Origin of the sequence: Klebsiella ornithinolytica NBRC 105727 = ATCC 31898 (assembly GCF_001598295.1) — a bacterium.
Classification (GTDB): domain Bacteria; phylum Pseudomonadota; class Gammaproteobacteria; order Enterobacterales; family Enterobacteriaceae; genus Klebsiella; species Klebsiella ornithinolytica.
In genome coordinates this window covers 1-57,671 of the sequence record NZ_BCYR01000013.1, presented here as the reverse complement: position 1 = coordinate 57,671, position 57,671 = coordinate 1, and the positions used below count along the sequence as shown (strand labels likewise).

The 57,671-nt window shown below is 56.6% G+C and carries 54 protein-coding genes (1 of these 54 running past the window's edge); 25 read left to right on the top strand and 29 right to left on the bottom strand.

From position 1 onward, the window contains the following. The 7 genes from acpH to fba all read left to right on the top strand — a co-directional run. Positions 1-29, top strand: partial view of an ACP phosphodiesterase gene (gene acpH, locus ROR01S_RS21295; RefSeq protein ID WP_004858570.1) — the end only. Its footprint begins 553 nt before the window's first position; only the last 29 of its 582 coding nucleotides appear in the window; its start codon lies off the left edge, out of view; its stop codon occupies positions 27-29. A gap of 169 nt (positions 30-198) precedes the next feature. Then, a complete protein-coding gene (locus tag ROR01S_RS21290) occupies positions 199-801 on the top strand; it encodes a peroxiredoxin (RefSeq protein ID WP_004858569.1) in 603 nt (200 codons plus the stop codon). 428 nt (positions 802-1,229) lie between these two features. After that, a complete protein-coding gene (locus ROR01S_RS21285; RefSeq protein ID WP_064359856.1) occupies positions 1,230-1,685 on the top strand; it encodes a PTS sugar transporter subunit IIA in 456 nt (151 codons plus the stop codon). Further along, complete coding sequence (locus ROR01S_RS21280) at positions 1,679-1,966, top strand: PTS sugar transporter subunit IIB (RefSeq protein WP_004858566.1); 288 nt, start codon at positions 1,679-1,681, stop codon at positions 1,964-1,966. Before ROR01S_RS21285 ends, ROR01S_RS21280 begins: the two co-directional genes overlap by 7 nt. 168 nt (positions 1,967-2,134) lie before the next feature. Further along, a complete protein-coding gene (gene ulaA / locus ROR01S_RS21275; RefSeq protein ID WP_004858563.1) occupies positions 2,135-3,526 on the top strand; it encodes a PTS ascorbate transporter subunit IIC in 1,392 nt (463 codons plus the stop codon). 62 nt (positions 3,527-3,588) lie between these two features. Continuing rightward, positions 3,589-4,551, top strand: a complete 963-nt coding sequence (locus tag ROR01S_RS21270) for a carbohydrate kinase family protein (RefSeq protein WP_004858562.1) — start codon at positions 3,589-3,591, stop codon at positions 4,549-4,551. Between the two features lie 17 nt (positions 4,552-4,568). Further along, positions 4,569-5,429, top strand: coding sequence for a class II fructose-1,6-bisphosphate aldolase (fba, locus tag ROR01S_RS21265; protein WP_004858561.1), 861 nt, complete (start codon positions 4,569-4,571; stop codon positions 5,427-5,429). A gap of 89 nt (positions 5,430-5,518) precedes the next feature. Here fba and ROR01S_RS21260 read toward each other — a convergent pair whose 3' ends face one another. The 3 genes from ROR01S_RS21260 to ROR01S_RS21250 form a co-directional block, all read right to left on the bottom strand. Continuing rightward, positions 5,519-7,387, bottom strand: a complete 1,869-nt coding sequence (locus ROR01S_RS21260; RefSeq protein WP_015585046.1) for an amidohydrolase — start codon at positions 7,385-7,387, stop codon at positions 5,519-5,521. Positions 7,388-7,411: 24 nt separating this feature from the next. Further along, positions 7,412-7,957 (bottom strand): antibiotic biosynthesis monooxygenase, encoded by a 546-nt coding sequence (locus ROR01S_RS21255; protein ID WP_004858556.1) that lies wholly within the window; start codon positions 7,955-7,957, stop codon positions 7,412-7,414. 182 nt (positions 7,958-8,139) lie between these two features. Beyond that, complete coding sequence (locus ROR01S_RS21250) at positions 8,140-8,781, bottom strand: hydrolase (protein WP_004858552.1); 642 nt, start codon at positions 8,779-8,781, stop codon at positions 8,140-8,142. Between the two features lie 337 nt (positions 8,782-9,118). Between ROR01S_RS21250 and ROR01S_RS21245 the strand changes: the two genes are divergently transcribed. Beyond that, a complete protein-coding gene (locus ROR01S_RS21245) occupies positions 9,119-10,021 on the top strand; it encodes a LysR substrate-binding domain-containing protein (RefSeq protein ID WP_015585047.1) in 903 nt (300 codons plus the stop codon). Here ROR01S_RS21245 and malZ read toward each other — a convergent pair. The 5 genes from malZ to phoB all read right to left on the bottom strand — a co-directional run bounded on the left by malZ (position 10,012) and on the right by phoB (position 17,208). Further along, positions 10,012-11,835, bottom strand: a complete 1,824-nt coding sequence (gene malZ / locus ROR01S_RS21240) for a maltodextrin glucosidase (protein ID WP_064359855.1) — start codon at positions 11,833-11,835, stop codon at positions 10,012-10,014. The two genes, ROR01S_RS21245 and malZ, sit on opposite strands and share 10 nt — an antisense overlap. A gap of 136 nt (positions 11,836-11,971) precedes the next feature. Beyond that, complete coding sequence (proY, locus tag ROR01S_RS21235; RefSeq protein ID WP_004858545.1) at positions 11,972-13,345, bottom strand: proline-specific permease ProY; 1,374 nt, start codon at positions 13,343-13,345, stop codon at positions 11,972-11,974. A 122-nt stretch (positions 13,346-13,467) separates the two neighbouring features. Continuing rightward, entirely contained in the window at positions 13,468-14,787 is a 1,320-nt protein-coding gene (gene brnQ, locus ROR01S_RS21230; RefSeq protein WP_004858542.1) for a branched-chain amino acid transporter carrier protein BrnQ, read from the bottom strand. 414 nt (positions 14,788-15,201) lie between these two features. Next, a complete protein-coding gene (gene phoR, locus ROR01S_RS21225; protein WP_004858536.1) occupies positions 15,202-16,497 on the bottom strand; it encodes a phosphate regulon sensor histidine kinase PhoR in 1,296 nt (431 codons plus the stop codon). A 21-nt stretch (positions 16,498-16,518) separates the two neighbouring features. After that, on the bottom strand, positions 16,519-17,208 hold the full coding sequence (phoB, locus tag ROR01S_RS21220; protein ID WP_004204861.1) for a phosphate response regulator transcription factor PhoB: 690 nt from the start codon (positions 17,206-17,208) through the stop codon (positions 16,519-16,521). 209 nt (positions 17,209-17,417) lie between these two features. On the opposite strand from phoB, the gene sbcD reads away from it, so the two are divergent. From sbcD to ROR01S_RS21205, 3 genes are all read left to right on the top strand, one after another. Further along, complete coding sequence (gene sbcD, locus ROR01S_RS21215) at positions 17,418-18,620, top strand: exonuclease subunit SbcD (RefSeq protein ID WP_032716742.1); 1,203 nt, start codon at positions 17,418-17,420, stop codon at positions 18,618-18,620. Continuing rightward, complete coding sequence (sbcC, locus tag ROR01S_RS21210; RefSeq protein ID WP_064359854.1) at positions 18,617-21,775, top strand: exonuclease subunit SbcC; 3,159 nt, start codon at positions 18,617-18,619, stop codon at positions 21,773-21,775. The genes sbcD and sbcC overlap by 4 nt, the downstream gene beginning before the upstream one ends. A 325-nt stretch (positions 21,776-22,100) precedes the next feature. Then, a complete protein-coding gene (locus ROR01S_RS21205) occupies positions 22,101-22,463 on the top strand; it encodes a hypothetical protein (protein WP_004858526.1) in 363 nt (120 codons plus the stop codon). A gap of 48 nt (positions 22,464-22,511) precedes the next feature. On the opposite strand, the gene mak is transcribed toward ROR01S_RS21205, so the two are convergent. Beyond that, the gene (gene mak, locus ROR01S_RS21200) at positions 22,512-23,417 is read right to left on the bottom strand and encodes a fructokinase (RefSeq protein WP_015585050.1); all 906 of its coding nucleotides are present in this window, start codon (positions 23,415-23,417) and stop codon (positions 22,512-22,514) included. 91 nt (positions 23,418-23,508) lie between these two features. Between mak and rdgC the strand changes: the two genes are divergently transcribed. Further along, entirely contained in the window at positions 23,509-24,420 is a 912-nt protein-coding gene (gene rdgC / locus ROR01S_RS21195) for a recombination-associated protein RdgC (RefSeq protein WP_004858522.1), read from the top strand. Positions 24,421-24,485: 65 nt separating this feature from the next. Here the strand turns inward: rdgC and ppnP are convergent, their stop codons facing one another. The 4 genes from ppnP to aroL form a co-directional block, all read right to left on the bottom strand. Further along, the gene (gene ppnP / locus ROR01S_RS21190) at positions 24,486-24,770 is read right to left on the bottom strand and encodes a pyrimidine/purine nucleoside phosphorylase (protein ID WP_002890284.1); all 285 of its coding nucleotides are present in this window, start codon (positions 24,768-24,770) and stop codon (positions 24,486-24,488) included. An 87-nt stretch (positions 24,771-24,857) separates the two neighbouring features. Continuing rightward, positions 24,858-25,535: an AroM family protein gene (locus tag ROR01S_RS21185; RefSeq protein ID WP_004858517.1), complete on the bottom strand. Its 678-nt coding sequence runs from the start codon at positions 25,533-25,535 to the stop codon at positions 24,858-24,860. A gap of 251 nt (positions 25,536-25,786) precedes the next feature. Next, positions 25,787-25,978 carry a YaiA family protein gene (locus ROR01S_RS21180; RefSeq protein WP_004858514.1) on the bottom strand — a complete coding sequence of 64 codons (192 nt, stop codon included), beginning with the start codon at positions 25,976-25,978 and terminating at the stop codon, positions 25,787-25,789. A gap of 101 nt (positions 25,979-26,079) precedes the next feature. Continuing rightward, positions 26,080-26,637: a shikimate kinase AroL gene (gene aroL / locus ROR01S_RS21175; protein WP_004858511.1), complete on the bottom strand. Its 558-nt coding sequence runs from the start codon at positions 26,635-26,637 to the stop codon at positions 26,080-26,082. Positions 26,638-26,971: 334 nt separating this feature from the next. Between aroL and ROR01S_RS21170 the strand changes: the two genes are divergently transcribed. Continuing rightward, positions 26,972-27,673 carry a DUF2076 domain-containing protein gene (locus ROR01S_RS21170; RefSeq protein WP_004858508.1) on the top strand — a complete coding sequence of 234 codons (702 nt, stop codon included), beginning with the start codon at positions 26,972-26,974 and terminating at the stop codon, positions 27,671-27,673. On the opposite strand, the gene ROR01S_RS21165 is transcribed toward ROR01S_RS21170, so the two are convergent. Next, positions 27,670-28,128, bottom strand: a complete 459-nt coding sequence (locus ROR01S_RS21165) for a YaiI/YqxD family protein (RefSeq protein ID WP_004858502.1) — start codon at positions 28,126-28,128, stop codon at positions 27,670-27,672. The genes ROR01S_RS21170 and ROR01S_RS21165 overlap by 4 nt on opposite strands. A 116-nt stretch (positions 28,129-28,244) precedes the next feature. On the opposite strand from ROR01S_RS21165, the gene proC reads away from it, so the two are divergent. Further along, a complete protein-coding gene (gene proC / locus ROR01S_RS21160; RefSeq protein ID WP_004858499.1) occupies positions 28,245-29,054 on the top strand; it encodes a pyrroline-5-carboxylate reductase in 810 nt (269 codons plus the stop codon). Positions 29,055-29,129: 75 nt separating this feature from the next. Here proC and psiF read toward each other — a convergent pair whose 3' ends face one another. From psiF to ROR01S_RS21125, 7 genes are all read right to left on the bottom strand, one after another. Next, the gene (gene psiF / locus ROR01S_RS21155) at positions 29,130-29,450 is read right to left on the bottom strand and encodes a phosphate starvation-inducible protein PsiF (protein ID WP_004858496.1); all 321 of its coding nucleotides are present in this window, start codon (positions 29,448-29,450) and stop codon (positions 29,130-29,132) included. Positions 29,451-29,541: 91 nt separating this feature from the next. Further along, positions 29,542-30,972, bottom strand: a complete 1,431-nt coding sequence (gene phoA, locus ROR01S_RS21150) for an alkaline phosphatase (protein WP_032717165.1) — start codon at positions 30,970-30,972, stop codon at positions 29,542-29,544. Positions 30,973-31,059: 87 nt separating this feature from the next. After that, a complete protein-coding gene (gene iraP / locus ROR01S_RS21145) occupies positions 31,060-31,320 on the bottom strand; it encodes an anti-adapter protein IraP (RefSeq protein WP_004858488.1) in 261 nt (86 codons plus the stop codon). Positions 31,321-31,549: 229 nt separating this feature from the next. After that, positions 31,550-32,542, bottom strand: coding sequence for a DNA-binding transcriptional regulator IdnR (gene idnR, locus ROR01S_RS21140; protein ID WP_004858486.1), 993 nt, complete (start codon positions 32,540-32,542; stop codon positions 31,550-31,552). A gap of 65 nt (positions 32,543-32,607) precedes the next feature. After that, on the bottom strand, positions 32,608-33,897 hold the full coding sequence (locus tag ROR01S_RS21135; protein WP_015585052.1) for an MFS transporter: 1,290 nt from the start codon (positions 33,895-33,897) through the stop codon (positions 32,608-32,610). Between the two features lie 104 nt (positions 33,898-34,001). Then, the gene (idnO, locus tag ROR01S_RS21130) at positions 34,002-34,766 is read right to left on the bottom strand and encodes a gluconate 5-dehydrogenase (protein WP_004858480.1); all 765 of its coding nucleotides are present in this window, start codon (positions 34,764-34,766) and stop codon (positions 34,002-34,004) included. 179 nt (positions 34,767-34,945) lie between these two features. Next, positions 34,946-36,145, bottom strand: a complete 1,200-nt coding sequence (locus tag ROR01S_RS21125; RefSeq protein ID WP_064359853.1) for a multidrug efflux MFS transporter — start codon at positions 36,143-36,145, stop codon at positions 34,946-34,948. A 303-nt stretch (positions 36,146-36,448) separates the two neighbouring features. Between ROR01S_RS21125 and ddlA the strand changes: the two genes are divergently transcribed. Further along, positions 36,449-37,546: a D-alanine--D-alanine ligase gene (ddlA, locus tag ROR01S_RS21120; protein WP_064359852.1), complete on the top strand. Its 1,098-nt coding sequence runs from the start codon at positions 36,449-36,451 to the stop codon at positions 37,544-37,546. A 101-nt stretch (positions 37,547-37,647) separates the two neighbouring features. Here ddlA and ROR01S_RS21115 read toward each other — a convergent pair whose 3' ends face one another. Then, on the bottom strand, positions 37,648-37,857 hold the full coding sequence (locus ROR01S_RS21115) for a DUF2754 family protein (protein ID WP_004858472.1): 210 nt from the start codon (positions 37,855-37,857) through the stop codon (positions 37,648-37,650). A gap of 254 nt (positions 37,858-38,111) precedes the next feature. On the opposite strand from ROR01S_RS21115, the gene ROR01S_RS21110 reads away from it, so the two are divergent. Further along, positions 38,112-38,414: a DUF2755 family protein gene (locus ROR01S_RS21110; protein ID WP_004858469.1), complete on the top strand. Its 303-nt coding sequence runs from the start codon at positions 38,112-38,114 to the stop codon at positions 38,412-38,414. Here ROR01S_RS21110 and ROR01S_RS21105 read toward each other — a convergent pair. From ROR01S_RS21105 to ROR01S_RS21095, 3 genes are all read right to left on the bottom strand, one after another. After that, positions 38,411-39,538, bottom strand: a complete 1,128-nt coding sequence (locus tag ROR01S_RS21105; RefSeq protein ID WP_088912022.1) for a DUF1615 domain-containing protein — start codon at positions 39,536-39,538, stop codon at positions 38,411-38,413. The two genes, ROR01S_RS21110 and ROR01S_RS21105, sit on opposite strands and share 4 nt — an antisense overlap. Positions 39,539-39,578: 40 nt before the next feature. After that, positions 39,579-40,799 (bottom strand): peptide antibiotic transporter SbmA, encoded by a 1,221-nt coding sequence (gene sbmA / locus ROR01S_RS21100; protein ID WP_004858462.1) that lies wholly within the window; start codon positions 40,797-40,799, stop codon positions 39,579-39,581. Positions 40,800-40,918: 119 nt separating this feature from the next. Then, positions 40,919-41,431 (bottom strand): isochorismatase family protein, encoded by a 513-nt coding sequence (locus tag ROR01S_RS21095; protein ID WP_463667031.1) that lies wholly within the window; start codon positions 41,429-41,431, stop codon positions 40,919-40,921. A 221-nt stretch (positions 41,432-41,652) separates the two neighbouring features. Between ROR01S_RS21095 and ampH the strand changes: the two genes are divergently transcribed. The 3 genes from ampH to olsF all read left to right on the top strand — a co-directional run bounded on the left by ampH (position 41,653) and on the right by olsF (position 45,802). Continuing rightward, positions 41,653-42,810 carry a D-alanyl-D-alanine-carboxypeptidase/endopeptidase AmpH gene (ampH, locus tag ROR01S_RS21090; RefSeq protein ID WP_004858455.1) on the top strand — a complete coding sequence of 386 codons (1,158 nt, stop codon included), beginning with the start codon at positions 41,653-41,655 and terminating at the stop codon, positions 42,808-42,810. A gap of 115 nt (positions 42,811-42,925) precedes the next feature. Then, a complete protein-coding gene (gene hemB, locus ROR01S_RS21085; RefSeq protein WP_004858446.1) occupies positions 42,926-43,900 on the top strand; it encodes a porphobilinogen synthase in 975 nt (324 codons plus the stop codon). Positions 43,901-44,083: 183 nt separating this feature from the next. Then, entirely contained in the window at positions 44,084-45,802 is a 1,719-nt protein-coding gene (gene olsF, locus ROR01S_RS21080) for a bifunctional ornithine lipid synthase OlsF (RefSeq protein ID WP_015585058.1), read from the top strand. 103 nt (positions 45,803-45,905) lie between these two features. Here olsF and tauD read toward each other — a convergent pair whose 3' ends face one another. From tauD to tauA, 4 genes are read right to left on the bottom strand one after another with little or no spacing between them, the layout of a single operon-like run. Continuing rightward, positions 45,906-46,757, bottom strand: a complete 852-nt coding sequence (gene tauD, locus ROR01S_RS21075; RefSeq protein WP_004858441.1) for a taurine dioxygenase — start codon at positions 46,755-46,757, stop codon at positions 45,906-45,908. Further along, positions 46,754-47,581 (bottom strand): taurine ABC transporter permease TauC, encoded by an 828-nt coding sequence (tauC, locus tag ROR01S_RS21070; RefSeq protein ID WP_004858438.1) that lies wholly within the window; start codon positions 47,579-47,581, stop codon positions 46,754-46,756. The genes tauD and tauC overlap by 4 nt, the downstream gene beginning before the upstream one ends. After that, positions 47,578-48,345, bottom strand: a complete 768-nt coding sequence (gene tauB / locus ROR01S_RS21065) for a taurine ABC transporter ATP-binding subunit (protein WP_004858436.1) — start codon at positions 48,343-48,345, stop codon at positions 47,578-47,580. Before tauB ends, tauC begins: the two co-directional genes overlap by 4 nt. Before the next feature lie 11 nt (positions 48,346-48,356). Next, complete coding sequence (gene tauA, locus ROR01S_RS21060) at positions 48,357-49,319, bottom strand: taurine ABC transporter substrate-binding protein (RefSeq protein ID WP_004858433.1); 963 nt, start codon at positions 49,317-49,319, stop codon at positions 48,357-48,359. 476 nt (positions 49,320-49,795) lie between these two features. Between tauA and ROR01S_RS21055 the strand changes: the two genes are divergently transcribed. The 6 genes from ROR01S_RS21055 (at position 49,796) to fbpC (ending at position 57,595) form a co-directional block, all read left to right on the top strand. Further along, positions 49,796-50,425 carry a response regulator transcription factor gene (locus ROR01S_RS21055; protein ID WP_015585060.1) on the top strand — a complete coding sequence of 210 codons (630 nt, stop codon included), beginning with the start codon at positions 49,796-49,798 and terminating at the stop codon, positions 50,423-50,425. Then, positions 50,425-51,966, top strand: a complete 1,542-nt coding sequence (locus ROR01S_RS21050; protein WP_015585061.1) for an MASE1 domain-containing sensor histidine kinase — start codon at positions 50,425-50,427, stop codon at positions 51,964-51,966. The genes ROR01S_RS21055 and ROR01S_RS21050 overlap by 1 nt, the downstream gene beginning before the upstream one ends. Positions 51,967-52,026: 60 nt before the next feature. Continuing rightward, positions 52,027-53,352, top strand: a complete 1,326-nt coding sequence (gene uhpC / locus ROR01S_RS21045) for an MFS transporter family glucose-6-phosphate receptor UhpC (RefSeq protein WP_227499836.1) — start codon at positions 52,027-52,029, stop codon at positions 53,350-53,352. After that, entirely contained in the window at positions 53,352-54,383 is a 1,032-nt protein-coding gene (locus tag ROR01S_RS21040) for an ABC transporter substrate-binding protein (protein ID WP_004858421.1), read from the top strand. Before uhpC ends, ROR01S_RS21040 begins: the two co-directional genes overlap by 1 nt. A gap of 75 nt (positions 54,384-54,458) precedes the next feature. After that, positions 54,459-56,537, top strand: coding sequence for an ABC transporter permease (locus ROR01S_RS21035; RefSeq protein ID WP_004858419.1), 2,079 nt, complete (start codon positions 54,459-54,461; stop codon positions 56,535-56,537). Positions 56,538-56,548: 11 nt separating this feature from the next. Then, positions 56,549-57,595: a ferric ABC transporter ATP-binding protein gene (gene fbpC, locus ROR01S_RS21030; RefSeq protein WP_064359850.1), complete on the top strand. Its 1,047-nt coding sequence runs from the start codon at positions 56,549-56,551 to the stop codon at positions 57,593-57,595. Positions 57,596-57,671 lie beyond the last annotated feature (76 nt).

The window sequence follows — 57,671 nt, the reverse complement described above, 5'->3', positions numbered from 1 at the left end:
TGGCGCAGGCCACCAGGCGCGAACTATAAAGATTGCGCTTTCTCACAGAAAGGCTATTCTGAACACCGTTTTCCGATATAAATTGATAGGCAAAACCTATCTCATTGATTGTCAACGTCACGTTGAGTTCGCATGAACCTGTCCCTATACTTGCCCGCGTTGCGTTCCAATTAACCTTATTATTAACAGGAGAATCATATGGTTCTGGTCACTCGTCAGGCTCCGGATTTTACCGCAGCAGCTGTTTTAGGTAACGGCGAAATCGTTGAGAAATTCAACTTCAAACAACACACCAACGGTAAAGCAACCGTCCTGTTCTTCTGGCCGATGGACTTCACCTTCGTTTGCCCGTCTGAGCTGATCGCTTTTGACAAACGTTATGAAGAATTCCAGAAGCGCGGCGTAGAAGTCGTTGGCGTCTCCTTCGACTCTGAATTCGTTCACAACGCATGGCGTAACACCCCGGTAGACCAGGGCGGTATCGGTCCGGTTAAATACGCGATGGTTGCTGATATCAAACGTGAAATCCAGAAAGCTTACGGTATCGAACACCCGGACGAAGGCGTGGCGCTGCGCGGCTCGTTCCTGATCGACGCTAACGGCGTAGTTCGCCACCAGGTAGTTAACGACCTGCCGCTGGGTCGTAACATCGACGAAATGCTGCGTATGGTTGACGCGCTGCAGTTCCACGAAGAACACGGTGAAGTTTGCCCGGCACAGTGGGAAAAAGGAAAAGAAGGTATGGCCGCTTCTCCGGAAGGCGTAGCTAAATACCTGACCGAGAACGTGTCCAGCCTGTAATCGGCCCATGTTCAGAAAAAGGCTCGCGCATGCGGGCCTTTTTTATCTCCTGCCGCAGCACATTTTGCGCTCTATCGCGCAGTCGCCGCTCCCTCATGCTTTTCAGATGGCTTTTTTTGTTAGCAAACTCAAACTTTGATAAAAAACTGTCATGATATTTGTGATACGCAAAACACTTCTAAAAAATAAATCGCTCTTATTTTTAATCTTTCCCACCTGATATTATTTCAATAATTGACTACAAAATTATAACCAATTGATAATTAACATAATAATAAATGTTATTTTCCCTAAAAAAATAACGCAAAAATCATTTCGCTGTGATCAACTTCAAGGTTTAAAAATTCAAATGTGATCTGAACCATGATTTCCTGTGTTCTATTTCGTCATGATTTAACTCAGAAAATAAATGCGTTAAGGATTGGATTATGGAAATCATTTTTGATCGCCGGTTAATCGCACTTGATCAGAACATTACCAGCGCCAGTCAGGCTATCGAATTATCCGGGACGCTACTGGCCCGCCAGCAAATTTGTCGCCCCGAATACATCACCGCGATGCTCGACGTCTATAAGGATTTTGGTCCCGCCATTGTTATTGATAGCGGCCTGGCGATGCCCCACGCGCGCCCCGAAAAGGGGGCCATCCGCACCGGCTTTTCTTTAATCACCATCCGCCAGCCGCTTCACTTTGGTCACGAAGAGTTTGACCCGGTGAGCGTCATTATCGGTATCGCCGGCGCCGACGCCGATAACCATATAAAAATGATCCAGATAATCGCCACACTGATTGAATCAGATATTGTGTCGTTCCTTCGCGAAGAGCATGACATCAATGCCGTATTCAATTTCATCCACAATAAAATGGAGTCGTCATTATGTTAGTTATCAGAACAGTTTGTGGTAACGGGATTGGCAGTTCATTAATGGCCGCAAGCAATGTCAAAAAAATATGTGATGAATTAGGGATCAAAGCTGACGTCGCCTCTGTTGATTTTGCTAATGCCGTCGGAGAGAAAGCCGATCTCTATATCACCATCAAAGAATTAGCCAATCAGTTCCCTGCGCATTGTCAGGTCGCCATTATTCGCAGCTATGTACATAAAGCAAAAATTGCTGAAGATATTACCGACGCTCTGACAAAAATTGCTGCAACTCATTCTTAATCATTATTAAGAGCCTACCCCAGCAGGCGTACATTGTTGCAGCCAGTTTGGACACGGACAGCGCGGAAAAACCGGAGCGTACACGCAGTACGTGAGGATTTTGAGCACTGCCCAGGGCCAAAATGGCAAATAAAATAGCCTAATGGGATAGGCTCTAAGGATACGATCATGCAGGCTATACTTACATTCTTATCAGAAATATTCAGCCAACCCGCATTTCTGATGGGGATTATCGCATTTGTCGGTTTAGTGGCACTGCGTTCCCCCGGAAATAAACTTCTCACCGGTACCTTAAAGCCCATCCTCGGTTATTTAATGCTCAGCGCCGGTGCAGGGGTTATCGTTGCCAACCTCAATCCGCTCGGCGGAATTATCGAAGCCGGATTTAATATTCGTGGCGTTATTCCTAACAACGAGGCTATTGTTTCCGTCGCCCAGAAGGTACTGGGTGTTGAAACCATGAGTATATTGCTGTTAGGTTTTATTTTTAACCTGCTTATTGCTCGCTGCACTAAGTATAAATATATCTTCCTTACCGGTCACCACTCATTCTTCCTCGCCTGTCTGTTCTCTGCGGTACTGCAGGCGGCAGAATTCCGCGGCTGGATGCTGGTACTGATTGGCGGGTTCTTACTCGGCTCCTGGTCGGCGATCTCCCCGGCAATCGGTCAGCGCTATACCAAGCAGGTCACCGAAGATGGCGGCATTGCGATGGGGCATTTTGGCTCTCTGGGGTATTACATCTCGGCGTGGATCGCCAGCAAAACCGGCAACCCGGCGAACTCTTTCGCCGATACCGAAATCTCTGAAAAATGGGGCTTTCTGCGCGATACCACGGTCACTACCGGGATCGTGATGTTCGTTATCTACTTTGTCTGTAGCGCCGTGGCCGGCACCGAATACCTGCGGACAATCACGGATCAGAACATGCTGATCTTCTCTATCCTGACCGGGCTGCAGTTTGCCGTCGGCGTCGCCATCGTCTACAACGGCGTGCGTCTGATCCTTGGCGATCTGGTACCGGCATTCCAGGGGATTAGCCAGAAGCTGATTCCCGATTCGATTCCGGCCGTAGACTGCGCGGTGTTCTTTACGTTTAGTCCAACGGCGGTGGTCGTCGGTTTTATCAGCTCCTTTATCGGTGGTCTGGTGGGAATGCTGCTGCTGGGCGCCTTCGGCATGGCGCTAATCATTCCCGGCATGGTGCCGCATTTCTTCTGCGGCGGGACCTCCGGCGTCTTCGCCGACAAGCTGGGCGGCAAGCGCGGCTGCGTCATTGCCTCGTTCATTGGCGGCATCTTCCTCGCCTTCCTGCCGGCGATGTTGCTCCCGGCTTTAGGCAGCCTGGGCTTTGAGAACAGCACCTTTGCCGATTTCGATTTCGCGGTATGGGGCATCATTATCGGTAATGCGTTTACCCAGTTTGGCCAGATAACCATCTATTTGATTTGCCTCGCCCTGCTCATCGCTCTGCTGGTGCCTTTCTGCTTCCGCTCAGTGCGCGTGGTAGGAGATACGCTCAGCTACGAAGCGCTCACGGCGAATAAGAAAAATGAATAGGGTTTCATTTTTCCCTGCGGGAAGCATTCTTCCCGCAGCTGACGACATTATCAGGAGTAGTTATGGCTATATTGTCCATAGGATTTTCATGTTTTGATCAGTTCTTCTTTCTGAATGAGTGGCCGCAGGAAAACACCAAAAACTTCTGCCACGACTTTATTGAAAGCGGCGGCGGTCCGGCGGCAAATGCCGCATGGCTGCTGGGATTATGGGGCGAGGATGTCTATTACATCGGTCATCTCAATGCGGATATTTACGGTCAGCGTATCGTCGATGAATTTGCTCAGGCCGGAGTCGATACCAGCCACATCGTCTTTTCCGATGAGATGATCACCCCGCTGGCATCGGTGCTGGTTAACCGTTTAACGGGCTCGCGAACCATTATTACCCGTAAAATGCAAACGCCACCTTCGTTGACCTACGATCAAAAACTGAAACTTGACGATCTCGCACAGCGCCTTATTGCTTCAGAAGAACCGGTGACCCTGTTAATTGATGGTCATGAAGCGGAAATCAGCGAGTATTTAATTAAAAAACTCCCCGCGGCCCGTGTGGTCATGGATGGCGGCTCATTACGTGCCAGTAATATCAAACTGGCGGCCTGGACTGATTATTTCGTCGTCAGCGAACATTTCGCCAGAGACTATATGAGCTACCGCGCGCTGAGCACTGAGAAAGAGCTAAAAACAGCCCTTCTCGAACTGAATAAAATCTGCCGGGGTGAGGCTTTTATTACTCTTGGAGAAAAAGGCTGTGCCTTTTTAAAGAGCGGGATGCTGCACATTGTTCCCGCCTGGCAATGTCAGGCCGTCGATACGACCGGCGCCGGCGATGTTTTTCATGGTGCTTTCACTTACGGCGTTCATTATTCATGGCATATCGATAATATTATTCTTTTTGCCAGCCTGACCGCCGCAATCTCTATTGAGAAAAAAGGTGTTCGTGAATCCATGCCGGATCTTGCCGTTGTTCATAATGCATTAAACAGCTACGAAAGAAACTTAACGCAGTATTTTGATGAATAATTGATTCCGAGGTGATTATGTTAGTTTCTATGAAGGACATGCTTCAGCATGCCCTACGGGACGGTTATGCCGTAGGGCAGTTCAATATTAATAATCTGGAATGGGTTGGCGCCGTATTAAGTACCGGGCAACAGCTCCGCTCACCCATTATTTTGGGGGTCTCCGGCGGTACGGTAAAACATATGCTGGGCCTGAAATGCATTCATGACATCGTGGTCAATGCGATGGACTATCTACAGATTGATATTCCTGTCGCATTGCATCTCGATCACGGGACCACGCGCGAGGCCTGCGAAGCGGCCATTGAAGCCGGCTTTAGCTCGATTATGTTTGATGGCTCCCATTTGCCGTTTGCGGAAAACCTGGCGATCACCCGCCATCTGGTCGACCTGGCGCACAGCAGAGGCATCTCCGTTGAAGCCGAGCTGGGAACCATTGCCGGCAGTGAAGATGGCATCGTGAATTCTGAGGTTATCTATGCCGATCCGCAGGAGTGCTTTACCCTGGTCAGCGAAACGCAGGTAGACTGCCTCGCGGCAGCGCTCGGTTCTACGCACGGGCTTTATAAAGGGAAGGCTAAACTCGGCTTTGCCGAAATGAAAGCCATATCAGAGCTTGTTAAAGTACCGCTGGTACTTCACGGCGGGACCGGTATTGCTGACGACGATATGCGCAAAGCAATTGCCTGCGGTACGGCAAAAATTAACGTCAACACCGAGAATATGTACGCCTGGTGCGAAGCCGTGAAAGCGCTGTTCGCCGCCGATAACGGTCACGATATTAACGATCCGCGCAAAGTTATCCGCCAAGGCTTGCTGCCCGTGCGCGAGATGGTCGCCCGTCGGATCCAGCTATTTGGCTCTCAGAACCGGGGCTAAGCCCGGCATATCGTTGATGCGTCATCAGATGGTCGCGCTCCGCGCTCCCCCGGCGGCCTCGCCGGGGGAGCGCGTTAACCTGTCAGAGGCTAAAACGCAAAGCAGGAACAGCCCATCACGCCCCAGAACGCCTGCTCGTCCGATACCGGCACCGACGACTGACGGGCAATATCATGCTGATGACCGTGCACGCCGCAGCTGCCGCAGCACTGGTGCATCTGGACTATCGCCCCGATTTTCGCCGCCGCAGGCGGAGCGGAACGATAGTGGCCCGGCACCTTGACCACCGGAGACCACTCCGGCAGAACAGGAATCGGCGGCGGCGCCAGCGGCGAAAAATGCCCTGCGGCATAAACCACTTTGCCATCGACCACCGTCAGCACCGACTCAATGCCTTTGATCTCCTCTTCCGGCACGCTGAAATAGTCTTTGGACAGCACCACCAGATCGGCCAGCTGATCTTTCTCAATACGCCCTTTTTTACCTTGTTCACTGGAGAACCAGGCGCTGCCCGCGGTCCACAGCTCCAGCGCCACCTCGCGCGGCAGACGGTTGCTGTCGTCATACATCGCCATGCCGCCCACGGTACGCCCGGAGACCAACCAGTAGAGCGCGGTCCACGGGTTGTAGCTCGCGACACGCGTCGCATCGGTCCCCAGTCCCACCGGCACATCCAGCGCCAGCATTTTCGCCACCGGCGGCGTATGCTTAACCGCCTCTTTGCCATAGCGATCGACAAAATATTCGCCCTGGAAAGCCATTCGGTGCTGTACCGCGATACCGCCGCCGAGCGCCTTCACGCGTTCAATATTCCGCTCGGTAATGGTCTCCGCATGGTCAAAGAACCAGTGCAGGCCGTTAAACGGAATATCGCGGTTCACCTTCTCAAAAACATCCAGCATCCGGCTGATGGATTCATCATAGGTGGCATGCAGGCGGAACGGCCAGCGGTGTTCCACCAGATGGCGTACCACCCGCTCCAGCTCGTCTTCCATCCCTTCCGGCAGGTCCGGACGCGGCTGCAGGAAATCTTCAAAATCCGCCGCCGAGAAGACCAGCATTTCGCCGGCGCCGTTGGCACGGAAAAAGTCGGTCCCCTGTCCCGGTTTCAGCATATCGGTCCAGCGTTCGAAATCATCCAGCTCCTGTTTTGGCCGCTGGGTAAACAGGTTATAGGCAATACGCACGGTCATCTGCTCTTGCGCATGCAGCTGTTCAATAATTTCATAATCTTCCGGGTAGTTCTGGAAACCGCCCCCGGCATCAATCGCGCTGGTGAGGCCAAGCCGGTTCAGCTCACGCATAAACTGGCGCGTCGAATTGACCTGCAGCTCCAGCGGCAGCTTCGGCCCTTTCGCCAGGGTCGCATAGAGAATCATCGCGTTAGGTTTGGCGATCAGCATCCCGGTGGGGTTACCGCGGCTATCGCGCACGATTTCACCGCCGGCCGGATCCGGCGTCTCTTTGGTGTAACCCACGGCTTTCAGCGCCGCACGGTTCAGCAGCGCGCGATCGTAGAGATGGAGAACAAATACCGGCGTATCCGGCGCCGCCGCGTTCAACTCCTCGAGGGTGGGCATGCGCCGTTCGGCGAACTGAAATTCACTCCAGCCGCCGACAACGCGCACCCATTGCGGAGACGGCGTGCGATCGGCCTGATCTTTCAGCATGCGCAGCGCGTCCGCCAGCGACGGAACCCCCTCCCAGCGCAGCTCGAGATTATAATTCAGCCCGCCGCGGATCAGGTGCAGGTGGGAATCGTTCAGGCCGGGGATCACCGTATGGCCTTGTAGATCAACGATCTGCGTCCCTTGCGCAGCAAAACTCATGATCCGATCGCGGCTGCCGGTGGCGAGGATCTTGCCGTTGGCGATCGCGATCGCCTCGGTCAGCGGGTTTGTGCGGTCGAGGGTATGAATTCGGCCGTTGGTCAGGATCAGTGTGGCAGTTTGCGACATAACGCTCTCCTTCAGGAGGCTGACTCAGTTTTTCTTTAACCAGCCAGCAAACAGACGGGTCACGATGGGCATCCAGAACCAGACCACCAGCGCGACCACACAGGCATCATTTATCAAATGCAGCAGCAGGCTTCCCCGCAACGAGGGAAGGAACATCCCGGTCAGCCAGGGCACCAGGTTAGTACTGGGAAAGATCACCAGCAGCGTCATCAGAAACTGCTTCCAGCGTAGCGGCTGGCGTACATTCGCTGCCGGTGGAGTGAACCAGAATGCGGGTTCGGTCCGCACTTCCGTGCGATCGCCTTCATTGAGCAGCGGCGCAATTTCCGCAACCAGTTCGCGACGCGTTTCTGACTGCGTCCAGGCATAGAGGTGTTCAATGGTGTCAAAACGAATAATGACGCTCCACAAATTCTGCCCGGCGGTCGGGCGAATCACGTTAGCGCCCAGATGGCCGGGAAACTCTGCCGCGACAGGCATAATTTTGCCTAACCACTGCTCATAGCGTTCCCCGTGCTCGGGATCGAGCGTATGGCTTATTACCAGGGTCACCGATTTCTGTTGCGTCATGACCGGGCTCCTTGCTGCGGAGAATGGCGGAAATTGCCGTTATTCTCCATCAATGACAATACACAAAATCATTCATGCTGCCTCGAGGTGGCAAGCTTGTACGTCCCCGGGAACTGACATAAGTCAGTGACCGGGCGGGCCAACGAAGCCAACAAAGAGGCTGCCTGAAGGATGAAGTGTATTCAGGCTTTACGTTCCGGCGCACCGTGCACCATGGTGTAGGCGTAATCCACGCCCATCCCGTAAGCGCCGCTGTGTTCGCGAACCAGATCCATGACCGCGTCATACGTCTCTTTGCGTGACCAGTCGCGCTGGTATTCCAGCAGGACCTGCTGCCAGGTGACCGGAACTGCACCGGCCTGCACCATGCGGTCAATTGACCGTTCATGGGCGTCAACGGAGGTGCCGCCGGAGGTGTCGGTAACCACGTAGACTTCAAACCCCTCTTCCAAAGCCATCAGCGCCGGGAAGGTCAGGCACACTTCGGTCCACAGCGCAGAAATAATCAATTTTTTGCGTCCGGTGGCTTTGACCGCCTCAACAAAAGCGGCATCTTCCCAGGAGTTCATCGATGTACGTTCAATCGGTTTAACCTGCGGATGGACCGCCAGTAATTCTGGCCAGATATAGCCGCTAAAACTTTTGGTCTCAACGGAAGTATAAATAACCGGAACATTAAAAATTTTGCCGGCTTTAGCCAGGGCAACGGTGTTGTTTTTCAGCGTCTGGCGGTCAATATTGGCAACGCCAAACGACATCTGCGGCTGATGGTCAATAAAAATCAGGGTCGAGTTGGTTGGATCGATCAGTTCCCGAATAGACATGACATACCTTCTTAATCAATGAGTTAAAGAGATATAAAACAAGTTGCTGTGGGTCTGAATCGTGACGGATAAAGCCTGCTGAGTATAGTCAGTTATTTCTAACGAGTTATTAAAGAAATTCTCCGTGCTATTGCTAAATACATAAGCTACGGGCGATAAATTTCAGAGGTATGAAGGCGGAAAGAGAGCAAGACCATCGGGTCAAAATATAAAAAGTTGGCTGTCTGGTTAGCAATACTAATCAAAAATTTACGCGAAAGGGTTCTAAATTATTCACTGGCATTGACCATCCGGCTTCGGTAAAACTGAGTCACCCTTGTTAACCGGTAAGTAATGGATGCGCTTAAACCTTGATGTTCTGCTGATTCTGGACGCGTTAGATACCCACGGATCTTTCGCCACCGCCGCAGAGTCGTTGTATAAGACCCCTGCCGCCCTGAGCTATATGATCCAGAAGCTGGAAAGCGATCTGGATATCACCCTGCTGGATCGCAGCGGTCATCGGGCGAAGTTTACCGATACCGGCAGAATGGTGCTCGAGAAGGGGCGTTTGCTGATTAACGCCGCAAAAGATCTGGAAAAACAGGCCGTACAGCTGGAAGCCGGCTGGGAGCGGGATCTGGCTATCGCGCTCGATGCCTCTTTCCCTTTTGAACGTCTGCTGCCGCTGATCGACGCTTTTTACGCGCAAAATCCGCAAACCCGGCTCAACTTTACCCACCATACGCTGGCCGGATCCTGGGAAGAGCTGACCCGCAACGGCGCAGATATTATGCTCGGCGCCATCAACGAACCGCCCACCTCCGCCGAATGGTCGTGGAAAATGGTCGGTGCGCTAGATAATGTCTTCGTTGTCGCTCCCGCTCACCCGCTCGCCGAGGCGACGCAGCCGCTCAATAACAAGCAGCTGAGCCTGCATCGCGCGGTGGTGATTAGCGACAGCGCCCGCTATTGCCATCCGCTCAACAGCAATCTCCTCGCCGAACAGCCGCAAATTCGCGTCGACGATTTTGCCAGTAAGGTGGCGCTGCTGCGCGCCGGGCTGGGCTGCGGTTTTTTACCTCGCCATATCGCGCAGCCGTGGCTGGAGAACGGAGAGCTGATAGAAAAGCCGGTCCTCTCCTGCCGCGAGAAAGATCTCACCTATATCGCCTGGCGCAGCGACAACGACGGCCTCGCCCAGCGCTGGTGGCGGGAGGCGATTCTCCGCGACCCGTTCCTGAACCAGCTCTACTCCTGACGGCTGAACCAGACGCTGGCGGAAATAGCAGGCAGGCTCAGCACACCATCATGCAACGTGCCGGCGCCCTCTTTCACCTGCCATTCGCCAACGTCCAGCAGCGGCGAATCCTCGACAACGACTTCGCAGGCTTCGCCGCGGTTGATGGCCACCAGCACACGCAGCTGCTTATACACGCGAGCAAATACCACCACGTTCTCTTCGGCATAAATCACCTGGCAGCCGCCGTATCGCAGTGCCTTATTGGCTTTGCGCAGCTTCGCCATCCGCTTATACAGTCCCAGCAGCACGGTATCCTGCAGGGCGGGATCCCACGGGAAGGGTTTACGACAGAAGGGATCGTTGCTGCCATCGACGCCCACTTCATCGCCGTAGTAGATGCAGGGGACGCCCGGCCAGCAAAACAGCCATACGACCGCCAGCGGCAGGCGTGCGACATCTTTGCCCAGCAGCGACTTAAAGCGCGCGGTATCGTGACTGTCCAGCTGGTTAAACATCCGCAGCTGCTGTTGATGCGACAGCCCGGCGCGATAGTTATCCATCCAGGCGACGCAGGTCTGCGCGTCAATCTTCTGCGGATCGTAAGAGATATCGGTATTGGCGAGGAATCCCCACAGCGGGAAGGTAAAACCGCGGTAGTTCATGGCGGCATCTTCAGCGTCCGCCTGGAGCCACTGGCGGGCGTCGCCAAAGTGCTCGCCGAAGACAAAGGATTCGGGCTGCGTCTGCTTCGCCGCCGCGGTAATACCGGCAATATGGCGCAGGTTGTTGCGCGCCCCGCCGCCTTCACCCAGCATATGCACCACGTCCAGCCGCCAGCCGTCCATGCTCCACGGCGCTTTCAGCCAGTGGCGGACAATGCTGTCTTCTCCGGCGTAGATTTCATTCACCAGGCTTGCGGACTGATAATCCAGCTTAGGCAGGCTGGCGTAGCCCAGCCAGCTATGTGCTTCCCCTTCAGGAGAGATGGTAAACCAGTCGCGCCACGGCGAATCGGCATGGTGACACGCCCCGCTGCTGCCGCGCTGGTGGCGGTCAAACCAGGCGTGCGAATCGCCGGTATGGTTAAACACACCGTCAAGAATCAGACGCATCCCTTCTCGCTGCGTGTTGTGGCGCAGACGCAGCAGCGCACCGTCGCCACCGAATTGCGGATCGACGCGGCGATAATCTTCGGTATCGTATTTATGCACGCTGGGGGCGACGAATACCGGGTTCAGATAGAGCGCGGTTACGCCAAGCTGCTTGAGATACGGCAGTTTCTCGCTGATCCCATCGAGGTCGCCGCCAAAAAACGTCGACCCGCCCGCTTCGCCGGTTAACGGCTCATCCCACGATTTCCGGACAATATCGCGCCCGGCGGCGTGATGATGATAGACCCGATCCTGTTCCGCTTCTCGTGTCTCGCTGCGCGCAAAACGGTCAGGGAAAATTTGATAAAAGACCTGATCGGCCACCCACTGCGGGCCGCTATCCGGCAGATCGACGGCGAACTGTTCCAGTCGCGCCGGCGGAAAACGGTTAAAGCCCTGCGGCGTGAACCAGCGCTGACGATCCGCCCACAGCAGCTTAAAACTGTAGCGCCGACGCGGCTGGCCGCTGGCAAGATTGATTTCGCCCCGCCACGCCACGACGCCCGGATGCGGCTCCTGGCGCAGTCGGTGCATCGGCAGCGAGAGCTCTTCATTATCTTCTTCCGCACGCAACGTCACCCGCTGCGGCAGATCGTCGCCGCTGAGCCATAAAGTGATAAAGAGTCGTTCCTGCTGCTCCTTGATAAACGGAGCCACAGGCAGGTGCCATGCCTTCAACATCGTCATTCCTCTCTCTTTAGAATGGGCACACCTTGCCACAGCCCACCGGCGTATGACTCATCATCACAGGAATTATTGGGGGAGGATAATGGGGGTGGAGAACGCGCCTGCCAAATCCGGCAGGCGCGGGGAAGCGTTACTGTGCCTGCGCCAGCTGGCGGTCGCGGCGAGTTTTCAACTTCCAGCCAGCCAATAGCAGCACAATCCAGGCGAAACCGACGTACAGCGAGATACGGGTATCCGGATGGTAGCCAATCAGCGCAATAATAAAGACGAGGAATACCAGACCCACGGCCGTCGTGGCGACGCCACCCGGCACCTTAAACTTCAGCGCTTTCGCCTCTTCCGGCGACAGGCGACGGCGGAAGGCAATCTGCGACAGCAGGATCATGATCCACACCCAGACGGTGGCGAAAGTGGCCAGTGACGCAATCACCAGGAAGACGTTTTCCGGCATGATGTAGTTAAGATAGACCGCAAACAGCAGCGCAACGGTCATCACCATCACCGTCACCCACGGGATCCCGCGACGCGAGGTTTTGGCGAAAATCTTCGGCGCGCTGCCCTGCTCGGCCATGCCGTGCAGCATACGTCCGACGCCGAAGACGTCGCTGTTAATCGCCGACAGCGAGGCGGTCAGCACCACAAAGTTAAGGATACTGGCGGCAAACGCAATGCCCATATGCTGGAAGGTCAGCACGAACGGGCTGCCGTCAGTGCCCACCTGATTCCACGGATAAATGGACATAATCACGAACAGCGTGCCCACATAGAACACCAGAATGCGCATTGGGACCGAGTTAATCGCGCGCGGAATCGATTTCTCCGGGTCTTTCGCTTCACCGGCGGTGATACCGATGATCTCTATCCCGCCGTAGGCGAACATCACCATCTGCAGCGACATCACCATTCCCAGCCAGCCGTTGCTGAAGAAGCCGCCGTGACTCCACAGATTATGGATGCCGGTGGGCTGTCCGCCGTTGCCGATACCCCAGATAATGATGCCGAAACCGGCAATAATCATGATGATGATGGTGGCAACTTTAAAGAACGAGAACCAAAACTCCAGCTCGCCGAAGACCTTAACGCTCATCAGATTGACGGCGCAGATAATCAGCACCACGCTGAGCACCCAGATCCAGTGCGGTACCGTCGGAAACCAGACGCCCATATAAATTCCGAAAGCCGTCACGTCGGCAATCGCGACAATCAGAATTTCAAAGCAGTAGGTCCAGCCGGTGATATAGCCCGCCAGCGGGCCGAGATAATCCTGCGCATAGCGGGAAAATGAGCTGGCGGCAGGGTTATGTACCGACATTTCGCCCAGCGCACGCATAATAATATACGCGGCCGCGCCGCCGATAATATAGGCCAGCAGGACGCTCGGGCCCGCCATTTTAATGGCGTCAGCTGAACCATAGAACAGGCCGGTACCAATTGCGGATCCCAGCGCCATAAAGCGGATATGCCGGGTACTTAGCCCGCGCTTAAGTTTGTTACTACTTTCCATCGTATTCCATGCCGTTTTTCTCTTCAGGCCTTCGCCGGAGCAGGCGCAAAAGAGGATTACCTGAAAAACAAAAAACCACGGGACCCAAAGTCCCGTGGCTTAACACTGATTAAAACCGTCGGTTAATGCGCGCTGGAGGTCACCTGACGTCCTGCCGCACGGTCCCAGATCACCGCCAGAACCACCATCACGGCGGTAGGCATCAGCCAGGCAAGACCCTGTTCAGCCAGCGGCAGACGCGAGGTCCAGGCCGGTAACATGTCCGCGAATGCCGACGATTTAATGCCGTCAATGATACCAAACATCAGGCTGATAAACATGGCCGGCGCAATGACGCGGGACGAATTATGCCACCAGTTGCGGGTAAAGCTTAAGACCACCAGGGCGATACATGGCGGATAGATAGCCGTCAGTACCGGAATCGAAATCTGAATCAGATGGCTCAGCCCCAGGTTGGAGACCGCCATCGAGAAAATACCGAGGATAAACACCAGCGAGCGATAGGATAACGGCAGATACTGCGCGAAGAATTCAGCGCAGGCGCAGGTCAGGCCCACCGCAGTGACCAGACAAGCGATGAAAATCAGCGCCGCCAGCATAAAGCTCCCCGCGCCACCGAAGGTGTGCTGGACATAGGCATGCAGAATCGCCGCGCCGTTAGCGGATTGATCCACCAGTGTCGCGCTATCAGACCCGAGGCGGAACAGCGCCAGATACAGCAGCGTCAGCCCCACGCCGGCCATCAGTCCGGCCCAGACGGTGTAGCGAGTCAGCAGGCGCGCTTCACTTACGCCGCGGGAGCGTGCGGCGTTAACAATGACGATACCGAATACCATGGCACCCAGCGTATCCATGGTCAGATAGCCGTTGACGAAGCCGTTAGAGAACGGCGCGGTGCGGTAAGCTTCCAGCGCATTGCTGATCGGGCCAGCCGGCCAGATAACTGCCGCAACGGACAAAATGATCAGCGCAATAATTTTCAACGGGGCGAGGAAATTGCCTACCGTATCCAGCAGTTTACCCGGATAGAGCGAAACCAGGATCACCAGCGCGAAATAGATCACGCTGTAAATCATCAGCGGCATCGCGCCGTCGCCGGTCAGCGGGGCAATCCCGACTTCAAAAGAGACCGTTGCGGTACGCGGCGTCGCAAACAGCGGGCCAACGGCCAGGTAGCAGACCACGGCCAGCAGGATGCCGGCCACTTTGCCGATCGGCGTACTCAGGCTTTCCACGCCGCCGCCGACTTTCGCCAGCGCCACGACCGTCAGCACCGGTAAACCCACGGCGGTAATCAGAAAGCCAATAGCGGCGGTCCAGACGTGTTCACCAGCCTGTAAACCCACCATCGGAGGGAAGATAATGTTGCCTGCGCCAACGAACAACGCGAAGGTCATAAAGCCCAACGCGATAATGTCGCGAGATTTTAACTGATGGGTCATAAATTCATTACTGCCTGTGGATGTGGTGTTGTTAACAAACGGAAAATACCGTGTCTTCCCCTGAGGGAGGATACAGCGGTGGTTGCCGGAAAAATCAGCGGGATATGCTCCCGAACACGCGTGGGAAAGAATTGTTTTTTGAATTACCACGCAAAAACAGTCTGTCTGCGACTGCATGGGGGGCAATTTAAACGCTTATAACGTTTTAATGCAAGGCGGGATCGCAAAAGCAGATGATTATGCTAAGTCTATTTTTATGAGCGGGATTATTGACCATATCTAAGGAAAACCTCCGGCTAATCATGCGAACAAAAAAGCAGCAGGCGTTCATTAATTACGCGGCTAAAAAGTGACTGCAAACGAAAATGACCAGCCGAAGCTGGTCATTGGCAAGTCATGTTGACAAGGGTGCGTTCAGGCGCTTTTTTTGGCAATTAAACGTTCCGGGAGTAAGAAACTAAAACGCGTCCCTTGGCCTACCGTACTCTCAATTTCCAGACGACTGTCGTGATGATTCACCGCATGTTTGACGATCGCCAGCCCAAGACCGCTGCCGCCGGTTTGCCGCGAACGCGCCTTATCCACGCGATAGAATCGCTCGGTCAGACGCGGAATGTGCTCGGGCGCAATCCCCGGACCGTTATCCTCGACGCTGAACAACGCGCCATGCGGCGCCCGTTGCCAGCTGACGGTAATCTCTGTCCCCGCTGGCGTATGGTTGATTGCGTTATACACCAGATTGGAGATCGCGCTGCGCAGCTGCTCTTCGTTGCCCAGTACCACCAGCGTCTCATCGACGTGGAAGTGGAGCGTCTGCTTCTGCTGGCTGAGCGTCTGGGCTTCCCGCTCCACCACCCGCAGCATCATCGGCACGTCGATTTTGTCATTCATGGCCAGCGTCGGCGCCGCTTCAATCCGCGACAGCGTCAGCAGCTGCTTGACTAACCCCTCCATGCGCTGGGTTTGCTCGCGCATCGTATGCAGCGCTTTTTCGCGCGTCATCCCTTCCAGCACCTGCTCCTGCATCATCTCCAGATAGCCCTGCAGTACCGTTAACGGCGTGCGAAGCTCATGGCTGACGTTGGCAAAAAAGTTGCGCCGCGCGCCTTCCAGCTGGTGCATCTGCGTGACATCGCGCGCCACCATCAGCCACTGTTTGTCGCTGTAGGGCATGACGCGGATCTCCAGATGACGAGCAGTATTGAGGACCAGATTGAGCGGCTTTGAGAAATCCCTGTTTTTGAGGTAATGAGCAAATTCAGGGTAGCGCAGGAGGTTGAGAATATTTTGTCCGCTGTCGTCCGGCCAACGCAAATTGAGGATCTGCTGGGCCAGGCCATTACACCAGAAGATGGCCCCCTCCTCCGTCGTCAGCACCACCGCATCGGGCAAAGACTCAGCCCCGCTACGAAAGCGTTTGATCAGACTACCCAGTTCGCGTCGGCGCTTTTTATTGCGCATCTGCATCTGGTGAAGGCCGTAGAGCAGCGGTTCCCAGCTGCCTCTTCCCGGCGGTGGCGTCATGCTACGGTCGACCCATAGCCACCATGAAAGACGTAATAAATTCCAGAAATGCCAGATGAGAAGTCCGGTTACTGCCGCCAGTAAAAACCACGGCAGATAACCCACCACCGCCCCAAGAATCAGGGCCGGGATACAACATAAGAAAAGCTCAAGCGCCAGCCTTTTCCATGACAGCCGTTCCAGCACGGTTCACACTCCTGTCGAGATTCAGAAACGGGCGGAGAAACGATATCCCGTGCCGCGGACCGTTTGTACCATCCGGTCATGGCCGCTATGTTCCAGCGCTTTACGCAGACGGCGAATATGCACATCCACCGTTCTGTCTTCTACATACACATTGGTCCCCCAGACGTGATTCAGCAGCTGTTCGCGGCTGTAGACGCGTTCCGGGTGAGTCATAAAGAAGTGTAGCAATTTAAACTCCGTCGGCCCCATGTCCAGCGGACTTTCACCGGTCATCACGCGGTGGGAGGAAGGGTCAAGGCTAAGCCCTTGCATTTCAATCACTTCTTCCACCGCCATCGGCGAAATACGGCGCATCACCGCTTTGATTCGCGCCACCAGCTCTTTCGGTGAAAAAGGCTTAGTGATGTAATCATCGGCACCGGTTTCCAGACCACGTACGCGATCCTCTTCTTCACCGCGAGCGGTGAGCATGACGACCGGAATATCGCGGGTCATCGCCTCACGCTTGAGCAGCTTGATAAACTGGAGACCCGATCCGCCCGGCAGCATCCAGTCGAGGAGAATCAAATCAGGCCAGGGTTCATTGAGTTGATTCACCGCACTGTCATAATCTTCCGCCTCGACGGGCTGAAAGCCGTTTTGCTCAAGAACAAAGCAGACCATTTCGCGGATCGGAGCTTCATCTTCAACGACCAGAATTCTTCTCGCCATTATTTACCCTGTATTTTTTAGCCATCAGTATAGAGTGCGGCGCCATTATGCGTCAGTTTTGTGACAGATTTATGAAGAAAATGACCGTCATATGATAGCGGATTTTTAATAATGACAAGGAGTAACAATCGATCCTGCTGGCGTTAAAGGGGCAACCTGCGGGATGACAGGTATATAATGCGCCTATGCTTTTTCGCCAGGGAATACTTATGCGCATCATCCACACCTCTGACTGGCACCTTGGCCAGAATTTTTACAGCAAGAGCCGCGCCGCCGAACACTCGGCCTTTCTCGACTGGCTGCTGACCAGCGCGCAGGCGCACGAGGTCGATGCCATTATTGTCGCCGGCGACATCTTTGATACCGGCTCACCGCCAAGCTACGCCCGCGAGCTGTATAACCGATTCGTGGTTCAGCTTCAGCAAACCGGCTGCCAGCTGGTGGTGCTGGCGGGCAACCACGATTCGGTGGCGACGCTGAATGAATCCCGCGATATTCTGGCCTTTCTGAAAACCACGGTGGTGGCCAGCGCCGGCCATGCTCCCTTTATTCTGCCGCAGCGCGACGGCACGCCCGGCGCCATATTTTGCCCGGTCCCCTTCCTGCGCCCGCGCGAGCTGGTCACCAGCCAGGCCGGACACTCCGGCGGCGAAAAACAGCAGCTGCTGTTGAACGCTATCAGCGACTATTATCAGCAGCAGTACGAAGCCGCCTGCGCCCTGCGCGGCGATCGTCCGCTGCCGATCGTCGCCAGCGGCCACCTGACCACCGTTGGCGCCAGCAAGAGCGATGCGGTGCGCGATATCTACATCGGCACGCTGGAGGCGTTCCCCGCCAGCCATTTTCCCCCCGTTGATTATGTTGCCCTCGGCCATATTCACCGGGCGCAGAAGATCGGCGGCAGCGACCATATTCGCTACAGCGGCTCGCCCATCGCCCTCAGCTTTGATGAGACGGGCAAAAGCAAAAGCGTCAATCTGGTGACCTTCAGCGACGGGCACCTGGCGGAGGTGCTTCCTCTGACGGTGCCGGTGACGCAGCCGCTGGCAGTGCTGAAAGGCGATTTCTCCAGCATCAGCGAACAGCTTACCCAGTGGCGGGACGCCCCTCAGGAGCCGGTCGTCTGGCTGGATATTGAAATTACCAGTGACGAATATCTCCATGATATTCAGCGAAAAATTCAGGCCCAGACCGAAGATCTGCCGGTGGAAGTGCTGCTGGTTCGCCGCAGCCGCGCCCAACGTGAACGCATCCTGGCGGGAGAGCGGCGGGAGACGCTGAGCGAACTGCAGGTCGAAGAGGTGTTTGAACGCCGGCTGGCGCAGGAAACGCTGGAAGAGGCGCAGCGGCTACGCCTGACGCAGCTGTTCAACGAAACGCTGCATAGTCTGAATGGTGAGGAGCACCTGTGAAAATTCTGAGTTTGCGCCTGAAAAATATCAACTCGTTAAAAGGCGAATGGAAAATCGACTTCACCGCAGAACCGTTCGCCAGCAACGGGCTGTTTGCCATCACCGGCCCCACCGGCGCCGGGAAAACCACTCTGCTGGACGCGATCTGCCTCGCGCTCTATCACGAAACGCCCCGTCTGAGCAGCGTGTCGCAATCGCAAAACGATCTGATGACCCGCGATACCGCCGAGTGTCTGGCGGAAGTGGAATTCGAGGTCAAAGGGACGGCCTATCGCGCCTTCTGGAGCCAGAACCGCGCCCGCAATCAGCCGGAGGGCAACCTGCAGGCCCCGCGCGTTGAGCTGGCCCGCTGCGACGATGGGCAGATCCTTGCCGATAAAGTCAAAGATAAGCTCGAACTGACCGCTTCGCTCACCGGACTGGATTACGGTCGCTTTACCCGCTCAATGCTGCTGTCGCAAGGCCAGTTCGCCGCGTTCCTCAACGCCAAACCAAAAGAACGCGCTGAGCTGCTGGAAGAGCTGACCGGCACCGAAATCTATGGCCAAATTTCAGCACAGGTGTTTGAAAAGCATAAGCTTGCCCGCAACGAACTGGAGAAACTTCAGGCCCAGGCCTCCGGCGTTCTGCTGCTGAGTGATGAGCAGCAGCAGGCGCTACAGCAAAGTTTGCAAGCACTTACTGATGAAGAGCGTCTACAGCTTTCGGAGCAATCCCGCCTGCAGGCGGCGCAGCAGTGGCTGCTGCGCCAGCAGGAGCTCAGCGCGGAAGCCTCGCAGGCTCAGGTCCGGCTGCAGGACGCGCAGCAGGCGCTGGATCAGGCCCAGCCGCAGCTTGCAGCGCTGCTCAACGCGCAGCCAGCAGAGCAGCTTCGTCCGCTGTGGACTCGACAGCAGGAACAAAGCGCCGCGCTGGCGCAAACCCACCGCCAGGTGGAGGAAGTGAATACTCGCTTACAGGACAGGCTGCGGCTGCGCGCCGGGATCCGCCTTGCCGCCAGCCGGCAGATGACCCGCTTGCAGGATGCCCATCACGCCCTCAACCTGTGGCTTAACGAACACGATCGCTATCGCCAGTGGGGAAACTCGCTGGCGGGCTGGCGGGCCGTCTTCCAGCAGCAGGCGAGCGATGCCCGGCAACAGAACGTCGTGCAACAGAGCCTGGCGGAAATCGCCCGCAAGCTGGCAGAGCTGCCGCCTGCGACGCTGACGCTGGATGCCGACCAGGTCACCGCCAGCCTGGCGCAGCACGCCGCCGCCCGCCCGTTACGCCAGCAGCTTTCGACGCTGCATAGCCGCCTGTTGCCGCTTCGCCAGCGTCAGCAGCAGCTGCAAACCACGGAGCAGGCTCGTCGCGAGGAACAGGAAAAGCTGGAAACAACCCTGGCCCAGCGCCGCCTGGCCTACAAAGAAAAACATCAGCAATTCAGCGATGTGAAGGCTATTTGTGAGCTGGAAGCGCGCATTGTCGGGTTGGAGGAAGAGCGCGCTCGCCTGCAGCCCGGAGCCCCTTGTCCGCTCTGTGGTTCCAGCGAACACCCGGTCGTCGCACAATACCGGGCGCTGGAGCCCGGCGTGAATCAGGCCCGCCGGGATAGTCTGGAGCGTGAAGTCAAACAGCTGGCGGAAGAAGGCGCCCAGCTGCGCGGCCAGCTTGAGGCACTGCTTAAACAACAGGTTAAAGAGAAAGAAGAGCTGGACTCTCTCCTTCAGCAGGAGCAAGCGCTCACCTCACAATGGCAGACAACCGTCAGCGGACTCCATTGCGACCTGCAGCCGCAGGATGATATTCCCGGCTGGCTGGCGGCCCAGCAAGAGAGCGAACAGCAGCTGTATCAGCACCAGCAGCGACTGGCCTGGCAGGCCCGGCAGCAGGCGGGCGAGCAACAGCTCAGGCAGCTCCAGCAGGAGCAGGAACAACGGCGCGCGCAGCTGGAGACAGAACTCTCGCCCTTCGCGCTCAGCGTTCCGCAGGCCGATCGGACGGCGGAGTGGCTGGCGCAGCGGGAAGCCGAGAGCCGCCTGTGGCAGGAACAACAGAACCAATCCGTCGCGCTTCAGGAGCAGCTTCAACAGCTGACGCCGCTGCTGGAAACACTTCCACCGACAGAGCCGGAGCCCCTTCCGTCAACGGACGAGATAGCCGATCCGGCGCCGCTGACGGGCTGGCGTCAGGTGCATGACGACTGCCTGGCATTGCAAAGCCAGTGGCGGACGCTGAGCCAGCAGGAGAGCCAGCAGCAGGAAGCGCTGCGGGAGACGCAAACCCGCTTCGCTGCCGCCCTCTCCAGCAGCCCGTTTGCCGACCAGCAGGCCTTTCTCGCCGCTCTGCTCGACGAAGAGACGCGCCAGCGGCTGGAGCGGCTTAAACAGGCGCTGGAAAATGCCGTACAGCAAAATAACGCTCTGGCGCTGCGCGCTCGCGACGCGCTCGCCCGACATCAGCAGCAACCGCCGACAGACGTCGACCTCACCCTACCGCTGGAACAGGTCCAGGCCCGTCTGCTCCAGCTGGCGCCGCAGCTGCGGGAAAACAGCGCCCGCCAGGGAGAGATCCGCCAACAGCTGAAACAGAATGCCGGAAACCAGCAACGCCAGCAGGCATTGCATCAGGAGATCGCGCTTGCCGGGCAGCAGCTCGAGGACTGGGCATGGCTTAATGCGCTAATCGGTTCTAAAGAGGGCGATAAGTTCCGCAAATTCGCCCAGGGGCTAACGCTGGATAACCTGGTCTGGCTGGCGAACCATCAGCTCAATCGCCTGCACGGGCGCTACCAGCTCCAGCGCAAGGCCAGCGAAGCACTGGAGCTGGAGGTGGTTGATACCTGGCAGGCGGATGCGGTACGCGATACGCGGACCCTCTCCGGCGGTGAAAGTTTCCTTGTCAGCCTGGCGCTGGCGCTGGCGCTGTCCGATCTGGTGAGTCACAAAACGCGCATCGATTCGCTGTTCCTTGATGAAGGGTTCGGCACGCTCGATAGCGAAACGCTCGATACCGCGCTGGATGCGCTCGACGCCCTGAATGCCAGCGGTAAGGTGATCGGCGTAATAAGCCACGTTGAAGCAATGAAAGAGCGCATTCCGGTGCAGATCAAAGTTAAGAAAATCAACGGTCTTGGCTACAGCCGGCTGGATAAAATGTTTTCCATCGAGTAACCCCCGAGCCTTTCCCCCGCGCAGACCTTTCCTTTCGCGGAAAGGTCGCACTTCTCCGGTGCATTATCCTTGCCGCAATTTCACGAATTATCTTGATCACGCACGAATTAGCATGATAATTTCGTTTTATTTTCTAAAACAAGAATAAACAGGCATCAACATGACGTTTAAGCCACTAAAAGCGGAAAAAATCTATTATCACCGCCATTCGTGCACAAACGTGCAGAAGCAATGTCCCCGACAGATACGCGCCAGGTAAAAACGCCTTTGCGGATATCCATCGGGTTTCCCGTCTTCCCGCTCACATATTAAGAAGGTCTGAGAGATGAAAAGTTGTCTTATCCTGGTTGCGGGTCCCGTCCGCAGCGGCACCAATGATCGCCCGGAACTGATTGCCGCCAACCTGAACGCCATGGCACAGGTTGCGCTGAATATTTATCGTAAAGGGCATATTCCCGTGATTGGCGAGTGGCTCGCTTTACCTCTGGCCAAAGCCGCTGGTTCAAAGGAAACAGGCGATCCGATCAGCGAAGAGTTTTTATATCCCGTCGCCCATCGTTTGATTAGCCGCTGCGACGCGATTTTGCGAATACCGGGGGAGTCCCGGGGCGCCGATCTTGATGTCGAGGAAGGGAAAAAAAGAGGGCTGACGATTTACTCTCACCTGGATGAGATCCCCGCTCTGTGATTAACTCCTCGTTGCCCCAGCTGACCAGGGCAACGGGGTCACGCTGATTTACAGCGGCCACAGCCAGGCCGCGCCGCGCACGCCGCTGGAGTCGCCGTGTACGGCTTTTCGAATCGGCGTCTCGCACTCCCCGCCGAATACCCATGATTTCACCAGTTCAGGAACCGTCTGGTAGAGGCGTTCAACGTTGCTCATCCCACCGCCGAGGACAATCACATCCGGATCGAGGATATTGACCACGTGGGCCAGCGACTTCGCCAGACGCATCTCGTAACGCTTCAGCGCCTGCTCGGCCAGCGGATCCTGCTCGCTAACCCGCTGCATAATCGCGTTGCCCGTGAGCGACTGGCCGCTCAAACGCTGGTAGTCCGTGGCAAAACCGGTCCCGGAGATAAAGGTTTCAATACATCCCTGCTTACCGCAATAGCACGGCACTTCAGCGCGATAGCGCAGTTCATCATCATCCATCCACGGTAGCGGGTTGTGACCCCACTCCCCGGCGGTGCCGTTACCGCCAATATGGGAACGGCCCTGTATCGCCACGCCGGCCCCGCATCCGGTACCGATGATCACCGCAAACACGGTCTGCGCCCCGGCGGCGGCGCCGTCTACCGCTTCGGAAACCGCCAGACAGTTGGCATCATTCGCCAGGCGTACTTCGCGGTTTAAGCGCTGGCTCAGATCGTTATCAAACGGCTGACCGTTGAGCCAGGTGGAGTTGGCATTCTTCACTACCCCGGTATAGGGCGAAATCGACCCCGGGATCCCGACGCCAACGCTGCCGCGCTGCCCGGTCGCGTCCTCCGCCATCCCGACCAGCGTCGCGATATTCTCTATTGTTTGCCGATAATCCTCGCGTGGAGTCGGCAAACGGTGGCGGAATAACTGCTCTCCCTGGTCACTCAGAGCAATGACTTCTGTTTTTGTGCCGCCCAGATCAATACCAATACGCACTGTAAGCTCCTCTCCCCGATTAACAATGCAAGCATAGCGACAATTCGCTATCATGCCCGCTGGATTTAACGACAACGCCGTGGAAATTATCATGCTGTGGTTCAAAAATTTAATGGTTTACCGTCTCAGCCGCGAGATTTCATTGCGTGCCGAGGAGATGGAAAAACAGCTGGCCGGGCTGACATTTACCCCTTGTGGTAGCCAGGATATGGCGAAGACCGGTTGGGTATCGCCGATGGGTTCGCACAGCGATGCGCTGACGCATACCGCAAATGGTCAGATCGTGATCTGCGCACGTAAAGAAGAGAAGATCCTGCCGTCACCGGTGATCAAACAGGCGCTGGAAGCAAAGATCCTCAAGCTGGAAGCCGATCAGGGCCGTAAGCTGAAAAAAACCGAGAAAGATTCGCTGAAAGACGAAGTGCTGCACTCGCTGCTGCCGCGCGCCTTCAGCCGTTTCAGCCAGACAATGATGTGGATCGATACCGTCAACGGGCTGATCATGGTCGACTGCGCCAGCGCCAAGAAAGCGGAAGATACGCTGGCGCTGCTGCGTAAAACCTTAGGTTCTCTGCCGGTCGTTCCGCTGGCGCTGGAAAATCCGATCGAGCTGACCTTGACCGAATGGGTCCGCTCCGGGAGCGTCGCTCAGGGTTTCCAGCTGCTGGATGAAGCCGAACTGAAAGCCATGCTGGAAGACGGCGGCGTCATTCGGGCGAAGAAACAGGATCTGGTCAGCGATGAAATCGCCGTGCATATTGAAGCCGGGAAAGTCGTGACCAAACTGGCGCTCGACTGGCAGCAGCGTATTCAGTTCCTGATGTGCGATGATGGTTCAATCAAACGTCTGAAGTTCTGCGACGAACTGCGTGACCAGAATGAAGATATTGACCGGGAAGATTTCGCTCAGCGTTTTGACGCCGACTTTATTCTGATGACCGGCGAACTGGCGGCATTGATTCAGAATCTGGTGGAAGCTCTCGGCGGAGAAGCACAGCGCTAATCAGCGCCGGATGCGCTCGACAAAGCGGGCAACATGCCTTCCTGCCGCGGCAGGAAGGCGAGGAATCACAGATAGCGGCACAGATAAGAGGTTGGCTCAGCCACCTGCAGATGAAACTCGCTGTTGCCTGGTACATTGAACACTTCACCGGCGGCATACACTTTCCACTCGGTTTCCCCCGGCAGCAGCACATTCAGCGCACCGCTCACCACCGTCATCTCTTCCGGCTGCGCGGTACCAAAGGTATATTCCCCTTCTGCCATCACCCCGACGCTCGCGCGGCCGGTGCTGCTGCTGGTGAAGCCAATCGATTTCACTTTTCCGTCGAAGTATTCATTGCTTTGAAGCATAAACAAGCCCTTATGATCTTTTGTTGAAGCCTCAATATAGGGGGCGCTCCTTGCCCCTGTCACGTAAAATTAATCTATCGGACCATGTTAAACTAATAGTTCTGCAGCCAGCCGGGAAACCAGCACATTTGACAGCAGAACCGGCACATCCAGCGCTTTTTGCAATACGTCGCGATGATGCTGGTGGTAACCCAGGCAGTCCAGCACCAGCACGTCGGCGCCCTGCTCCAGCAGCGCCCGTCCGGCGCTCAATAAATCACTATCGCTGCCGCTGATCGGGTTGGCCAACGCGTAGTAAGGCGCGTTTTCTAACGAAAGCCACTTTTGCTGCTGCATGGGCAGCACCTCCTCAACGGGAACGATAACCCCGACCTGATGCCCGTCAACAATCGATGCCACCAGCGGCGGAATAATCCGCTGCGGCTCCAGTAAAATAGCATTGCGCGCCGTGAGGCCACTGAGCATTTCGGAACTCAAAAACAGAATGACATCATATTCTTGCCTGTCGAGCATCGCGATAATATGCTTCAAATCACGCTCGACCTTCTGGCGCGAAACCTCGGCCGGCTGGTTATCATTCAATAACGTCAGCAGGCGTTCATCGCCGGAATCAAGGGCATAATCTTCCATAACATCTTCACGCGTCATTTTGCCTAACAGGCTAATATGAGTGATCTGCTCTTCCCTGATATGTTCGGTTAAAAGCGGCAAAACTTCAGCCACCGGTACCACGCCAACGGTTAAAATAGCCATCGTTGTACTCATATCACGTACCTTTTCACTACCACTGCTTCAGCACAGGCTTACTGCACACCACTTCGCCCCCCCGTTGACTAAAAATCAACCGTCCAGAAGCGTAGCAGCTTACCGCCGCCGTTGAATGTAAAGATTGATGTGGCCTCAGGCGCATGCCTGAAAAATCCGTACCTTAGGGAATCATCAGCAGCGCTGATGAATTAAAAATGTGATGGAGGCCCGGAATTGCTCTGAGCAAAGAGAATGCCGGGCGGGCGAGATTATGATTTATCCGGGTCTTCGTAGCGCTGTTTCGCGTCCAGCGCTTCCTGTTCCGTGGGGTGTTCGCTGATCAGTGAATCGGGAGTCGGGAAATCGGCACGCAGCTGATACCAGGTCTCCCCCTGGCCTGCGGGACCTTTCGCAACGGCAACAATACGCGCTTCTCTCGGATATGGAGGTTGGGTTGGCATAGCTCTTCCTTCTTCGGCCATCAGAGCTATTAAGTATAGGGGCCCCTGCGTCGTTTACCGTCAGTAAAGTCTTAACTCACAGCGCGGCCGGCGGCGTCCCGTTACTCTCTTGCGGCCTCGACGCATTGAGCCTCTTGCGGCGCGAAGACATTCTGTAAGGTCGCCAGAATGTGTCCGACGACGTCATCCGGCGTCGCGGTGGCATCAATAATATGATGCGCGGTTGCGCGATACAGCGCTTCCCGCTGCGCCAGCACTTCGCCGACTTCATCGCGCACCGGTTTACCGGTCAGCGTCGGGCGCTGCTCGGTTTTCGGATAGGCTTCAAGGCGTTCGATCAGCGCCGAAACCGGCACCTGCAGGTAAATCACCACGCCGTTTTCGCGCATGAACTGGCGGTTAGCTTCAGCCAGAATAATGCCGCCGCCGGTCGCCACCACCGTCTCCGGTCGCGCGGCCGCTTTCAGCGCCTCTGACTCCAGCTCACGAAAACGCGCCCAGCCCTCCTGCTCAACAATAGTCGCGACCGTACGCTGCTCGCGCTCCTGCAGCGCATGATCGGTATCGGTGAACTGGTAATGACGCGCCCGCGCCAGCGCATGGCCGATTGTCGTTTTACCACAGCCGCGTGGCCCGATGAGAAAGATTGGCAATGTCATTACCGAAGACCCCCTGGTTCCGCATATCGCGGGAAAATGAATACGAATAGTCAGCAATGGTACCGGCAAAATCGCCGGCAATAAGCGTAAAACAAACGTTACATTGCTCTAGCAAAACCTGCTCATCACAGGCAACAAAAGGATTTATCGCGTAAACCTATCATTGCATTAAGTGTGATTCCAGATTTACTTATTCAAAAAGATTATTTTTCAGCCGCTGGCTGGCGTAAACGGTAACACATTTATGCATAGCTTTACGCATCAACATATTTACAACATGGCATGTTCGGTCGCACTCTGACGCTAAACGACCAGTATGACAGAGGAAAGTACCATGCAATCTGAAGAACAACGCCTTATTGATGGACTGTTTTCCCGCCTGAAAGAGGCCGGAACGCAGAGCGCTTCGCGCGATGCCAGCGCCGAGGAGCGGATTGCGCAACACATCAAAGAGCAGCCCGCCGCGCCCTATTACATGGCGCAAACGATACTGATCCAGGAAGCCGCCATCAAGCAGCTCAACGATCGTATCCAGGCGCTGGAAAGCCAGGTGACGCAGCTACAGGCGGCAAAACCGAGCAGCGGCGGGTTCCTCTCCGGGCTGTTTGGCGGCGGTCAGAGCCGCGGCTCCGACCCCATTCCCGGGGCAGAACAATATGGTCGCCCTCAGGCCAGCGCACAACCGCAGTATGCGCCGCAAATGCCGCAGCAAAACTATGCGCCGCAGGCGGCGCGCAGCGGCGGCGGCTTTATGGCCGGTGCGCTGCAAACGGCGGCAGGTGTGGCAGGCGGCGTGGTGCTGGGCAATATGTTGACCAATATGTTCAGCGGCTCGCATCCGCAGGAGATCGTCAATATTATTGAAGAAAAACCGCAGCCCGACCTCAACCAGACGCAGGAACTGTCCGGCGCGGAGGATCCGTTCCGTCAGGACGATAATCAGTTCCTCGCGGATAACAACACCTGGAACTCTGACTTCGACGCCGGGATGGGTAACGACGACGATTTCGGCGGCGATGACGACAGCTGGGTTTAACCCTGCGGGCGTTTTGTCTCTGACAGCCACTTCTCCAGCGCGGCGGCGAATTGTTGCCGATCGCGCTGCGACAAACTATCCGGGCCGCCGGTTTGTACGCCGCTGGCCCGCATCGTTTCCATAAAATCACGCATCGTCAGACGTTCGCGAATAGTCGCATCGCTGTAGCGCTCACCGCGCGGATTTAAGGCTGCGCCGCCCTTGGCCAGCACTTCCGCCGCCAGCGGAATATCGGCGGTAATCACCAGGTCGCCCGGTTCACACAGGCGGACGATTTCGTTGTCGGCCACATCAAATCCCTGCGGCACGCGCAGCGTGCGGATCACCCGCGACGGCGGCACCCGCAGCGGCTGGTTGGCAACCAGCGTCAGCGAGGTCTGTGTACGCTCGGCGGCGCGGAATAAAATCTCTTTAATGACGTTCGGACACGCGTCCGCATCAACCCAAATAGCCATTCCGGCTCCTGTCGACGAAAAAGGGAGGCATCATTGTCACCTGCTTTTGTCCCCCGGGGAAGCGCTGGAGTGATAAGCTAGAGAACTCACGACAAAATAAGCAAAGGGGAACGGTGATGGAGAAGAAAATTGGCTTTATCGGCTGCGGCAATATGGGTAAGGCCATTCTGGGCGGTCTGATCGCCAGCGGACAGGTGCAGCCTGGGCAAATTTGGGTCTACACCCCGTCGCCGGACAAAGTGGCGGCCCTGCACGACCAGTACGGCATCAATGCCGCGCAGAGCGCACAGGAAGTCGCTCAGGTCGCCGATATCATCTTCGGCGCGGTCAAGCCGGGGATCATGATTAAAGTGCTCAGTGAAGTCGCCTCCAGCCTGAATAAAGACTCGCTGGTTATCTCAATTGCCGCTGGCGTCACGCTCGATCAGCTGGCACGGGCGCTGGGCCACGATCGCAAGATCATACGCGCGATGCCGAACACCCCATCGCTGGTTAACGCCGGGATGACCTCAGTGACACCTAACGCGCTGGTGACCAGCGAAGAGGTCGCCGAAGCGCTGACGATTTTCCGCTGCTTCGGTCAGGCTGAAATTATCGCTGAGCCGATGATCCACCCGGTGGTGGGCGTGAGCGGTTCCGCGCCGGCCTATGTCTTCATGTTTATTGAAGCGATGGCAGATGCTGCCGTTCTCGGCGGTATGCCGCGCGCTCAGGCCTACAAATTTGCCGCTCAGGCGGTCATGGGCTCGGCCAAAATGGTGCTCGAAAGCGGAGAACATCCGGGGACGCTGAAAGATATGGTCTGCTCGCCAGGCGGGACTACCATCGAAGCTGTGCGGGTACTGGAAGAGAAAGGATTCCGCTCTGCGGTCATCGAGGCCATGGTCAAATGCATGGAAAAATCAGAGAAGCTTAGCCGCTCCTGATCCCCGCCTCGTGTCGATATCGGGTGAGGAGTCTCCTCACCCGTTTTTACCCCATCAGCTTCGACCCGCGCCCGCTTATCCCTGTTTCTTCAGGCAGGCACTCATAAACTTATTACGATCGTCCCCTTTCAGAGACTGCTGGGTCGCCTGACCGTTGCACTCGCGCATTTTTTGCTGCTGAGGCGTCAGCCCCTTACTTTCCGGCGCCGGCGCATCTTTCTTGAGGCACTGACTCATAAATGCTTTACGCTCATCCCCTTTCAGCGATTTCGACGAGGCCTCTTTGTTGCAGGTCGTCATTTTTTGCTGCTGGGGCGTGGGCGTTTTTTCCGCGGCATTCACCGCCGTCACAAAGATAAGACCAAAAAGCAGAGTTACCAACAATGTTATTTTCATCACACCATCCTTTTGTCAGTCAATCTCTGTAAGTCTGGTCGCTGATGGGAAAAAAACCAGCCGATGGCCACAATTCACCATCGGCAGCGGCTTATTTCAGGCCCAGCGCGGCTTTCATGGTGTAGAACAGATCGGTCTGATCGGTTAAGCCCACCACGTTTGCGGCATGCGGACCGTAGGCGGCAATGCGCAGCTGCGTGCCGGTATGTTCCATCGACTCCTCTTCCGAGTTGCCGTAGCTAATGACCATCACCGAGCCGTCTTTGGTCGTCAGCGCCTGAGTCAGGCCCGGAGCTTTGGAATCGGCCGGAATAATCTGGCTGGCGTGCGCATGGTCAGCGGTGACAACGACCAGCGTGTTACCCTCTTTTTTGGCAAACTCCAGCGCTTTTTGTACCGCTTCATCAAGGTCGACGGTTTCGCCAATCTGACCGCACGGGTTCGCCGCATGATCCTGCTTATCAATGGAGGCGCCCTCAACCTGCAGGAAGAATCCTTTCTCGTTGCTGCTCAGAAGATCGATCGCTTTCTCGGTCATCTGCGCCAGCGTCGGAACGGAAGCGTCACGTTTGCCGTTCGGGGTGCAGGTTATCGCCGGCTTATCAATATTTCCGTGGTAAGAGGCTTTCGGCCCTTCCCAGCGCACCGGCATGTTGCCGTCGGCGAAAAGACCCAGCAGCGGTTTGCCCTGGTTGGCTTCGCTGACCGCGGCCAGCGAGCTGGCATCGGTGACAATCTGGTAGCCGCGGGCAATGGCCTGCTCATGCAGCGTTTTGCCCTGCCATTCACCGGCCGTCGCGGTTTCGGCGAAAGTTTTGGCCCCGCCGCCTAAGGTCACGTCCGCACGGGCATTCAGCAACTGCTCGGTAATTGAGCCTTTACCGCCCTTTTCCAGCGCGTTGCCGGGACATTTTTCGCTGGTGACGCTCGGGCCATAGCATTTACGCGAAGTCACGTGTGCGACCAGCGCCGCTGGCGTGGCATCCTGCAGCTCTGCCGTGGAGACATTGCCGGTGGCAAACCCTGCGGCTTTCGCCAGTTCGAGGATGGTCTGATGATCTTTTTCATGGATATCAACCCCCAGCGCGCCGTTATAGCTTTTTACGCCGGTGGTCCAGGCGGTCGCGGACGCGGCGGAATCGGTGACGTAATCCGGTTTGCCGGTTTTCTTATCCAGAGAATAATGTGTGTACTGACCGGTCAGCGGCAGCGCATCAATGCCCTTAAAGAAACCGCCGGCGCCTTCGGCATAATTGCGCGCCGCCGTAATTTCAGAGTCGCCCATCCCGTCGCCAATCAGCAAAATAATATTTTTTGCGGGTTTGTTGATTAACGAAGCCTGCAGCGCGGCAGTTTGATCGCCGCTTAAGCGGCGCGCGCCGCCGGGCGTGGTGATATCGCCCTGAGCGGCACGATTTTCCAGAACCGGGGCAGCAGTGGTTTCTGCATGAATAACCGGGGAGCCCAGCAGAGGTAACAGGGCAATAAAGAGGGCGTTTAATTTCACTTTTGTCGTCTCCATGTAAAAATACTTAAAAAACAAAACGAGGGAGACTTTATAAAAGCGAGATGACAGTAAAATGACAGCATCCATGTCCTGTCAAAAGAACTAACTACGCGGATGCCGTAACAGCTTTTTTATATATTGCTGCAGCAGCTGAGCATCGCGATCGTCCACCAGCGGACCGGGGCTCGCCTGCTCAATAGCGTGCTCAATATCGTTAATTAGTGCCTGCTGCGCATCCTGCGCCATATGGCGAAGCAGCGCCGTCACGACAACTTCCAGCGCCTCAACCTGCACCGTCAGTTCCTTCGCTTCTTCCTCCTTTTGCGCCAGGTTTACCAGTAGTTCAGCAATCAGATTCTTCACAGCACTGTATCCTTATGCGGGTTCCATTATTTGCTAGTTATGTCATACATTCGCCATCGGATACCAGTATTATTTTTTAAAAATGGTTGTTTATCTCTCAATATAATAAGCGAAACGTTTTGCTCATTCGACGATCGCCACCAGGAATAAACTCAAGGCAAGAACAATACCTTTCATAACTAAATTCAATAGATAATAATAAAAAAGAATATTGCTATTCCGGTAATAATTATAACGTATCGCCATAATATATCTGATAGGCCAAATTCACGCTATCTGGCGCGTCTTTCCCCGCCAGACGGGCAATCAGGATTTCACTCGCCGTTTTACCGATGTCATAACGAGGAGTAATGACGCTGGCGATTTTTTGCAGCCGCGCGCGACCAATTTCCAGCCCGTGGAAGCCGGCAATCGCTATCTCCTGCGGCACCGCAATCCCCTGCGCCTGACACTCCAGCAGCACGCCGACCGCCAGATCGTCATTGGTACAAAAAATCGCGTCGATATCCGGGTGCGACTGCTGCATTTGCAGGAACATCTGCCGGCCCAGCGCCACCGAGGAGATGGTACGCGGCGTGATGTGATACGCCTGCAGGCCACAGGCCGCCACCGCCTGTTCAGTCCCGCGGAAACGACTCACATCGCGGGGATCGTCCATCGAACCAAAAAAGGCGATTTTTCGTTTGCCGCTTTCGAGAAACGCATGAGCCATATCCCAGCCGGCTTTCTCGTTATCAAATCCCACCTGGATATCGAGCGGCTGCCCGCCGATGTCCATCAGCTCCGCGACCGGGATGCCGCTGGCGCGGACATACTGGATCATGCGGTCAGTGTGCTGCTTGCCGGTGAGAATCAGCCCATCGATATTGTAGGAGAGTAAATTGAGCACTTCGCGCTCTTCACGCTGCGGATCGTAGCCGTAATTGGCAATCAGGGTCTGATACTGGTGGGCAGAAGTGACGGATTCAATACCGGCGAGCACATCGGCGAATATCTGGTTACGAAAGGAGGGAATCAGCACGCCGATGGTTTTACTGCGGGCATTGAGCAGAATCTCCGGCGCCCGGTTAGGAATATAGTTGTTCTCTTCCATGACCTTAGCGATCAATTCACGGCTACGCTGCGATACCTGGCCTGGGTCTCGTAAATAACGGCTGACCGTCATTTTATTAAGCCCGGCCAGGTTCGCGATATCCTGTAATGTCATCCGGTTGTTTTTCATCGGGTTCTCTGCGACAAACGACTCATATGCTCGCAGAGAACCTTACCACAGCAGCTTCGATTCTGTTAACCCGCAAGCTTTTTTGTCGTCATCAGCGCAGCCGTTCGATCGTCGTTGGCCCGCACGTTGTACATCAGCACCACCGATGCCAGCAGCGCAATGGCCATAAAGGTGTACGACGCGCCAGGCCCGCCCATGATGCCATTCAAATATCCCACCAGCCAGGCGCCAAGGAACGCACCGAGCGCGCCGAAGCTATTAATTAATCCCATCGACACCCCCGACACGTTGCGCGGCAGCAGCTCCGGGATCAGCGCGAAAAAGGGACCATACGGCGCATACATACAGGCGGCGGCGATAACCAGCAGCCCGTAGGAGAACCAGAAAGACTGATTGCCGATCATCCAGGAACCGAAAAACGCCACGGCGGCAATCAGCAACAGCGGCCAGATGAACAGTTTACGATTCTGGAATTTATCCGACAGCCAGGAGACCGTCAGCATCAGACAAATCGCCGCCAGATAGGGAACCGCCGCCAGCCAACCGACGGCAACGATATCCATCTGCGCGGCATTTTTCAGAATTGACGGCATCCACATCATGAAGCCATAAACCCCGATACTCCACAGCGCATGGACGGCGCACAGCATGATTACGTTTCGTGAACGCAGCGCCTCGCCATAGTTGCGCACCGGTTTGATATGGCTCTGTTCGCTATCCATCGCCTGTTGCAGAACCTGCTTCTCCTGCGCATTCAGCCAGGAGACTTCCGACGGTTTATCCCGCACCAGAATCCACCAGCAGATAGCCCATAGCACCGCCGGAATGCCTTCGATAATAAACATTTCCCGCCAGCCCCAGGACTGAATCAGGTAGCCGGAGACAATCGACATCCACAATACCGTCACCGGGTTGCCAAGAATCAGGAAGGTATTGGCGCGTGAACGCTCGGTTTTGGTAAACCAGTTGCTGATATAAATCAGCATCGCCGGCATCACCGCCGCCTCGACGATCCCGAGCGTAAAGCGAATAACCATTAACATCGGAATATTGCTGACAAACCCGGTGGCCGCCGCGCAAAAGCCCCATAATACCAGGCTGAAGAAAATCATTTTTCGTACGCTGCGTTTTACGGCGTACATCGCACCGGGAACCTGGAAAAAGAAATAGCCCAGGAAGAACAAAGCGCCAATCAGTGATGCCGTTCCTTTGGTAATACCTAAATCACTTTCAATACCGGCAGCGGCGGCAAAACCATAATTCGCACGATCGAGATACGCCAGACTATAGGTAATAAAAATTACCGGCATTAAATACCACCAGCGACGCGCTGGTAATTTCGCGAGCATTTGCATATGCCATCCTCAGATAAAGTGCATAATCAAACGGGGGTCATTATTTTATATATTCATCAGCTTTTTGGCGGCCGACGTGCGGCCGCTAAAAGGCGATGCAGGACTCAAACGGCGGCAAGCATCCCGCCATCAACAAACAACAGATGTCCATTCACAAAATTAGCCGCCGGGGAGGCCAGATAGACCGCGGCGCCAATTAATTCTTCCGGTTTTCCCCAGCGCGCAGCTGGGGTTCTTTGATACAGCCAGGCAGAAAAATCCCGATCGTTAACTAATGCTGCGGTCATTTCTGTGGCAAAATAACCCGGAGCAATACCATTAACCTGAATATTATATTCGGCCAGCTCCACACACATTCCACGCGTCAGCATTTTGACCGCCCCTTTCGATGCGGCATACGGTGTAATAGTCTTACGACCTAATTCACTCTGCATTGAACAAATATTAATTATTTTCCCTGAGCGGCGCGTCATCATATATTTAGCCACCTGCTGAGAAACAAGGAAAACCCCTTTCTGGTTAACCTCAATCACCTGGTCCCATTCATCCTCAGGAAATTCGGTGAAGGGATAACGACGCTGGATCCCGGCGTTGTTAATCAAAATATCAATCGCCCCGATCTGCGCCTCAATCCGCGCAATGGCCTGTTCAACCTCGACGCTGCGGGTAACATCGAAAGCCACGCCCGTCGCACGATAGCCCTGCTCACGCAGCGCCTGCGCCGCGGCGTCTGCTTTCTGCTGCGTGCGGTCATTGATAATAATCTCGGCCCCATACTCCGCCAGACCTTCCGCCAGCAGATAGCCAATACCTCTGGCGGAGCCGGTGATCAGCGCGCGCTTGCCGGATAAATCGAATAAATTTCTCATAAAAACTCTTTTCCATGTACTGTTATGCGTAACTGTATACGCGTAACAGTTGTATTTTAAAGAGGGAAAAGAAGAGAAATGATCAATTTGTGATCAGTGCGACATTTACAGGAGACAGGCAGAAGATGGACATCTGAACGCGGCATTTACGCCCGGGCGTAAATGCCGCGAGAAAGGCGCTAGGCGGCGGTACGGCGACTGCGTTGCAGCATCACGGCCAGCTGCCAAAGGTTAACCAGCACGATAACTGCGGTTGCGATAAAGACCCAGCGAAAACCGGCCATTGCCGATACCGAAGCGCCAATCAGCGGCCCGACCACATTTCCCAGGTACATAAACGACTGGTTATAACCGAAAATACGCCCGGTCACCTTATCACTGCTGTATTTGAGCAGCAGAGTCTGCACCGCCGGCAACATTGCGCCATCGGCAAAGCCCAGCAGAAAACGCAAGACGCCCAGCTGCAGCGGGGTGGTGACGAACGACATGGCGAAAAACATCACCACCGCGCAGCACAAAGTGGCCAGCAGGATGCGCGAGGTTCCGATGCGATCGCCAAGTTTGCCTAAACGCGGCGCGGAGATCAGCGCGGAAACTCCGGGTACCGCGGCAATCATCCCGGCGAGAAAGGCGATATTGTTGCTGTCCGGCGCCATTGACTTGATAAACAACGCCAGTATGGGGCCGATAGAGCCATTGCACAGTTGAATGACCAGGGTTGTGAAAAACAGGCTAATCACCAGCCCAGGATAAGGTAGCGACGCCAGCACTTCCCTGCCGCTTAAGCGATCGGCCTTGCTGGTCTGCGGCCGGACGCCCTCTTTAATCAGAAATAGCGTGACAAGAAAACTGACCGTCAGCAGAATCGCGGTGATAAAAAAGACCGCCCGCAGCCCAACATGGTCGGCCAGGAAGCCGCCCAGTAGCGGCCCGCCGATAACGCCGCTGATTTGCGCCGTCGATAGCGTACTGAGCGCCCAGCCGCTGCGTTCCCGCGGTACCTGAGAGGCCACCAGCGCCATCGCGTTCGGAATATAGCCTGAGGTCAACCCCATTACCGCACGCAGGATAAACAGCTGCCAGACGTTGGTGGCGAAGGCCTGAAGCAGAATGGCAATCGCCATACCCAGCGAGGCGCGCAGCAGCATCAGCTTACGCCCTTTACGATCGGCCAGACTGCCCCACATGGGTGAGACAATAGCCGATACAAGGAAGGTGACGCTGAACGTCAGCCCCGACCACATCGATAACGCCTCGTGAGACGTCACGCCGAGCTGAGAAACATAAAGCGGCAAAAAAGGCAGAATTTGACTGATCGCCAGGCCGGTGAAAAAGCAACCAAACCAGACGGAGATGAGATTGACCTTCCAGGATTCCATAACTACACGTATTCATTAATTTTTTGTGAATTATTACCTAGCTTAGCAATTTCCACTCATCGACGTATTACCAGAGATGCGCTGAGCCTGAGTTTAGTGTTTTATCGCTCGATTAAATTTTTTGTCGAACATTATCAGGACCAACCGCCGCCCCTTCAGCGCGTTCTGCTGACCTGCAGGGTGCGCTGGACGGCAATCGAACAGCTTTTAGCCTGCCGCTTTCCAGGAGCAACATTCTGGCAGCCATGCGCGCATTGCACATGCTATGTTATGTGCTTTGTTGTCATCAGGATGGAAGTTGAAATGGCTAAGATGAGGGTTGGGATCGTTTTTGGCGGTAAGTCGGCAGAACATGAAGTGTCGCTGCAATCGGCGAAAAATATCGTTGAAGCAATTGATAAAACACGCTTTGATGTCGTTCTGCTCGGCATTGATAAACAGGGACTCTGGCATATCAACGATGCCGGTAACTATCTGTTAAACCCGCAGGATCCTGCCCGTATCGCCCTGCGTCCTTCCGACGTCACCCTGGCGCAAATTCCTGGCCGTGACGCGCAGCAGCCGATCAACGCCGACAGCGGCCAACCGCTGGCCGCCATCGATGTGATTTTCCCGATTGTTCACGGTACCCTCGGGGAAGACGGATCGCTGCAGGGCATGCTGCGCATGGCTAACCTGCCCTTCGTCGGTTCCGACGTCCTCGGGTCCGCCGCCTGTATGGACAAAGACGTCACCAAGCGCCTGCTGCGTGATGCCGGACTGGCGATTGCCCCGTTCATCACCCTGACCCGCGCCAATCGCCAGCAGTTCAGCTTTACGCAGGTGCAAGACAAACTCGGCCTGCCGCTGTTCGTCAAACCGGCCAACCAGGGTTCTTCGGTAGGCGTCAGCAAAGTCAACAGCGAAAAGCAGTACCAGCAGGCGGTCGCGTTGGCCTTTGAATTCGACCATAAAGTGGTGGTGGAACAAGGAATTAAAGGACGGGAAATTGAGTGTGCGGTGCTGGGGAACGATCATCCTCAGGCCAGTACCTGCGGCGAAATCGTCCTCAACAGCGAGTTCTACGCCTACGATACCAAGTACATCGACGATCAGGGGGCGAAAGTGGTGGTTCCTGCGGCCATTGCCAGCGATATCAACGATAAAATTCGCGATATTGCCATTCAGGCCTACCAGACGCTGGGCTGCAGCGGCATGGCCCGCGTTGATGTTTTCCTGACGGAAGAGAACGAAGTTATCATCAACGAAATCAATACGCTGCCAGGTTTTACCAACATCAGTATGTATCCGAAGCTGTGGCAGGCCAGCGGCCTGGACTACACCAGCCTGATCAGCCGCCTGATTGAACTGGCGCTGGAGCGCCATGCGGCAGACCGCGCGCTGAAGACATCCATGAACTGATTGTCTTTTCCCGGGTGACGGCGCGTGGCGCCTTACCCGGGCTATCTGGGACGCAGCGCCGCAATCCCGGCCACCTTCCCGCTACGGAGAACGCGTCCGGCCTAGGCTTCTTCCACCCCGGTCTGGCGGCGGCGGATAATCTTTCCTGCAATCCAGAAGCTAATCACCCAGGTCACCAGCCCGACGGCATAGGATTGCCAGCCTTGCGTTTCAAAGCCCAGCAGCCCCACCACGCCGTTCAGAATAAAAATTAATCCCAGCGCAAACGCGTAGTAATGCCAGTCACGGCGAATTTTTTCAGTGAGTTTCATGGCCCCTCCGACAACAAAAAAAGCATCTTCGCACAGCCGGAATCCGCGGTCTGTAGCCCCGGGGAGAATTATCACACATTGGGATATCGCTCTAAGTTCCGCAAAATGATCCGCCCACCCGCTCCCGGGTAGAAAACAGGAATATTCCTGGTCGTAAATTACCAGCAATCTGATACTGAGAACCCCTTCCCGCTGCCAGAATAATCGCTATGCCGCGATGCACACCAGCAGGTCAGTCAAGTTCGGAGGGTAAGATGGCTGAGTTCGCCTTTTCAAAATCACTTATTGCCGCTAAAAAAAGAAGTGCCATCACCCGCAGCAATATTGCCTATGCCCTGTTTGTGCTGTTCTGTTTCTGGGCCGGCGCGCAGATGTTAAGTATGCTGGTACATGCCCCCGGCGTTTTCGAGCACCTGATGCAAATCCAGGACAACAGCTCGCCCCGAATTAAGATTGGGCTGGCGGTGGGGACCCTGTTTGGTCTGATCCCCTTCCTGTTCGGCGGCCTGTTGATCGGCGTACTGGGGCTTATCCTGCGCTGGAGCGATAATCGCTAGCGACGCGCCATACAGCTGGCCCGCCTCTCATCAACGCGTTTCGCAAACCAGGCCGTGGTCAGATTGCGCGTAATTTTAGGGCTCTCAAGCTGAATCCCCGGCAGTATCTCCCGCGGCAGCGCTTTGCCTGCTTTCTTATCCGCCAGACGGAAAATCTGTTGGTACAGTTCGGTTTTTTCAAACGCCAGGCTGTCGCCTTTTTTCAACTGCCGGTGGATGTCATCATCGCTCATCGCCAGCTGCCCGGCTAAACGGCGTACCGCCAGCTCCGTCGTCCCTGCATCATCGCTATCATAACGAATTAAATCACCGTCCAGCGCCAGCTTCACGCCGCTCGCTTTACTGACGGCATTCTGAAACGCAGCATTGCGGCTGGCGTACCAGCCCGCGTTAAAATCTGCAAAACGGTACAGCGGCACGCTGTAGTTCGCCGGATAGTTGAGCAGGTGCCGGGTACCAAACCACAGGCCGCCGCGCAGGCTGAACACTTCCTGGCGCACGGTGCCGTTGATTTTCCACGGGTAGCCATCGGTATGCTGTTCGGCAAACGCAATGCTCACCTGCATTGGTCCGCCGGTATGCACCGGGTTAAGTGAACCGAATAACTTCTGCCCCATAGGCACCATGCCGATAAAATCGTCAAACACGGCGCTAAGCTGCTTTTCCGTTTTCACGTTATCCAGCCGCTCGCTGTAGCTTTTGCCGTTGGGTGACGGAATTTTCAGCGCCGTGTGCACAAGGAAAACCGGGATATGCATCTTCTCGGCCCGGCGGTCTATCTCTTGCCAGGCGATTTTGCTCAGCCCCGGCACCACCGGATCGGATTGATAGTTGGACTCCTGCTGCGCGACGGCCAGCACCGAACAGACGTTCTCTTCCGTCGGTGCCAGCTTCTGACTTTCGAAGGTTTTGGCAATCGCCTGCGCCCATTCATCCCTGTCCTTCACGCTGGCGGGCATTTTTTGCCGCACCACCGCGGCAACGTCAACGGGCTTTTCGCCCTCTTTCAGTACCGGCGCCGTGTTGCTGGTACAGGCGCTCAGAACAACCCCAGCCAACAGCGTCAGGGCGCAGGAAACTCGACGTGGTACCGCGGCTGCCCTGCACTTTCCTTGTCTTTGCATCATCCTTCAATCTGCCTCTGCTATGGGTGGGGATCGGTAATCAGTTTAGCGTCTGGGTAACAGGCTGCAGCTCTTTACCATCCAGTTCGCGTTCAAAACTACGCAGACGTTTGTAGATGGACATCAGTTCCACCAGCGTCGTCCACGAGCTAATCAGGTACTGGAACGAGCCGCGTACCTGGCCGAACACGTTGGTAATCTGCGTCATCAGGCCCAACGTAATCGTACCGGCAACGATCGACGGAAACAGCAGGAACAAACCGAAAACGTTATCCACCTGCAGATAAAGAATGCGGGCGATGTTGAAATACATGTAGTGGAAATAGAGGCGGAAATAGTTGCGACGAACGGCGCTAAACAGCTCGCGCACTGTCGGCGGCGTGGCGCGGGATTCATCATCTTCGCCATACACCAGCTCTTTACGATACGCCGCTTCCACGCGCTGGTTTTTAAATTCCAGCCCCGGCAGTTTGATCCCCACGACCGCCAGCAGGCCGGTCCCCATCAGTGACCACACCACCGCTGCAATCACCAGGCCATACGGCAGGTGACCTACAATCGGCAGATCCGGCACGTGTTCAGACAGCGTGACCAGCACCGGCAGGAAGGCAATCAGCGTCATCACGGCGTTGATAAAGCTCACGCCCATATCCTCAAGGGTAGAGGCAAAGCGCATGGTATCTTCCTGCACACGCTGAGCGGCACCTTCGATGTGGCGCAGGTGATGCCAGTGGGCCATATAGTGTTCGTTCATCGCCGTACGCCAGCGGAAAACGTAGTGGCTGACGAAAAAGTTGTTCATCACGCCAATTATCACCGCGATCACCGCAATGCCGAGGAACACGCCAATTTCCTGATAGAACTGGTTAATACTGACTTTATGCGGCGTGGCCAGCGCGGTCTGGATCAGATCGTAGAACGGCGCATACCAGGCGTTGATCGCGACCCCAACTTCCACCAGAAACCAGGTTACAAAGATGATCAAAGAGGTGCCGAGAATCGACCAGTATTGCCAGCGGTGTGGGCTGTAGGTAAACCAAAACAGCGCAAAAATGCCCACGCAGAAAACGTAGTAGGCATAAAATACCAGATAATTCAGCGACCAGAATCGCGCAGCGCTGATGGCAACATTTTGTGATGCCCCGGTCAAACGCAGCAGCCAGTCGCCACCGCCCGCCTGCCAAAAGATCACTGCAAGCAGCGACCAGACAAAGGCAGAAAGAAAAAACGGCCCCGGTTTGGGGAAAAAAGATTTAAACATCATCTACTCCTGCTAACTTCTTTATCGTTCTGGCTATGCTGTGTACCACGAAAACGCCCGCCGCATCACTGTAGCAGCCTGGGGAGGGCGGTCGGATGATGAGACCAAATATCAGCAGCTTAGTTCGTCTGCCATTCGGCCAGAATTGTTTCTACGGATTTCACGCGTACGGGATTGCCGGGTACGGTTAGCGTACGCCAGACGTCGTTGTAGTGGTCAATCAGCGTTACGGCCTGCGCAGCCGGACGGTTCGCCGTGGTGTGCGCATCCTCAGCCACGGTGATGGCATAGCCGCGGCTGGCGCCGTTTTTGATGGTGGTATCGACACAGTAATCGGTCGCGCAGCCGCAAATCACGAACTGGTGGATTTGATGCTCGCTCAGTACCTGCTCAAGACGCGTTTTATAGAACGCATCGCAGGCGGTTTTGGTGACATAGAGGGCGTCTGCGGGGGGTTCCAGATCCGCCAGCAGCGCAAAGCCTGCACTCCCCTCTTCCAGACCGCCGTCCTCGGCATGCTGAATAAAAATCACGCGATCCGCGGCGCGAATCAGACGGTTAATATGCGCGACGCAGCGTTCGCGCTCAATACGCGGCGTCGCAAAGACGCCATTTTGCATATCTACTACCATCACCACTCGTTGAGCCGCCATGTTTCTCTCTCGTCACCCGATACATCAAACGCTCATCATACGCGCCCACCGGAGAAAGCGGATATTCGAAAGCATAAAAAAGTCCTTTTTACGCACGGTTACGTTTTTCTGCTAAATATTGTCGTTATTCCACTTCGTTCAGCCGCGCTTCGTAGTATAAATATGCCCTATATCTCTTCTTATCATTATGGATACCCCAGTTGAAACGTAGTCTGCTTATTTTTGCTGCGCTGTGTGCGGCGTCATGGACATCGGTCCAGGCAGCTCAACCGATCGTTGACCCGGAATTTGCCGCCAATGTGGTCGATCGTTACGCCAACCATATCTATTACGGTAGCGGTGCCACCGGCATGGCGCTGGTTGTTATTGATGGCAACCAGCGCGTGTTTCGTAGCTTTGGCGAAACGCGTCCGGGCAACAATGAGCATCCGCAGCTGGATTCGGTTATCCGCATTGCTTCGCTGAGTAAACTGATGACCAGCGAGATGCTGGTAAAAATGCTCGATCAGGGCGTCGTCAAGCTCAACGACCCGCTCAGTAAATACGCGCCGCCGGGTGCCCGGGTACCGACGTATCAGGGCACGCCGATTACGTTGGTCAACCTGGCGACCCACACCAGCGCGCTGCCGCGCGAACAGCCCGGTGGTGCGGCGCATCGTCCGGTCTTCGTCTGGCCAACGCGCCAGGATCGCTGGTCGTGGCTGTCGACAGCATCGCTGAAAGCGGCCCCGGGATCGCAGGCCGCTTACTCCAACCTCGCGTTCGATCTGCTGGCAGACGCCCTTTCTACGGCAGCGGGAAAACCCTATCCGCAGCTATTTGAAGAGCAAATCACCCGGCCGCTGGGTATGAAAGACACCACCTTTACCCCTTCACCGGATCAGTGCCGCCGCCTGATGGTCGCCGAGAAAGGCGCCAGCCCGTGCAACAATACGCTGGCGGCAATCGGCAGCGGCGGCGTCTACTCGACGCCGGGCGATATGATGCGCTGGATGCAGCAGTTCCTTTCCTCCGATTTCTATACCCGCGGGCAGCAGGCTGACCGTATGCAGACGTTGATTTATCAACGTAGCCAGCTAACACGGGTTATCGGTATGGATGTGCCGGGCAAAGCGGACGCTCTGGGTCTTGGCTGGGTCTATATGAAACCGAAAGATGGCCATCCGGGGATTATTCAAAAAACCGGCGGCGGCGGTGGATTCATTACCTATATGGCCATGAACCCGCAGGCAAATATCGGTGCCTTTGTGGTGGTCACCCGCTCATCGCTGACCCGATTTAGCAATATGAGCAACGGTATTAACGATCTGGTCAGCGAACTCAGCGGCGGACAGCCGGCGCCGATCCCGGAGTCCTGATCGTCATCACGGCATGGGTTCCAGGGTAACGTGGGCTTAATGCTTCCTTTGGCGAAACATCTCACCGGAATTTCGGTTAGACTTGTTGTTTTCATTTCACAAAATCAGGCAAACCATGACAGATTTAATCACTCGCCCCCGCCGTTTGCGTCAATCCGCTGCGCTGCGCGCCATGTTTGAAGAGACAACACTGAGTTTGAATGACCTGGTGTTGCCGATCTTTGTTGAAGAAGAAATCGACGATTACAAAGCCATCGAAGCCATGCCTGGCGTGATGCGTATTCCGGAAAAATACCTGGCGCGGGAAATCGAGCGTATCGCCAACGCCGGTATCCGCTCGGTGATGACCTTCGGTATTTCGCACCATACCGACGCGACCGGCAGCGATGCCTGGAATGAGAACGGCCTGGTGGCGCGTATGTCACGCATCAGTAAGGACGCAGTACCGGAGATGATTGTTATGTCCGATACCTGCTTCTGTGAATACACTTCACACGGCCACTGCGGCGTATTGTGCGACCACGGCGTCGACAACGACGCTACCCTGGTGAACCTTGGCAAACAGGCGGTGGTTGCCGCTGCGGCAGGCGCCGATTTTATCGCGCCCTCCGCGGCAATGGATGGTCAGGTGCAGGCGATTCGCCAGGCGCTGGACGCCGCCGGTTTTACCCGTACGGCCATCATGTCCTACTCCACCAAGTTTGCCTCTTCATTCTATGGCCCGTTCCGCGAAGCGGCCGGTACCGCGCTGAAAGGCGATCGTAAAACCTACCAGATGAGCCCGATGAACCGCCGTGAAGCTATTCGCGAATCCCTGCTGGATGAAGCCCAGGGCGCAGATTGCCTGATGGTCAAACCGGCCGGCGCCTATCTTGATATTCTGCGCGATATCCGCGAACGCAGCGATCTGCCCCTCGGCGCCTATCAGGTGAGCGGCGAATACGCGATGATCAAATTTGCCGCTCAGGCCGGCGCTATCGACGAAGAAAAAGTGGTGCTGGAAAGCCTCGGTGCCATTAAGCGCGCCGGTGCCGATCTGATCTTCAGCTACTTCGCCCTCGATCTGGCTGAAAAGAAAATCCTGCGTTAATTTCCCGTCATTCCCCCGGTAGCCCTACGCTTACCGGGGCTACGGCCTGCTCCGGTAGCCCCGTTCAGGCGCCAGCCACAACCCGGGGGAATGAACTCGCGCCAGTCCCAAATCTTCACTCAACTGTAATCTGAGCGACATCTGCACCTTCTACTGTCTGGGCAGGACGGAGGAGGAAGCGCTATGTTTAGTCTCGACAATGTACTCGACGACCTGTGGCCTCAGGCGAGGCCTGCCCCCTGGCAAAAAAAACTACTCAGAAAATTACTCCATGAGGAAGAGTTTCAACAATTTGCCGCTCGCCATCGCCACCTGAAAGGGCTTGATACGGTCGAACAGGTGCTCGAACATCTCAATATCCGCTGCGCCATCCCGGCACACGATCTGGAACAAATCCCTGAACACGGTCCGCTGGTGATCGTCGCTAACCACCCCACCGGCACGCTTGACGGCCTGGCGTTACTCTATGCCGTTTCCCGCGTGCGCCGCGATGTCAAAGTCGTGACTAACCGCCTGTTAACCCATCTTGAACCGCTGAGCTCGCTGTTTATTCCCGTTGACAATATCAACGGCCGTACCGCCAAAACTGCGCTGCAACAGATGGATAACCAGCTGCAGAACGGCGGCGTGCTGATCTTTTTCCCTGCGGGAGAAGTCTCACGCCCGACGCGCCGGGGGATCCGCGATAAAAAATGGCACTCTGGCTTTATCAAACTGGCGACCAGGTACCGCGCCCCGCTGCTGCCGGTATGGATCCGGGCGCACAACAGCGCGCTGTTTTACGCCAGCACTCTGCTCTCCGACAATCTGCCGCTGCTGCTACTGATGCAGCAAATGTTCCGCCGGCGTAACAGCAGCCTGCCGATCGCTATCGGTCAACAGATTGCCTGGTCCTCGTGGTACAGCGCGCAAACGCCTCCGCGCGAACTGGCGGATCGCTTCTATCGCCACGTTGAGCGGCTGGGCAAAGGGATGCCGGGGGTATTTAAAACAGAAAGCGCCATTGCCCGTCCCGAGGATCGCGCCCTGCTTAAGCGCGAGCTCAGCCAGGCGGAGTGCCTCGGGCGCACGGCAGATGGCAAAATCATCTATCTGTGGCAGCGCGACGGTAAGGAAGATGCGCCGCTGCTGCGCGAGCTGGGCCGCCTGCGCGAGATTGCCTTTCGCGCGGTGGGCGAAGGCAGCGGCAAACGCCGCGACGTTGACAGCTATGATGACGATTACCTGCACCTGATTCTGTGGGACGAAGAGGACCTGGAAATCGTCGGCGCCTATCGCTTTATGCCTACCGCCATGCAGCTGGAAAAACGCGGCCTGGAAGGGATCTATAGCTATAGCCTGTTTCACTACGACGCGCGGATGGAGGATATCCTCACCCACGGGATTGAACTGGGTCGGAGCTTTATTCAGCCGCGCTACTGGGGGCGTCGCGGGCTGGATTATCTGTGGTGCGGCATCGGGGCCTGGCTGGCGCGCTACCCGCACTATCGCTATCTGTTCGGCCCGGTCTCCATTTCCGGCGGCCTGCCGCCCGCGGCTCGCGATCTGCTGGTGGCATTCTACCGTCTGTGGTTCCCGGCGACGCATCCGCTGGCGGAATCCCGTCGCCCTTATCCTGCCTCCCTACCGGATGTGCTGGCGCAGTTTGGCGGGGAAGATTACAACGACGACCTGGCGCGGTTAAAATCCCTGCTCGGCAACCTCGGCTGCGCGATCCCGCCGCTGTATAAGCAGTATTCGGAAGTCTGCGAGCCTGGCGGCGTGCAGTTTATCGATTTCGGCAGCGACCCGGATTTCAACAACTGCGTGGATGGTCTGGTGCTGGTAGATTTGACCTATCTGAAGGCCAACCGCTATCAGCGCTATATTGGGGTGCATTTAGACGGGCAAAAATCGGCATAAAGACCTCTTCCCGGAGGCGCGCTATCAGCACTAAATCGGCGCGCATTTATCGCGCGTTATCTCCCGGCCTGCGGCGCGTTGCGCCTTAGCCGGGTGACAGAAATTACCCCGCCCGGTAATAGGGCTTATCCCCGAGAATCGTCGCCCGGTGCATAATGCGCCGCTGCGGCAGGTAATCGGCGTTGGCGTAGTGCTGGGTGACGCGGTTATCCCAAATCGCCACGTCGTTCGGCTGCCAGCGCCAGCGTACCTGAAACTCCGGCTTTGTGACGTGGGCGAACAGGAAGCCGAGCAGCGCCTCGCTCTCTTTTTCCGTCACGTCGACAATGCGGGTGGTGAACCCCTCATTGACAAACAGCGCCTGTTTGCCGGTCACCGGGTGGGTGCGCACCACCGGGTGCAGCAGCGGCGGGTTTTTCGCAACCGCCTCCAGCCAGCGCCGATGCTCCTCTTCGGTTTTGCGGTATTTATACTCCTGGAACGATTTACGAAAATCATGCTCCGCCCGCAGGCCGCTTAGCAGCTGGCGCACAGGCTCAGAGAGCGCCTCATACGCCGCAACGCCGCTGGTCCACAGAGTATCGCCGCCGGTTGAAGGCAGCTCTTTTGCCGCCAGGATCGCCCCGGCGGGCGGCGTCGCAATAAAGGTGACATCGGTGTGCCAGTTATCGTTATCCGGCGGATTATCGTCGTGGGTATCGAGAACGATAATCTCATCAACGCCCGGCGCATGGGGATAAACCGGATGAATATGCAGGTCGCCAAAGCGCAGGGCGAGATCCCGCTGCTGCTCGGGCGTAATGTTCTGCTCGCGAAGGAACACGACCTGATGGCGCAATACCGCGTGATACAGCTGCTCAAACTGGTTGTCGCTCAGCGGGCGGGTAATGTCGACGCCGGAAACCTGCGCGCCAATATATGGCCCCAGCGGGGTAATGCTTAAACGTTCGCTCATTGTACTTCTCCATGCCAGGGCGTCAGGCGACGCTGCAACGCGCGCAGCCCCAGTTCCAGTAAAAAGGCGATGATCGCAATCACCGCGATCCCGGCCAGCACCACATCGGTGGCGAGAAACTCACCGGCGGACTGCACCATAAAACCTAATCCGCGGGTGGCGGCAATCAGTTCGGCGGCCACCAGCGTTGACCAGCCCACCCCGAGCCCGATACGCAGGCCGGTGAGAATTTCCGGTAATGCGCCGGGCAAAATCACCAGCCACAGTACCTGCGCCCGGCTGGCGCCTAAAGATTGCGCGGCGCGAATCCGTACCTGCTGGGCGCTTTTCACCCCCGCCAACGTCGACATCACCACTGGCGCAAAAATCGCGAGATAAATCAGTAATATTTTTGGCGTTTCGCCAATGCCGAACCAAATGATCACCAGCGGCAGCCAGGCCAGCGGCGGCACCGGTCGATACAGTTCGATCAGCGGATCGAGAATCCCGCGGATCGTCGGGCTCAGGCCCATGGCGATCCCGACCGGCACGCCAAGGATCGTCGCCGCAACCAGGGCGACCGCGATCCGTGTCAGGCTCGCCGCCAGATGTTGCCAGAGCGTGGCATCCATAAAGCCCTGCGGGCCGGCAATGACGATCAGTTTCTGTAATACCTGCTGCGGCGGCGGAAGAAACAGCGGGCTAATCAGCTGCAGGGCGGTCACGCCCCACCAGATCGCCAGCAGCACCGCCAGCGTGGCGAAACTCAGCGTCAGCTGGCGGGAGAGCGGCCAGCGCCACTTCAGCGTCCGCGGCTGGGGTTTGTCATTAATCACCACGCTCATGAGAAGGCCTCCCGTTGTTCAAATACCCGGCTCAGGACATATTCACGCTGTGCGATAAACTGCGGGTCAGATTTAATGCTGCGGCAGGACTCGCCGGCGATAAAGCGGCGACCAAAATTCAGCGGCAGCCGCTCCAGCACCCGGCCCGGCCCCGGCGACAGCAGCACCAGTTCGGTGGCCATAAATACAGCCTCTTCAATATCATGCGTAATCAGCAGTACCTGTTTGCCGGTCTCGTGCCACAGGCTAAGCAGCAGGGTTTGCATCTGCTCGCGGGTGAAGGCATCCAGCGCGCCAAACGGCTCATCCAGCAACAGCAGCTGCGGGTTTGCCGCCAGCGCTCTGGCAATGCCGACCCGCTGGCGCTGGCCGCCGGAGAGCTGCCAGATAAAGCGCTTTTCCGCTCCTTCGAGGCCCACTTTCTTCAGCATCCGCACCGCGGTTTCCCGGCGAGCAGCTTTGTCCACGCCCGCCAGCTGGAGTCCCAGCGCGACGTTATCCTGTACGTTGCGCCAGGGCAGCAACCCTTCATGCTGAAACACCACGCCGCGCTCGGCGCCCGGCCCTTCTACCCGCTGGCCTTCGAGGGTGATGCTGCCGTGCTGATAAGGCACGAATCCGGCAATCAGGTTCAGCAGCGTGGTTTTACCGCAGCCGGAGGGTCCGAGGACCACCAGCAATTCGCCGCTGTCCAGCGTCAGGTTGATATCCGCCAGCGCCGGTTTACCGCCGTAGTCGGCGGAAAGATGCGAGATTTGCAGCATCGTGGCCTCCTTTACTTCACAAAACGGTCGGTGACGTACTGGCTGTAGTCGGTGCCGGCCGTCGGGACTTTGCCCTGCTCTTTGAGGAACTTCGCGGTGTCGACGATCGCTTGATTCACCGGACCATTCAGCTCCTGGGCCTGCTGCGCGGCGGTGAGATAGGTATTGCCTTTTACTAGCCCCGGCACATCGGCATCCGGCACGCCGCTCAGGCGCGACAGCTTGCTGATATTATCCGGCTGCTTCAGCCACGCATCCGGATTGGCAATGTACGGTTGCTGGGCATCGATCGCGCTTTTCGCAAAAGCTTTCACAATCTCAGGGTGTTTCTCGGCAAAATCTTTGCGTACCACCCAGACATCCAGCGTCGGCGCGCCCCACTCTCCCACCTGGGATGAGTCGGTCAGCACTTTGCCCTCTTTTTCCAGTTCGTTCACCGCCGGGGCCCAGACATAGGCGCCGTCAATATCTCCGCGCTGCCAGGCGGCAATAATCGCCGGCGGCTGCAGGTTGATAATCTGCACCTGGCCCGGCTTAATGCCCCAGTGTTTGAGCGCCGACAGCAGGCTGTAATGGGTTGTGGAGATAAACGGTACCGCAATGCGTTTACCGATCAGGTCTTGCGGTTTGCTGATGCTCTTTTTCACCACCAGCGCTTCAGAGTTTCCGAGCTTTGACGCCAGCAGGAACACTTCAATCGGCACCTGTTGCGTGGCGGCGACCGCCAGCGGGCTGGAACCGAGGTTGCCGATTTGCACATCGCCGGATGCCAGCGCCCGCACGATGCTCGAGCCACTATCGAATTTGCGCCAGTCAACGGTTGCGCCGCTCGCTTTGGCAAAGGTGTTATCCGCCTGGGCGACTTTCGCCGGCTCAGCGGAAGTCTGATACGCGACGGTGACGTTGACCGCCTGCGCCTGGAATGCGGCCAGTGCCAGTGCGGCAATGAGTGTAATACGCGATGATAGTGCCATAGTGTCTGCTTCCCATAGTTGTTATGGGTGCAGTATTTCCGCCGCGGTGCATTTGATGAAGTAATTAAAAATTCTTGCTAAGAACAAAGTGTTTTTAGAAAAAAAGCGGCAATGCTTATACACAAAACCATTCAAGATACGTCGAAGAGGCAAGGGAACGACAAATCCGTCGGGAACGAATTTGTACAGCCGCAGGCTGCCCCCCGGAGAGAGGCAGGGATGCCTCTCATACAATCCCTGGAGCATAGATAACGATGTGACCAGGGTTTCTGACAAATCTGCGGGAGCGGATTTGAACGCTGCTCGCAGCGGCCTCGTAAGGGGCGGGCCGAGTAATCTACAGCCCACAAAGCGGCAGCTTGAAGGATGACGTGTATTAAGATTTCGTTACATTCGTTACATATCCGCACCCCGGAGATTGCCAGCGCAGCGGCGGCAGGCATCATACAACCATGATTCGCTATGAGAGTATGAATATGATTCGTGTTGTGCTGGTCGATGACCATGTGGTGGTGCGCTCCGGTTTTGCGCAGCTACTCAGTCTCGAAGAGGATCTCGACATCGTTGGCCAGTTCAGCAGCGCGGCGGAAGCCTGGCCGGCGTTATTACGCGACGACGTCAACGTGGCGGTCATGGATATCGCCATGCCGGATGAAAACGGTCTGAGTCTGCTCAAGCGCCTGCGCGCGCAAAAACCGCAGTTTCGCGCCATTATTCTCAGCATTTATGACACCCCGACTTTTGTACAGAGCGCACTCGATGCGGGCGCCAGCGGCTATCTGACCAAGCGTTGCGGCCCGGAAGAGTTAGTGCAGGCGGTCCGTTCTGTCGGCATGGGCGGACACTACCTGTGCGCCGATGCGCTGCGGGCGCTGCGCGGCGGTGAACAACCGGCGAGGGTGCTGGAGGGACTCACCCCGCGTGAACGTGAAGTGTTTGATTTACTGGTCAAAGGCGATAGCGTAAAAGAAATTGCCTTCAAGCTCGATCTCAGCCACAAAACGGTGCATGTCCATCGCGCCAACGTGCTGGGCAAATTGCACTGCCAAAGCACCATCGAACTGGTGCACTTCGCGCTCGACCACCAGCTGCTGGCAGGGCATTAATGTCGCGCAGCCTTCGCCACGGGGTCATTTCGCTGTTCATTGTGCTGGCCTGGGGAACCGGCTGGCTGATGCTGTGGACGCTCGGGTTTTATCTGACCCATAACGGCCAGCAGGCGGCGCTGTTCCTGCCGCACGGCGTCTATCTGGCGCTGCTGATCCTGCTTTCGCGCCGCTACTGGCCCGCGCTAGTGATCCCCCCTCTGCTGATGCTGCTCTGGCTGCGCAGCGAACAGCTGCTGAACGGTTATATTCTGCTGGCCGCGCCGTTGATTAGCCTGCTCCCTGCCGCTCTCGCTCAACAGTTCTGGCATCGTTTTCCTCTCTACTGGCAGCGGCTGACGCTGCTGCTGGCCACGGTGACCGCCAGCGCATTACTCAACACCGCCCTGCTCTCGTCGTTTGTCAAAAGCCCGGCGATGATGCTCGGTCTGGCCTCGTTTACCGGCGGCGTGCTGCTGACGCCGTTTGTCTATCTGATTTTTGAATTCCTGCGCCAGCAACACCGCTACCACCTGCTGGGGCTGGATACCAACAACCCGCCGTTGCGCACTTCGTTAATCATCTGGTGCAGTCTGTTCTTTATCATCGGCATCGGCACCCAGATGGTGCTGTCGCCGGAAATCGAGCGCCTGCTGTTAATTGTGGTGTTTTTGCCAAACGTGGTGATGGCGTGGAAGTTCGGCTGGCAGGGCGGCGTCCTCTCTGGCCTGCTGGGCAGCATGATGATCACTATCGCCCGCCAGGTTGGCGTCGGATTCAGTAATCTGGTGGAGCTGGAAATTTTTCTGGCGACTCAGGCGCTGCTCGGCATCGGGCTGGGCATTGCCATCAGCCGTCAGCAGCATCTGGCGCAAAACCTGCACCACTACCGCCAGCGGCTGGAAACGGAGCTGGCGGCGCGACGGGCGCTGACCGAAAAGCTGATCCACACCGAAGAGGACACCCGCAAAAGCCTGGCGCGCGAACTGCATGACGAAATAGGCCAGAACATCACCGCCATTCAGATCCAGTCGCAGCTGGTAAAACGGGCGCGCGATCCGGCGCAGAGCCAGGCCGCCGCCAGCCAGATTAACGAGCTCGCCCGGCGTATTCACCACTCCACCCGCCAGCTGCTGCGCCAGTTGCGTCCCCCGGCGCTCGACGAACTGTCGTTTAAAGAGGCGCTGCACCATCTGCTCAATGAGTTTGCCTTTGCCGAGCGCGGTATCCGCTGCCATTTTGACTACCAGCTTACCGCCACCCCGGAGAGCGAAACGGTGCGTTTCACCCTCTATCGGTTGCTGCAGGAGTTGCTCAATAACGTCTGTAAACACGCCGACGCCAGCGAGGTCGCCATTGCCCTGTTTCAGCAGGGGACGCGGCTGCGCCTCGAAGTGAAGGATAACGGCGTCGGTATCAGCCCAGACAAAATTGCCGGATTCGGTATCCAGGGCATGCGCGAGCGGGTCAGCGCCCTGGGCGGCGAGCTGACGCTGGAATCGCAGCGCGGGACGCGGGTAATTGTTAACCTGCCCACAAATTTGCAACAAACAGCCTGCTAACCAGGAAAAAGTCTTAGCCACTGCGGACTTTCTCTCATCCCCTTTCGAATTCACTTTCTTATAGTCAGCAAAACGGAGACGGCTATGCACGCACGCTCAGCAACCGACATCAATCAACATTACCGGACGCTGCGTCCACAGCTGCTGATGTACATGGTGATCGGCTATGCCGCGTTTTACCTGACGCGTAAAAGCGTCAACTACGTACTGCCGGCGCTGCAAACGGATCTGGGGCTGGATAAAGGCGATATCGGCCTGCTGGGGTCGCTGTTTTATCTGGCCTACGGCGTGTCGAAGTTTACCGCCGGGCTGTGGCACGACAGCCACGGGCAGCGCTGGTTTATGGGCGTTGGCCTGTTCGCTACCGGCCTGCTGAACGTGGTGTTCGCCTTTGGCGAGTCGCTGACGCTGCTGCTGGCGGTCTGGTCGCTGAACGGATTTTTCCAGGGCTGGGGATGGCCCCCCTGCGCCCGCCTGCTGACCCACTGGTATTCGCGCAACGAACGCGGTTTCTGGTGGGGGTGCTGGAATATGTCGATCAATATCGGTGGGGCGATTATCCCCCTGATTAGCGCCTTTGCGGCCCACTGGTGGGGCTGGCAGGCGGCGATGCTGACACCGGGGATTATCAGCATGGCATTGGGGATCGGGTTAACGCTGCAGCTGAAAGGGACGCCTCAGGAAGAGGGACTGCCGTCAGTGGGCGCCTGGCGCCAGGATCCGCTGGAACTGCGGCAGGAGCAGCAAAGCCCGCCGATGGGGCTATGGCAGATGTTGCGGACCACGATGCTGAAGAACTCCATGATCTGGCTGCTGGGCGTCTCTTACGTGCTGGTCTACCTGATCCGCATTGCGCTCAACGACTGGGGCAACATCTGGCTGACGGAGAGCCACGGCGTCAATTTGCTCAGCGCCAATGCCACGGTCATGTTGTTTGAAGCGGGCGGGCTGCTTGGCGCACTGTTCGCCGGTTGGGGCTCGGATCTGCTGTTCAGCGGCCAGCGGGCGCCGATGATTTTGCTTTTCACGCTGGGGCTGATGGTCTCCGTCGCCGCCCTCTGGCTGGCCCCGGTGCATCACTACGCGCTGCTGGCGGTCTGTTTCTTTACGGTGGGCTTTTTCGTCTTTGGCCCGCAAATGTTGATTGGCCTCGCGGCGGTGGAGTGCGGACACAAAGCGGCGGCGGGTTCGATTACGGGTTTTCTCGGCCTGTTCGCCTATCTGGGGGCAGCGCTGGCGGGCTGGCCTCTGTCGCTGGTCATTGAACGCTACGGCTGGCCGGGCATGTTCAGTTTGCTCTCGGTCGCCGCGGTACTGATGGGTTTATTGCTGATGCCGCTGCTGATGGCGAGCATTACTACCTCTGCTGCTCAAAGGATAAAATAATGAAAAAAACGCTGGTCACTACCCTGATTGCTTCCGGCATTGCGCTGGCGACGCTAAGCGGCGCGGCGCACGCCAAAGGTCGACTGGTGGTCTACTGCAGCGCCACCAACGAAATGTGTGAAGCCGAAACTAAAGCCTTCGGCGACAAATATGATGTGAAAACCTCGTTTATCCGCAACGGTTCCGGTAGCACGCTGGCGAAGGTCGATGCCGAGAAGAAAAACCCGCAGGCCGATGTCTGGTACGGCGGCACCCTCGATCCGCAGTCCCAGGCCGGTGAAATGGGTCTGCTGCAACCCTATCAGTCGCCGAATCTTACGCAGGTGATGGAGCAGTTCCGCGATCCGGCGAAGCTGAAAGGCAACTACTCTTCGGCGGTGTACGTCGGCATCCTCGGCTTCGGCGTGAATACCCAGCGCCTGAAAGAGAAAAATCTGCCGGTGCCAAAATGCTGGAAGGATCTGACCAAAGCGGAATACAAAGGCGAAATCCAGATCGCCGACCCGCAAAGCTCCGGCACCGCCTATACCGCGCTGGCGACCTTCGCCCAGCTGTGGGGAGAAGATCAGGCCTTTGATTACCTGAAACAGCTCAACGCCAACGTCTCTCAGTACACCAAATCCGGTATCGCCCCGGCGCGTAACGCCGCCCGTGGTGAAACGGCCATCGGCATCGGCTTCCTGCACGACTACTCGCTGGAAAAAGAACAGGGCGCACCGCTGGAGCTGATCTCTCCCTGCGAAGGCACCGGCTATGAAATTGGCGGCGTCAGTATTCTGAAGGGCGCGCGCAACCTCGACAACGCCAGGCTGTTTGTCGACTGGGTATTGTCGAAAGATGCCCAGGAGCTGGCGTGGAAAAAAGGCAAGTCTTATCAGATCCTGACCAACACCACCGCCGAAACCTCGCCGAACTCGCTGAAGCTCGACGACCTGAAGCTTATCAACTACGACATGGATAAATACGGCTCAACCGACGTGCGTAAAGCGCTGATCAATAAATGGGTCAGCGAAGTGAAGATGGGTAAATAAGCCCACTCTTGCGGTTAATGCCGGGCGGCGGCTTCGCCCTGCCCGGCCAATACCTTCCTCAACACCGGAACCGCTATGTCACACACACTTGCACTCCATCCCGTGAAAAAACGGGATGCGATATTCCTTTGGGTTTTGTTTGGCTGGCTGGCGTTCGCCCTGCTGCCAAGCTGGAGCCTGGATTACGGTCTGCTGGAGTCCACGCGCGATGAAATCGTCGCGGCCTACGGCTGGTCACAGTTCAATATCAGCTGGCTGTGGTATCTGTTGCCGAGCCTGCTGCTGATTCGTCCATGGCAGGAAGCGGCGCGGGAGCAGCGCGGCCGCCACTACCTCGACGCGGGCTGGGCGCTGTTATGTATGGCGTTTATCGTCATCAGCGCCACCGTTGAAGGTCGTGGGTTAGGCTACGCCACCATCGTGCTGTTTGTCGCGCTGGGCGCTATCATGACACTGGCGCTCACCCGCCTTGAATGGCTGGGCGGCGACCGCTTTGTGATTGGTTCGCTGGTCACCATCGTCGCGTTAATTGGCGTCTTTATCGTCTGGCCGAGCATCGCCATTTTTATCCCGATGTTCACCAACGACGCCGGCGAGTTCGCGCCGCTGGCGTTTATGGCCGTGCTGTCGCAGGCGCATATTGTCCAGGTGATCCTCAACTCCATCGCCCTGTCGATTGCGGTAGGCATCGGCTGCACCTTCTTCGGGCTGGTACTGGCGATTTACACCACCCGCATCGCCAGACGCAGCGCCGTTATTGGCCGCATCTTCTCGATTCTGCCCATCGTCACCCCGCCGTTCGTCGTCGGCCTCGGCGTAACCCTGATGATGGGCCGTTCCGGCTATGTCACCGAGTTTATGGTGGAGTGGTTCGGCTTAACCAACACCAACTGGCTGTACGGGTTTACCGGTATCTGGTTAGCGCAGGTGCTGGCCTTCACCCCAATGGCGTTTATGATCCTCGACGGCGCGATTAAGACTATCCATCCGTCGCTGGAGGAGGCGTCGTACACCCTGCGCGCCAGCCGCTGGCAGACCTTTAACGGCGTCTTCGTCCCGCTGCTGAAACCGGCGCTGGCGAATGCGTTTTTGATCGTCATCGTCCAGTCGCTGGCCGACTTCAGCAACCCGCTGGTGCTCGGCGGCAACTTCGACGTGCTGGCAACGCAGATCTACTTCTACATCACCGGTTCACAGCTCGATTATCAGGCGGCGAGCACGCTGGGCGCGTTCCTGCTGCTGTTCTCCCTGCTGGTGTTTTGTATTCAGTATATGTGGATCGGCAAGCGCTCCTACGTCACGGTCTCCGGTAAGTCCTATCGCGGCGACGTGCAGCCGCTGCCGGTGACCCTGGTGTGGAGCGTGATCGCCATTCTGGCGGTGTGGGTAGCCTTCAACGCCCTGCTCTACGGCAGCATTTTCTACGGCAGCTTCACCGTCAACTGGGGCGTGGACTACACCCTGACGCTGGATAATTTTATCAAGTTGTTCGGTCAGGGCATGAGCGACGGGGCGTGGCCTTCGCTACTCGACACCCTGCTCTACGCCGGGATCGCCGCGCCGATCACCGCCGCCTTCGGCCTGTTGATCGCCTGGGTCGTGGTGCGCCAGCAGTTTAAGGGCAAAAAGACCATCGAGTTCACCACCATGCTGTGCTTCGCGGTACCGGGCACCGTGGCGGGCGTCTCCTATATTCTCGCCTTTAACAGCGCGCCGGTGTACCTCACCGGAACGGCGGCGATTGTGATTATCTCAATGGTGATGCGTAACGTGCCGGTGGGCATTCGGGCGGGCATTGCCGGCTTAGGCCAGATCGATAAATCGCTGGATGAAGCCTCGCTCAGCCTGCGCGCCGGAAGCCTGCGCACCATTACGCACATTCTGCTGCCGCTGCTGCGCCCGGCTATTTTGTCGGCGCTGATCTACAGCTTTGTGCGCGCCATTACTACCGTCAGCGCCATTGTGTTCCTCGTGACGCCGGATACCCGCGTGGCGACGGCCTACATTCTGAACCGCGTGGAAGACGGCGAATACGGCGTGGCGATCGCCTACGGTTCGATTCTGATCGTGGTGATGCTGGCGATTATTTTCATCTTTGACTGGCTGATCGGGGAAGCGCGTATCTCCCGTTCAAAAGCCAAAAACCAGGCGTAATGGAGCGCACTATGAGTCAGAAAAATTTTGTTGAGCTGCGCAACGTCACCAAGCGATTCGGCAGCAACATGGTTATCGACACTATCAATCTCACCATTCCGCAGGGGCAAATGGTGACGCTGCTCGGCCCTTCCGGCTGCGGTAAGACGACTATTCTGCGCCTGGTGGCCGGGCTGGAAAAACCGAGCGAAGGACAGATTTTCATTGATGGTGAGGACGTTACCCATCGCTCGATTCAGCAACGCGACATCTGCATGGTGTTTCAGTCTTATGCCTTGTTCCCGCACATGTCGCTGGGGGATAACGTCGGCTACGGTCTGAAGATGCTTGGCGTGTCGCGCAGCGACGTGAAAGCGCGGGTGAAAGAGGCGCTGGCGATGGTGGATCTGGAAGGATTCGAAGACCGCTATGTCGATCAGATCTCCGGCGGTCAGCAGCAGCGCGTGGCGCTGGCGCGCGCCCTGATCCTCAAGCCGAAGGTGCTGCTATTTGATGAGCCGTTGAGTAACCTCGACGCCAACCTCAGGCGCAGCATGCGCGATAAGATCCGCGAACTGCAAAAACAGTTTGATATCACCTCGCTGTACGTGACCCACGATCAGAGCGAAGCCTTTGCGGTTTCCGATACCGTGCTGGTGATGAATAAAGGTCATATCATGCAGATCGGCTCGCCGCAGGATCTTTACCGCCAGCCCGCGTCGCGCTTTATAGCGAGCTTTATGGGCGACGCCAACCTGTTCCCGGCCGCCTTCAGCGAGGATTTTGTCGATATTTATGGCTATCGGCTGCCGAGACCGCTGCATTTTGCCGCCCAGGGCGAAGGCAGCGTCGGCGTACGTCCGGAGGCGATTACCCTGAGCGATCGCGGCGAGGAGAGCCAGCGCTGCACCATCCGCCACGTGGCCTATATGGGACCGCAGTATGAGGTGACGGTGGAGTGGCACGGGCAGGAAATTTTGCTGCAGGTGAACGCGACGCGGCTGCAGCCGGATGTCGGCGAGCAGTATTACCTCGAAATCCACCCGTACGGGATGTTTGTGCTGGCCGATGCGGCGTAACGGATGCCGGGTGGCGGCTTACGCCTTACCCGGCCTACGGTTCGGATACCTTGCCGGTCGGGTAAGCAAAGCGCCA

Excerpts from the sequence above, each read along its gene's own strand:
- ROR01S_RS21290 (WP_004858569.1), top strand. The coding sequence starts at position 199 with ATGGTTCTGGTCACTCGTCAGGCTCCGGATTTTACCGCAGCAGCTGTT.
- ROR01S_RS21285 (WP_064359856.1), top strand. The coding sequence starts at position 1,230 with ATGGAAATCATTTTTGATCGCCGGTTAATCGCACTTGATCAGAACATT.
- ROR01S_RS21280 (WP_004858566.1), top strand. The coding sequence starts at position 1,679 with ATGTTAGTTATCAGAACAGTTTGTGGTAACGGGATTGGCAGTTCATTA.
- ulaA (WP_004858563.1), top strand. The coding sequence starts at position 2,135 with ATGCAGGCTATACTTACATTCTTATCAGAAATATTCAGCCAACCCGCA.
- ROR01S_RS21270 (WP_004858562.1), top strand. The coding sequence starts at position 3,589 with ATGGCTATATTGTCCATAGGATTTTCATGTTTTGATCAGTTCTTCTTT.
- fba (WP_004858561.1), top strand. The coding sequence starts at position 4,569 with ATGTTAGTTTCTATGAAGGACATGCTTCAGCATGCCCTACGGGACGGT.
- ROR01S_RS21260 (WP_015585046.1), bottom strand. The coding sequence starts at position 7,387 with ATGTCGCAAACTGCCACACTGATCCTGACCAACGGCCGAATTCATACC.
- ROR01S_RS21255 (WP_004858556.1), bottom strand. The coding sequence starts at position 7,957 with ATGACGCAACAGAAATCGGTGACCCTGGTAATAAGCCATACGCTCGAT.
- ROR01S_RS21250 (WP_004858552.1), bottom strand. The coding sequence starts at position 8,781 with ATGTCTATTCGGGAACTGATCGATCCAACCAACTCGACCCTGATTTTT.
- ROR01S_RS21245 (WP_015585047.1), top strand. The coding sequence starts at position 9,119 with ATGCGCTTAAACCTTGATGTTCTGCTGATTCTGGACGCGTTAGATACC.
- malZ (WP_064359855.1), bottom strand. The coding sequence starts at position 11,835 with ATGTTGAAGGCATGGCACCTGCCTGTGGCTCCGTTTATCAAGGAGCAG.
- proY (WP_004858545.1), bottom strand. The coding sequence starts at position 13,345 with ATGGAAAGTAGTAACAAACTTAAGCGCGGGCTAAGTACCCGGCATATC.
- brnQ (WP_004858542.1), bottom strand. The coding sequence starts at position 14,787 with ATGACCCATCAGTTAAAATCTCGCGACATTATCGCGTTGGGCTTTATG.
- phoB (WP_004204861.1), bottom strand. The coding sequence starts at position 17,208 with ATGGCGAGAAGAATTCTGGTCGTTGAAGATGAAGCTCCGATCCGCGAA.
- sbcD (WP_032716742.1), top strand. The coding sequence starts at position 17,418 with ATGCGCATCATCCACACCTCTGACTGGCACCTTGGCCAGAATTTTTAC.
- ROR01S_RS21205 (WP_004858526.1), top strand. The coding sequence starts at position 22,101 with ATGAAAAGTTGTCTTATCCTGGTTGCGGGTCCCGTCCGCAGCGGCACC.
- rdgC (WP_004858522.1), top strand. The coding sequence starts at position 23,509 with ATGCTGTGGTTCAAAAATTTAATGGTTTACCGTCTCAGCCGCGAGATT.
- ppnP (WP_002890284.1), bottom strand. The coding sequence starts at position 24,770 with ATGCTTCAAAGCAATGAATACTTCGACGGAAAAGTGAAATCGATTGGC.
- ROR01S_RS21185 (WP_004858517.1), bottom strand. The coding sequence starts at position 25,535 with ATGAGTACAACGATGGCTATTTTAACCGTTGGCGTGGTACCGGTGGCT.
- ROR01S_RS21180 (WP_004858514.1), bottom strand. The coding sequence starts at position 25,978 with ATGCCAACCCAACCTCCATATCCGAGAGAAGCGCGTATTGTTGCCGTT.
- aroL (WP_004858511.1), bottom strand. The coding sequence starts at position 26,637 with ATGACATTGCCAATCTTTCTCATCGGGCCACGCGGCTGTGGTAAAACG.
- ROR01S_RS21170 (WP_004858508.1), top strand. The coding sequence starts at position 26,972 with ATGCAATCTGAAGAACAACGCCTTATTGATGGACTGTTTTCCCGCCTG.
- ROR01S_RS21165 (WP_004858502.1), bottom strand. The coding sequence starts at position 28,128 with ATGGCTATTTGGGTTGATGCGGACGCGTGTCCGAACGTCATTAAAGAG.
- proC (WP_004858499.1), top strand. The coding sequence starts at position 28,245 with ATGGAGAAGAAAATTGGCTTTATCGGCTGCGGCAATATGGGTAAGGCC.
- psiF (WP_004858496.1), bottom strand. The coding sequence starts at position 29,450 with ATGAAAATAACATTGTTGGTAACTCTGCTTTTTGGTCTTATCTTTGTG.
- phoA (WP_032717165.1), bottom strand. The coding sequence starts at position 30,972 with ATGGAGACGACAAAAGTGAAATTAAACGCCCTCTTTATTGCCCTGTTA.
- idnR (WP_004858486.1), bottom strand. The coding sequence starts at position 32,542 with ATGAAAAACAACCGGATGACATTACAGGATATCGCGAACCTGGCCGGG.
- ROR01S_RS21135 (WP_015585052.1), bottom strand. The coding sequence starts at position 33,897 with ATGCAAATGCTCGCGAAATTACCAGCGCGTCGCTGGTGGTATTTAATG.
- idnO (WP_004858480.1), bottom strand. The coding sequence starts at position 34,766 with ATGAGAAATTTATTCGATTTATCCGGCAAGCGCGCGCTGATCACCGGC.
- ROR01S_RS21125 (WP_064359853.1), bottom strand. The coding sequence starts at position 36,145 with ATGGAATCCTGGAAGGTCAATCTCATCTCCGTCTGGTTTGGTTGCTTT.
- ddlA (WP_064359852.1), top strand. The coding sequence starts at position 36,449 with ATGGCTAAGATGAGGGTTGGGATCGTTTTTGGCGGTAAGTCGGCAGAA.
- ROR01S_RS21115 (WP_004858472.1), bottom strand. The coding sequence starts at position 37,857 with ATGAAACTCACTGAAAAAATTCGCCGTGACTGGCATTACTACGCGTTT.
- ROR01S_RS21110 (WP_004858469.1), top strand. The coding sequence starts at position 38,112 with ATGGCTGAGTTCGCCTTTTCAAAATCACTTATTGCCGCTAAAAAAAGA.
- ROR01S_RS21105 (WP_088912022.1), bottom strand. The coding sequence starts at position 39,538 with ATGCAAAGACAAGGAAAGTGCAGGGCAGCCGCGGTACCACGTCGAGTT.
- sbmA (WP_004858462.1), bottom strand. The coding sequence starts at position 40,799 with ATGTTTAAATCTTTTTTCCCCAAACCGGGGCCGTTTTTTCTTTCTGCC.
- ROR01S_RS21095 (WP_463667031.1), bottom strand. The coding sequence starts at position 41,431 with ATGGTAGTAGATATGCAAAATGGCGTCTTTGCGACGCCGCGTATTGAG.
- hemB (WP_004858446.1), top strand. The coding sequence starts at position 42,926 with ATGACAGATTTAATCACTCGCCCCCGCCGTTTGCGTCAATCCGCTGCG.
- olsF (WP_015585058.1), top strand. The coding sequence starts at position 44,084 with ATGTTTAGTCTCGACAATGTACTCGACGACCTGTGGCCTCAGGCGAGG.
- tauD (WP_004858441.1), bottom strand. The coding sequence starts at position 46,757 with ATGAGCGAACGTTTAAGCATTACCCCGCTGGGGCCATATATTGGCGCG.
- tauC (WP_004858438.1), bottom strand. The coding sequence starts at position 47,581 with ATGAGCGTGGTGATTAATGACAAACCCCAGCCGCGGACGCTGAAGTGG.
- tauB (WP_004858436.1), bottom strand. The coding sequence starts at position 48,345 with ATGCTGCAAATCTCGCATCTTTCCGCCGACTACGGCGGTAAACCGGCG.
- tauA (WP_004858433.1), bottom strand. The coding sequence starts at position 49,319 with ATGGCACTATCATCGCGTATTACACTCATTGCCGCACTGGCACTGGCC.
- ROR01S_RS21055 (WP_015585060.1), top strand. The coding sequence starts at position 49,796 with ATGATTCGTGTTGTGCTGGTCGATGACCATGTGGTGGTGCGCTCCGGT.
- ROR01S_RS21050 (WP_015585061.1), top strand. The coding sequence starts at position 50,425 with ATGTCGCGCAGCCTTCGCCACGGGGTCATTTCGCTGTTCATTGTGCTG.
- ROR01S_RS21040 (WP_004858421.1), top strand. The coding sequence starts at position 53,352 with ATGAAAAAAACGCTGGTCACTACCCTGATTGCTTCCGGCATTGCGCTG.
- ROR01S_RS21035 (WP_004858419.1), top strand. The coding sequence starts at position 54,459 with ATGTCACACACACTTGCACTCCATCCCGTGAAAAAACGGGATGCGATA.
- fbpC (WP_064359850.1), top strand. The coding sequence starts at position 56,549 with ATGAGTCAGAAAAATTTTGTTGAGCTGCGCAACGTCACCAAGCGATTC.